Genomic DNA, 41,906 nt, shown 5'->3' with positions numbered 1-41,906 from the left:
AACGACAGGGTCACTGAGATAATCAGGGGTATCCAGGAAGGCAGGTACCCATTGAGCTTCGGCAACCTGGACCTCATAGAGGTGCGCCCCCTCAAGGAGATCGTGTGAGTTCTCGAGGGGATCGTGTGGGATGCGTGCGGCTCGCCATGCGCAGGGGTCTGAGCCGGTTTGACCTGTAAGGCTTCGATTTTATGGAGAGGACGGGAAATGGATAACCGTACTGATTGGAGAGAATTGAAGGAGAGTATGGTCTCGCTTCTCAATAACTCTCCCTATTACCGACATCTTGGGATGGAGGTCGTAGAGGTGGGCGAGGGCCTGGCAAGACTGCGTTTGAACATCAAAACAGAACACAAGAACCTTTACGGCATCCTGCACGGTGGGGTTCTGGCCTCGCTTCTCGATTCCACCTGCTCGATTGCCGTAGGCACGCTCCTTTCCCCCGGAGAAGCGGCGGTCACCCTCGACCAGAGGATAAATTTCGTCTCCAACGTGAGGGAGGGGGTTGTTTACACGGAGGGAAAGGCCCTGCACAAGGGGCGCTATACGGGGGTCGGCTACGGGGAAGTGAGGGATGAGGAGGGGAATCTGGTGGCCGCCGGGATGACCACCGTCTTCGTGATACGCAGTGGCGAAACGCAGGTGAGGAATTCCAGGGATCCCATCGATGAACGCCTCAAGAGGAAAGAATAGTTTCAGCGATAAAGTAGTGGTAGTAACCGGGGCGGGCAGCGGCATCGGGAAGGCCATCGCCAAGGCCTTCGCCTCCCGGAGGGCCGACCTGGCCCTGGCGGACGTCGATCCAGACGCCCTGGAGAGGGTGCGGGAGGAACTCAGGGCTTACGGAGTCCGGGTGTTCGCCCAGGTAGTGGACGTCTCGGTCGCTCCACAGGTGGAACACTTCTGCGAGAACGTTTATCGGGAGTTCGGCAGGGTGGACGTCCTGTGCAACAACGCCGGGGTCTCGGTGGGCGGGCTCTTCGAGGACATCTCACTGGAGGATTGGGAGTGGATCCTGGGGGTGAACCTTCGGGGAGTGGTCAACGGTTGCCATTATTTTTATCCCCGCATGGTCGAGCAGGGCGCCGGTCATATCGTCAACATATCCTCAGGTCTCGCCCTGGCCCCGCTTCCCGGCTCCGTGCCCTATTGCACCACGAAGTACGGGATAGTGGGTTTCTCCGAGACCTTGAGGGCAGAAGCGGCGCGTCACAACATCGGGGTGACGGTGATATGCCCGGGATTCATTCTTACCAATATTTTCCGTTCATCCCGGCAGCGCACCTTCGTTCCCGGGGAAACCCATGAAGCGTCCGTAGTCCGGACCGAAAAACTGCTGGCCCGCCGGCGTTACGACGCGGAGAAAGTGGCGGAGAAAGTGGTGGAGGCGGTGGAGAAGAACCGCGGGGTGGTCCCACTCTGCTGGGAGGTACACCTTGGAGACGCCTTCCATCGTATAAGCCGCGGCCTTTACGGAAAAGCGCTCCTCTGTCTGGCCCGGGCTTGGTACGGCAGAGGCGGCATGAGTGGTGAGATGCGCGCACGCGACGACACATGTCCCGACCACTCTCGGCCGGTGGGCGAATGAGGAGATGCCGGAGGCTGCCGGAAGGAGGGGGCAAGAACGGCCAACGTGGCAGCGGGCATGCCCAAGGCCTTCCGGCAAGCCATACTGCGCATCGGGCGGAAAGGGGGCGCGACATATAGCGGTGTGCTGGGAGATTTCACGGTCTTCCCGTCTTGTTGAAGGGTTTGCGAACGCCTTGCCGGATCGGGAAAGGGGCATTCCTCGTGGATTCCCCCAGGCCGCAAGGCGGAGAGGCCTCCGGCCGAGCTTCTTTAGCTTCGCCCCTGCAAGGCAGAAGGACGTCCTCCTGTCGAGAGGTAAGGGAAGTCCACCGGGTTGCTCGGTCAGGAAATGTTCACCCGGACCGGACGCTCCACTCCCGCGAATGGCCCTTCGGGTTGAACCCCCCGTCAGGGGCTACGGAGTCGGTATCCTTTCCGATACGCTGCCGTCCCCGCAGACGGCCTCTGTTTTAAGTCTCCTGATAACGGGTATACACCATGAGATCGAGAGATTTGAGTAATCGTATTGACAGGAGGTGGGCCCGGAGATGGCGGGTATGGATGTGGAAGGAAGGGAGCTGCTCGCTCGAGCCCTGGGAAAAGCCGGATTGCGCTTCGCGGTGGGCAGAGAAGACGGTGTGCTCGGGAAGACACTCCGTCTCCTGCGGGAGCGGGAGGGGGTGAAGACCATCACCCCGCTGGGGGACATCGCCGGTGCCTTCATGGCCTACGGGAACACCTATTACCAGCATTACCCGGCGGCAGTGCTCTGCTCCACGCCTGCGGAGACGGTCAACGCCTTTACCGGCCTGGGCACGGCGTGGGCGGACAAGATACCCCTACTCATGGTGACGGTTCGTTCGTCCAGGCGTTTGGAGATGAGGCTGCCCGGCGGCACCCAGGGTGAGTCTTACTCCGCCTTCACCAAGTGGAGCAGCCGGGTGCTGGGCTGGGAAGACATACCGTTGGCCCTGGGTCAGGCTCTCCGCGAGGCCCTCAACGGCTGTCACGGTCCCGTGCATCTGGACATCGATGAAAGGGTCCTGCTGGAATCCAGGGACATGGCGGAGGGAGAACTGGAGGCCCTGGTGGAAAAGGGCTTGGGCCCTTTAGAGGTCAAGGCGGTGGAGGGAGACCCGGAGTTGGTGGAAAAAGGGCTGAAGCTCCTAATGGAGTCGGAGCGACCGCTGATCGTCTCCGGTGGAGGTGTCATACACGCCCAGGCCTGGGAGGAGATGGACCGGCTGGTGCGCATGCTGGGTGTACCCGCCACCACCACCGTGGCCGGCGAGGGAGGAGTCCTCGGCGACAACCCCTATTACATCGGAGGGCCGAGCTACGTGGGAGGCGAGGCCTTCCACCGGGCCATCAAGCGCGCGGATTGCGCGCTGGTGGTGGGCGCCGCCCTGGGCGGCCTGGAGGGGTTCGGGCAACCCCCCTTCTGGAACCCGGACATCCGCTTCGTCCAGGTGGACGTTGACCCGGTGAACATGTGTTTGAACATCCCGGTGGAGGTATCCATCCTGGGAGACGCCCGGGCGGTCCTCAACCAGATGATCCGCTTGGTGGAGGAGGGAGCGGTCAAGCCCAATCCTTCCCATACCGGCTGGCTCGATCACCTCCAGGAGGTGAGGCGGAGATGGCGTGCCCGAATAGAAGGAGAGGCCCATGGGAACTGGCCGCTCATCCACCAGGGGTTCCTGGCCAGGACCATAAGGGAGACCGTTCCGCCGGGCACCTTTCTGGTCATCGACGGGGGCAACACCACCCTGTGGGCAGGGATGTTCTGCATGGAGCACAAGCCCAAGAGCGCCCTCTTCCCAGCGGGGATGGGCACGCTGGGCTGCGGGATCCCCGTGGCCATGGGGATAAGGGCCGCCGATCCCTTAAGGCCTCTGGCGGTCATCCAGGGTGACGGGTCCTTCCTCTACAACGTGCAGGAGCTGGAAAACGCCCGACGCCTGGGGATGGATTTCCTGGTGGTGATCTTCAACGACGGGTGCTGGAACATGATCAAGGGCGCCCAGGACCTCTTCTTCGGGAGCCGCCGTGTGGGATCCATCCTGGGGGATATCGATTATGCCGCCGTAGCCCGCGGCCTGGGCTGTTACGGGAGGAGGGTCTCCCGCGCCTCGGATATCGCCCCTGCGCTGCGTGAGGCCATGCAGGCAGGGGGGCCGGCGGTGGTAGACGTTCTCGTGGACCCGGACTGCTTCCCGGAGACCCTGGCCAGCTTCGCGCTGGGCGAGTTCGAGGGCGTGCGCGTCAATCCCCTACGGGCCTTGGGCATTCCCAAGATGAAGATAGACTGGCGCCTGGTGAACCGGGCCAAGTACGCGGTGAACATAATGTTCGACCGGGACTTGAGGTAGGGGGTGAGGATGGTGTACCTGCTCAACGGCGGAGACCTGGTGGCACGCACCCTGGCCCAGGAAGGTGTGGAGCACTTCATAGGCATCGTGGGCGGCCAGGTGCTTCCGCTCTTCGACGCCGTGGGCCGCTATCCGGGCCTCCGGCTGGTGGTGCCTCGCAACGAGGCCGCAGGGGCCATGATGGCCGACGGATATGCCCGGGCCTCGGGGCGGCCCGCGGTGATAATCTCCACGGTAGGGGCGGGGATCATCTACTCCGCGGCGGGGACGGCGGGCGCCTGGGCGGACCATGTCCCGATATTCTCCATATCCCCTCAGGTGCAGACCTGGAAGATGTACCCGGCGCAGGAATCCCTGCAGGGTTGTTACCAGGCGGAGATGATGGCCGGTGTAACGCGATGGCATTGCATCGCCTACAGCTGGAAGCGCATACCGCGGCTGGTGCAGCGGGCCCTGCGGGAGGCCATGTCCGGGGAGAAGGGGCCCGTGCACATGGACGTCCCCGTGGACGTTTTCTATGAGACGCATCTGCTCACGGAACGGAAGCTGCGCCGACTCATTCCGCCCCCCGGTAGGAGCCGTTTCGAGGGGCGTTTCTATCCTGCCTCGGAAGATCTGCGCGAAGCGGCGGCCATTATGGAAACTTCTTTAAAGCCACTTCTGGTGGCCGGCATGGGGGTGCTCAGAGAGTCGGCATGGGAGGCGGTCTCCGCGCTGGCGGAAAGACTCGCCCTTCCGGTGGCCGTCACCCCGGCGGCCCTGTCCGCCGTCATAGGGGACGATCCCTCCTTCGCCGGGATACTCGGCCACCCGGCGCTTCCGGGCCTTGAGGAGGTGGTCGGTCAGGCGGACACGGTGGTCTTTCTGGGGGCCACCGTGTCCGAACAGGAGGCGGTGCTGGAGGCGGCCGACCTCTCGCGGGCAAAGGTCATCCAGACCTCACCCCAGCCCGAGCTCCTGGGGGCTTTGGGGAAGTGCGACGCGGCCATGGCCGGGGACGTGGCCTCCATTGCCCGGTGCCTCGTCGATGCGGCGAGGGATGTCCCCGGGGAGAGGAGGATGTGGAGGGAGAAGGCCCGTGAGGCTTATCTGCGCGACGTGCAGGCCCTGAAGGAGGAAGCCGTAGGCAACTCTCCCGGGCGGGCGATCTCCTCTCTGGGAGAGGACCTGGGGCCCGGGGACTATTTGGTGCTGGACGGCAAGGATGCCGGTTACTGGGGTACGCTCCTCTGCCCGGCGAGGAGCGCCGCCACCCGGATCAGGTCCTGGGGGCTGAGGGGCGCGGGTTACGGGCTTCCCATGGCCCTGGGGGTTAAGCTGGCCCGGCCACGGGACAGGGTTGTGGCCCTCTGCGACACGGAGGCCCTGATGCATCACATTCAAGAGCTGGATACCGCCAGGCGGGAGGATATACGGGTGGTGGTATGCGTGGTCGGCGAGAGGTACCGGTGGAGGGAGGTGGCGGAGGGCTTCGGACTGCACGGGGAGGAGGCCTCTACCCCCGCCGAGTTGATGGTGGCCCTGGAGAGGGCGGAGAAGAGCGGGAGGGCGGCCGTGATCGACCTCACAGGTTTCGAGGCGGGCAGCCGTTGATCGTCTGAGTTTGGATTGAAAATAGCGGTTTGCGGTAGTTTGAACACGGTTATCGTGCCCGGTGGGCTGCGCGAGTCGGAATCGGCCCCTTGCTGTTCCTGTAGTGGCGGGAGGAACGGAAATGGGGTCACACATCCGCAGCATGCCACTCTCGCGGGCGATTCCGGGCCAACGAAGTGCGAGCCCGGAAACTTAGGAGCGAGGAGACTCGGGGTTGCCGGAAGATGAATAAGGCGCCCCGCCGGAATGCCGCATGCGAAGCGCCCTTGGCTTGTTAACTTCAGGCGATCAGTCCCAGACGTACTTTTCCTTTTCTTCCTCTTCCTCCTCCTGGGCGGCCTTTTCGGCTCCTATCGCCTCCTCCGCTTCCGGCCGCGTTTCATCGGAGATGGTTATCGGCTCCTCGACTTCTTCCCCGGCGAGGACCTCCGACGCCGCGGCGGAAGGGGCCTCCTCAGAAGGGGCTTCTTTTGACGCGGGGATTTCCGCCCTGCGGGTATATTCCTCGTACTCGTTGATGAGTGACCTGCTCTTTTCCAGGAGCTCTTTCATGCGCGGAATCTGCTCGATTATCTGCTCCCGTATGGAGTTTATGGAGGAGAGTATGCGCTCTCTCTCCTTCTCCATCTCCTCAAGGATCCTCCCGCTCCTCTCCTGTGCCTTTTTGATGATGGCGGCCGCCTGATTGCGCGCTTCCTGAAGGATGTTGCCCGCGCTCTTCTGGGCATTGGTGAGAGCGGTCTGCAAGGTCTTCTGCATCTCGTCGAACTGCGCCACCTTCTGGCGCATAGCAGCCACTATCTCTTCCAGTTCCTGGTTACGGCCCGTAAGCCTCTCCAGCTCCTCGGCCACGGCGTCGAGGAAGGAATCCACCTCTTCCTTGTCGTAGCCCCCGGTGGTGACCACGGTGAATTCCTTAAGGTGGATGTCCATGGGGCTGATCGCCATCACCATCTCCTCCTTTGATGATCCGTACCCTCTCAGTGGAGACCTCACGCCTTAGAAATTAAGTATAAGGTCTCCGCCTCCCTTTTACCACTTCCCCGAGAGGAAAGCGCCGGTAAATCACGGCGGCCCAACGAACTAGCCCATATATTTATAAAACCGGCGAGCCCTTTCCTGCAACACCGCCTCTCGCCCTTTTCGCATCTAAGGGGTTGAACGCAGCCACGTCCAGTAATAGATTTTATTCTGTATGTTGTTTATTTACCATAGAGTTGACATAATAACTTTGGGGTGGATTGGGATAGTACACGGGTCCGAGCACCTGGCAAGAATCCTGGTCCCGTAAGAGGTTCTCCGTGTCCATTTCGGAAAAGGCGAAGGGGAGATCTGAGTTGGGAATCTTCAAGCCGTCCAAAGGGAAGCTCATCAAACCCAACATCGAGAAGCTGGAGGCCAAGCGTGACGTCTCCGGCCTGATACAGGCGCTGCGGCACGACGACGTGAACATCCGCATCAACGCCGCCCTGGCTCTGGGTAAGCTCAAGAGGGCGCGGGCGGTGGCCCCTCTTATAGAGGCCCTGCGCGACGCCGACGAGGACGTGCGCTGGGCGGCAGCCTGGGCCCTGGGGGAGATAGGGAAGCCTGCGGCCCGGCCCCTCATTCAGGCTTTGCGCGAGGAGGACGGCGACGTGAGGTGGAAGGCCGCCTGGGCTTTGGAAAAGATTGGCAAGGCAGTGGTGGACTCGCTCATCGAGGCCATGCGCACCGAGAGCGGCGAGGCCAAGGCCAAGGTGGCCCTGGTGCTGGGTTCCATCGGCGACGTGAGGGCTGTCCGTCCGCTGGTCAAGGCCCTGAAGGACGAGGACGACAACGTGCGCTGGGCGGCCGCCTGGGCCCTGGAGAAACTGGGCCCGACGGCGGTGAAGTATCTCATCAACAACCTCACCGTGGAGGACGCCGAGACCCGCAGGGAATCGGCCATAGCCCTGGGGGTCATCCGTGACGAGTCGGCCATCGACCCGCTCATCTCAGCCATGCGGGACGAGGACAGGGAAGTCCGAAGGGAGGCTGCGGCGGCTCTCGTCTCCCTGAACAACCGCAAGGCCATTTCGGGGCTGGAGTCTTATCTGAGCAGCGGCGACGAGGAACTCCGGCGCCTGGCGGCGGCGGTCCTAGCCAAGCTCGGCTGGCAGCCCAAGCGGGAGGAAGATCGTGTTTATCTTCTCCTCGTGAGTCGCAACTGGGAAAAGTTGGCAGAGATCGAAGCGGAGTCATTCCCTCACCTCCTGCGCGCCCTAAAGAAGGAGGGATGGGAGACCCGCAGCAGAGTGGCCGCCTTGGTCCGGGAGAACTCCTCCAGGTTATTGCCTCCCCTCCTGGAAGCTCTGGATGAAGAGGACGAAGAGCTGCGGCGCGAGGCGGCACTGCTCTTGAAGGAGATGGGCGATGCCGAGACACTGGACGCCCTACTTCAGGCCATGCGCAACCGCGACTGGTTCGTGCGTCGCAGCGCCACCCTGGCCCTGGGGGAGGTAGGCGACCCCCGTTCCCTGGACGCCTTGATGAAAGCCCTGAAGGACGAGGACGAGGACGTGCGCCGCGCCGCCGCTTGGGCCCTGGGGAAGATGGGAGATCTGGCCACGGAGCCGCTCATGGACCTCCTTCTGCGGGGCGACGTCGAGGAGCGCCGTGGTGCGGCCTGGGCCCTGGGGGCCATAAGGAACCCTCGGGCGGCGGAAACCCTGGTCGGTGCCCTGAAGGACGAGGACGAGGACGTGCGCCGTGGTGCGGCCTGGGCCCTGGGAGAACTCGGCGAGCAGGCGCTGCCTTCCCTGGACAGGGCGTTGGAGGTTGAGGAAGTGGCCGAGATGGCCCGCGAGATAATCTCCCGCATCCAGTCCGGGGAGGCGCGGGAGGCGGAAGTAGAGGAATTGGAGGCGGTTCCCGCGGCGGAAGAGGAGGCATTCCTGAGCCCGCTAGAGCTGGAGGAGATGAGCCTGGAATCAGCCGCCCCGGTGCTTGGGGAGCCACTGGTCGAGGAGACGGCGGACCACATGGTTTCGGAAGTGCTGGAGAAGATGGGCTGGAAACCGGGCGAAGAGGAGGAAAAGGCGGATTACTTCATCGCCAGGCGCCAATGGGATAAGGTCACGGAGATGGGTGAGCTGGCGGTGAACTCGCTGATCAACGCCCTGGCGGACGAGGATGAAGAGGTGCGGGCCAGAGCGGCCTGGGCCCTGGGAGTGATCGGAAGCCCTCGTGCCGTTGATGCCCTGGTGACTGCGCTGGAGGATCCGGTCAGGGACGTCAGGGTGAAGGCGGCGGGGTCACTCAAGAAGATCGGCGCCTCCTGCACCGATGCCCTAATCAAGGCCCTGCAGGAGGGAGGTGACGAGCTGCGCAAGGAAGCGGCCAGGGTTCTCGGGGAGATAAAGGACCTTAGGTGCATACCTTGCCTTATCAAGGCCCTTGGAGATCCCGAGGAAAAGGTGAGCGGGAGGGCGGCCAATGCCCTGGAGAAGATAGGGGAGCCCGCCTTGGAGGCCCTGCAGGCGGCTCTGTCGTCCGACGACCCCAAGACCCGGGCCCTGGCAGCCTCCGTGCTGACCAAGATGGGGCTGAAACCCTCCGAGCTGGTGGGAGCGGAGGAAGCCCCGGCGGAGGAGAGGCTGGCGGGCGCCAGGGCGAGGGAGTTGATCTTGGAGGGCAAATGGGAGGAAGTGGCCACCCTGGGAGAAAACGCCGTGGACGCCCTCCTGGAAGCCCTCGAGGACCCGAATGCCGAGGTACGCCGCGGCGCCGCCTGGGCCCTGGGGGTCATCAGGAATCCCCGCGTCGTCGATTCCCTCATCTCTCATCTCCGGGACGAGGACGAGTCCGTGCGCAGCGGCGCCGCCTGGGCCCTGGGGGTCATAGGCGATCCCCGCAGCGTCTCCGCGCTGATCGATTCCCTGCTTGACGGCAGCGCGGAGGTCCGGCGCAAGGCCGCCTGGGCTCTGGGAGAGATAGGGGAGCCGGAAGCGATCGATGCCCTGGTCCGGTCACTCGAGGACGAGGACCTGGACGTGCGGCGGGTCTCCTTCCTGGTACTGGAAAAATTAGGCTGGAAGCCCACAGAGGAAGAAGAGGTGCGGCGGCTCATAGCCGAACGGGAGTGGGACCGTCTAGCCGGAATGGGGGACGTGGCCGTGGAGTCCCTCATCGAGGCCCTGTCCGTCGGAGACGGAGAAACGCGCATGAAAGCCGCTTGGGCGCTGGGGGAGATAGGGGATCGTAGGGCTCTCGAGCCTCTTGCCGCGGCTCTCGGGGACACGGAGGCGCGGGTACGGGAGAAAGCGGCCCTAGCACTTGGGAAGATCGGTGAGGCGGAGGCCGTGGAGGCGCTCCTGGGTCATCTGGACGACCCCGACGAGGCGGTGAGGGAGGCCGTTTCCCGGTCCCTGCAGGAGCTGGGATGGAGGCCGGAGGAGGCGGTGGCCGCCGTGGCCGAGGAGGCCGTTTCTGCGGCTGAGGAAGCGGCTGCCGTGTACGAGATGGAAGAGGTCGCCGTAACCGCGGAAGAGGTGGAGGCCCTGGCCGCGCCATCGGTGGGCGAGGAGGCGGTTTCAAGCGAGGAAGAGGTTCCGGAGGCCATTCCGGCGGAAGCTGTTCCGGCGGAAGCGCCGGAGGCGGAGGTCGGGGTACCGGTCGGGGGGCCCGTGGCCGCTGCCGCTCCGGGGGTAGAGGCGGAGTGGGAAGTCGAGGTGTCCAAGCCCGCGGCGGAAGGCCTTGTCGAGGAGGCCCCCGTTATGGCGGCGGAAAAGGAGTACGTGCCGGCGGCCGGTAGGGGCGCGTCCATTGCCGAGGCCCTTATCGCCCAGCGTCGCTGGAAGGAGCTGCTCGAGCTGGGCGAGGAGGCGGTGCTCCCTCTGGTGGAGGTCCTGAGGAGCGGGGAGAGGAGCGATCGCCGGAAGGCGGCTTTTATCCTCAAGGAGATCGGGTTGCCGGCGGTGCCTTCGCTGCGCAACCTGCTTCACGACCGGAGGGAGGAAGTGCGCGCTGAAGCCCGCGAAATACTGGCCGATTTGGGCTGGAAGTCGGGGGACGAGGAGGAACTCGCCCAGAGCCTCATCCGGGACGGCAGGTGGGAAGAGGTCGCCCGTCTGGGAAAGCCGGCCGTGCTACCTTTGGCGCGAGCCCTTCGCGACACGCAGGCGGAGAAGAGACGAATGGCGGTCTCAGTCCTGGGCACCTTGGCGGATGCCGCCGCTTTTGAGCCACTGGTATCCGCACTGCGCGATTCGGACGGGGAGGTGAGGAGCAGGGCCGCCTGGGCGCTGGGCAAGATGGGGGATGCCAAAGCCAGCCAGTATCTGGTGCAAACTCTTTCCGATGAGGACGCCGACGTGCGCGCCAAGTCGGCGGCATCCCTCGAGCGCTTGGGCTGGTCACCTGGCAACGACCGCGAGAGAGCCCTCTATTTCATGGCCACCAGGCAGTGGAACAAGTTGGCCGAGGTGGCGCGGGCGGCAGAGGAGGTGCTGCGGGAAAGGCTGGAAGACAGGGATGCAGAGGTCAGAGAGATGTCCCGCATCATACTCCAGGATGTAGAGGGTTCCAAGGAGCTGGAGGAGCTTCTGCGGGGTCTGGAGTGAGCCAGGCCAGCGCCGGGGGGTGCCGTCCTTGGAAGTGAGAGAGGCCATCCTTGGCAGGAGAAGCATACGAAGGTTCCTGGACCGGCCTCTCCGGGAGGAGGACACGCTGGCCCTGCTTGAGGCGGGCAGGTGGGCTCCCTCCGGACTCAACAACCAGCCCTGGAGGGTGATACTCGTCGAGGACCGCTCCAAGGCCGCGGAGATTGCCGAATGCACGCGCTATTCCTCCATCGTCGAGAAAGCGCCTCTGCTCATCGCCGTTTTTCTTGACCACTCCTCATCCTATGACCGGGACAAGGACGTCATGTCCGTGGGTGCCTTTATCCAGAACATCCTTCTGGCGGCGCACGACAGGGGATTGGGCGCCGTATGGCTGGGCGAGATCCTGCGCGAGAAAGACAGGGTCAGGGAATTGCTGGAGGCGCCTCCAGAGTTCGAGCTCATGGCCGTGGTAGCCGTCGGACATCCGGCCGAGGAACCTGCCCGTGGGGAACGCAAAGCTCTCGATGACCTCATATATAGACGTTACTGACCATCCGGAAGCTGCCCCGTTTGCTCCAGGAACGGATTGACGAGAGCCCCCGCTCACTTTTCGCCTTTTTGCTCCGAAAAGGGTCTCCCTGCGAGCCGAGGCCACGGTGAAACTCGGGGTAGATAGGCGTAACGGGGACTCGTAAGCCGGCTCCCGTTTTAGGAAAGCCTGAGAGGGGCGCGTAATAATGCCTCTCCTTGCCCGGGGAAGATTGAGAATCATCCTCTGAGGGCCGATGCGCAGGGCCATCTCCTGCTTGTTAAACGAGGGGGATGCCGCCTGGCCTGGAAGGGTGGCGGGCAGGGATGTACGGGAGGCCCATTCCCGAGCCGGCGATACGTTCCCCGGCCCTTGAAGCACAAACTCGGAGCATTGGGCCCGCCGCGTGGGGTATAATCGAGAAGGGCGACCTCCTGGAACGCTCGGACAATCGGGTATTTCCGAAGGACGGACACTTTCACTGCTTGAGGTTGAAGGAGTTGCGAGGGGGATTTGACCTAAAGGGAAGAGGAACCCATGGCTTCCGCCTGACCATAGGGTTTGAATCATGTCGCGATCCACTACCACCCTCGCCTGAAGCGCACAGGAAAGACTCCAACCCGCAGGGCGTGAGGACATCGGCCAGTGAGGGCGGCGAAAGCCATCCACGTTTCCCGCCTCGATAGGCCGGACAGTCCAAGGGGAAGACAGGGGAAGGACTGAAAGTTCGGAGGTTAAATATTTATAGATAGAGAAAAGGTTGTCGTACGCTCGGTTGCTCTCGGTCGCGGACGACAACCCTTTGGCGGTGGCGGTTGAGCGGTTCGTGCGGAAAGGCGGGTCTTCGATGGAGCTCAAGGACGCGGTGGATTTCTACCGTGAGGTGCTGAGGAGGTATTCCGAGGGCTTTTCCCTGGAGGAGGTCCTGGGAAGCGTTGTGGATGCGGTGGGCGGCGAGAGGGCCATCCTCTTCTCTAGACGCCCCTCTTCGTCGCTTCTCGAGCCCAGGCTTACGTGGAACCTGGTACAGAGGGAGCGGGAAGCGTTGCGCGGAAGGTTCCTTCCGGTGGAATGGATATCCCGCCAGCCTGCGCGCCGCTTCCTGGCCATGGACAGCAGGGCCCTCTCGGAGTTAGGCCTGGACGAGCTGGTCCGGGGGGGCGAGGAGAGGCTCATCGTCTTCCCCATCCGCAGCCATGCCTATCTGCGAGCCGCTCTGGTGGTCAGCGTGCCGCGGGAGAGGGCCCTTCCCGACCCCCAGTCCTTCCAAGCGGCGGCGATAAGCGTGGTCCTGGAGAAGCTGGTGGAGATGTTCTCCGCCGAGGAGAGGATGGAGGAGGTAAGGGAAAGGGTAGGCGAACCGGAGGTCGAGCTGGGCATCCTCTCCGACTACCTCATCGCCAGGGCGGACGTGGTGCAGGCCGCTTCTTTGAGCCTGGACCTGCTGATCAAGATGCTCAACATGGAGGGAGGGACCATACACCGCGTGCGCTATTCGGGCGGTGAAAGGTCGACGATCCTGGTGGCCTCCCGCGGATGGGGTGGGATGCCGGATATCATCGAGCAGCTCTTCGAGGACGGGCTTCTGGATTATCTGCAGGAGATGCGCAGCTCCGTGGAGGGGGAATTCAGCCTGGATGCCGGGCGCATCAGCGAGGCGTTTCCTGCGGTCAAGCCCTATTTCCACGCCAACCAGGTGAAATCTTTTCTCCTCACCCCGGTCTTCCTCGACGAACACCTGGTCGGACTCCTCACCCTTTTCGGCCGAACCTACACGGCCATGGGCCAGCAGGACATGGACCTTTTGGCCCGGGTGACGCATCGCTTGGGAGACCTTTTCGCCGGGGAGGAGATGGGACCGGCACGCGCTCGCCCCTCGGGTGGAGCCGGGGTGTATTCCCTAGCCGAGGATTTCGCCCGCCTGGCGCGCCAGTCTCCGGAGGCCAGGGATTTCGTCTCTTCCTGCCTCCGCCTCATATCTTTGGAAATATCTTCCAGAATGTCCTTTGCCTATATGGGAAGGGACGAGGACGGCAAGAGGGATTTTCTGTGGTTCTCGGATTCCGTTTACGGAGGGGAGAAACTCTTCCGCACCACGCCGGGGTTGGAGCGCACCGCCGCAAGCCTCCGCCGCATGGCGGTGGTCAGGCCCGACAACCCGGCGATGCGGGAGATGCCCGCCGCGGAGCAAGCCATGGGGGAGGGTCTGACGCTCCTACTGGTGCCCGCGAGGCACGAGGGACGTTTCTTGCTCGGAGGGTTCTACCTGGGAAGCGATGCCCGCCTCACCAAGGCGGAGATCGACGCCCTCCCGGCCCTGCTGCACATGGCCCTCGGCTTGTCCGAGAGCGTGGAGGAGAGGGCTCTCGCCGCGGGTTACCGGAGGGCCCTGGAGAGGCTGGCGGAACTGGAAGGCGAGCTGTCGGTCTGCGAGGACCTGGAGACAGCGCTGCGCGTTCTGGCCCGGGGATCGAGGGAACTGCTCGAATGCGACCGCGCCCTGGTCGTGGTCATGGACAGGGAAACCGGCACTTTCAGAGGGATACTGGAAACCGGAAACGGGATGGAGGAAGCCGACGTCACGCTCCTGGCAAGAAGGGAACTCGTGGAGGCCCTGGAAAAGGGGTATCTGGTCCAGTCGGCCGGCGGGGAAACGGATGGGCTGGCGGCGGATTTCACGCGGCTGGCCATACCTCTGTCCGGAAGGAGGGGGGTGCTCGGAGCCCTGTTTCTGGAGCGCTTCCCGGGGGCACGGGATTTCATGGAATACCAGAAACGGCTGGCATACTTCCTGGCCGGCCAGGCGGCCACGGTTATGGAGGCCTTCCGGGAGAGGGAGCGCGGAGAGGGGATGGCCGCTCAATCCCGGGCTCTCCTGGACATCGTGCGGCGCCTGGCCGTTTCCACCACGGTGGAGGAGGCATGCGCGGCTTTTTATCAGGAGCTGGAGGAGCGAATGGGGGTGGACCTCGCCGTCTTCTCCTTCCAGGGAAAGACGGGGGTCAGGAAGATGGGCTGGTGTAAAGAAGGAGCGCTGGATGGCGAGTTCCTGGACGAGGTCGCCGATGGCGAAGGTTGGATCTCCCTGAACCTTTACCGGACGGGCCGCCTAGCCCGCGGGAACCTCAACGCCTTCTTCCAGGAACCGGGGGAGGACCTCCTGGCCAGAAGGGGGATAAGGTCGTACCTGGCCTTCTCCCTCGCCGGCGAGGGCTTCAAGGGCTTCCTGCTGGTAGGAAGCGAGAGGAGCGGAGCATTCGGGGAAAAGGAGGCGAGCCTCATCGAGGACGCCGCCAGGATCCTGGGAGAGGCTCTCTCCACCCCGCTGCGCACGGAAGGCCTGCAGTCCAGGGTACGGCTCCTCGAGGACATGTGCCGCCGCCAGGAAGAGAAGCTGAGGACCAAGACCGACCTCATCAACCTGGCCTCTCATGAGATAAGGCATCCGCTGACCCTCATCATGGGCTTTTCCGAGGTGCTGCGCGATTACCGGGACAGGCTGGACGCGGCGGAAAGCCGGGAGATAATCGAGAAACTGGGCAAAGCGGCTGACCGTCTGCGGCGCAGCGTGGTCAACATGATGGAGATCTCCCGGTTGGAATCGGGCAAGTTGCATGTGGACCTGGAGGAGGTGAACGTCGGACAGCTGCTCGAGGAACTGGCGGAGGAGCTGCGGGCTCGCAATTCGGTCCACATGCTGGAGCTGGACGTCGCGGAAGAAGCACGCTTGCTCCTGGCTGACCGCGACAAACTGGAGATCGTACTCTTCAACCTCATGGAGAACGCGGTTAAATATTCGCCACCCGGAACGCGTGTGGAGGTCTTCGCCAGGAAGGAAGGCGGGGAAGCCCTGCTCGGGGTCAGAGACCAGGGCCCGGGGATCAGCGAGGAGAGTCTGAACCTCATCTTCGAACCCTTCCGCAAGGGAGAGGGCCAGGAATGGGGAGCCATGAAAGGGATGGGGCTTGGCCTGTACATCGTCAGCCGGCTCGTGGAGGCCCTGGGAGGGAGAATCGAGGTCCACAGCGGGCACGGCAGGGGCTCCACCTTCATCGTCAGGATACCTCAACCCGAGGAAGGCATCTCCGGAACCGGCTATTCCGCGAACGCCCTTCGGGCTTGAGCAGGGGGCGGATACTCTTGAAAGGAACTCGTCCCGACAGGTGGGGCGTATTTACGGGAGCCTGAACCGGGCGGAGTTTGCTGCGCGGCCGGAGTGGTGAGGGGGCAGGACCGGCCGGGCGCAGCGGGGGAGGCCGTATTGAGAATCGCCTATACCAGCGACCTGCACGTGGACATCTCCCAGCGCAACTGGGAATTGGTCCCTTACCTGGCGGAAGTGCTGAAGATGGTGGACCCGGACGTCTTCGTCCTCGCCGGAGACGTGAGTCCGGAGATCGGTGACCTCGAATATGCCCTGGACTGCTTTTCCGGCCTGCGAGGACTTAAGCTTTTCGTGCCCGGAAATCAGGACATCTGGGTCCTCTCTGAGGAGATGCAGGGGCTAGGCCACGATTCATACGAGAAGTACTACTTCTACCTTCCCGAGGCCTGTCGCCGGAACGACTTCGTACCCCTCTGGATGGAGCCCGTGGTGTGCAGGGGTGTTGGTTTTGCGGGAAGCATAGGCTGGTACGATTCTCCCCTCGGCGCGGGGGATGCGGGCATGGCCTTCCCCCGCGAACATCATTACCTGCTGGACAGTGTGTGGAACGACAACCGCTGGGCCTGCTGGGCGGACATAGCGACACTTACCCAGGCCGGGGGTGGCCCGGCGAAGAGGGCCGATGCGGAGGTAGCCAGGGAGTTCAACCTCCGGCTGGATCAGGATGTTGAGGCCCTTAGCCGAGACTCGTCGGTAAGGGAGATAGTGGTGGTCACTCACTACCCTCCTTTCGTGGAGCTTTCCGTGGAGGGGATACCCTTCACGGGGTCCCGTGAGACGGGGGGTATCCTCTCCTCCCACCCCAAAGTGACCATATCCATATCCGGGCACATCCACGACCGCAGGGACATCCTGGTGGGAAACGTCAGGGCGGTGCGCTGCCCCGTGGGTTATTTGGGGGGCGACAGGCAGAAGTACCAAGATCTGGTAAAAAATTGCCTGGAGGTCATCCACACCCTCGAGGAGGAGGACTTCCTCGGCCGCGGTCTTACCTGAGACGCGGGTCCAGCCGCCCTCGCTCAATCGTAACGGATGGCTTTCCCGTAGAGAGCGCGCAGCTCTCCCTTGACCACCTTCATGGCCGCGTTACGCGGTAGGGCATCCATGAACTCCACGTATTTGGGTTTCTTGTACCCCGCCAGGTGCTGCGCGCACCACTCCACGACCTCCTCCTTGGTCAGGGTTTCCCCCGGTTTGGGGACCACCACGGCCATGACCGCCTCTCCCCACACCCGGTCATATACCCCGATAACCGCCGCCTCGAGGATCTTGGGGTGCCTGTAGAGAACGTCCTCGATCTCCGCGGGGTATATGTTCTCCCCTCCGGAGATGATCACGTCCTTTTTACGGTCCACCACGTAGACGAAGCCCTCTTCGTCCATACGCACCATGTCCCCGGAATGGAACCAGCCTCCTCGCAAGGCTTCGGCTGTGGCCTCCGGATCACGGTAGTACTCCTTCATGACCGTGGGACCACGGTAGACGATCTCCCCCACCTCCCCGACGGGGACGTCACGGTCCTCGTCGTCCACCACGCGTATCTCCACGTTGATGACCGCCTGGCCCACGGACGCGGGATGGCTCTCCGCCTGGGAGGGCTTGAGGATGGTGGTAACCGGGCTCATCTCCGTCTGACCGAAGGCGTCGAAGAGGTGGACGTTGGGGAAGGCCAGGTTCAACTGCCTGCGGGTCTCCGTGGGCAAGATGGCCGCTCCGGAGATGAGGACGCGCAGGCTGGAGGTGTCGTAGGCCTTGACGTCCACGGAGTTGAGGACGAAGGTGGACATCACCGGGGGCATGAAGGTCACGGTGACCGCCTCCTCCTCTATCTGCCGCATGAGTTTGTCGGGCTCGAAGAAACGGAGGATGAGCAGGGTTCCGCTCACGTAAAGGGTGACCAGGGCCAGGGCCAGGGCCGCCTCATGGAATAGGGGGGCCACGAACTGCACCCTTTCATGATCCAGCCAGGGAAGTTCCTTGGAGAGCTCGAAGAGGCAGTTGATGACGTTCATGAGCTGGTTCTTGTGGGTGAGAACCGCCCCCTTGGGCTTTCCGGTGGTGCCGGAGGTGTACATGATGAAGGCCGGGTCGTCGTCCTCTACGGCCACTGCAGGGTAGGCTTCGCTGCCCTCCTCCAGAAGCTCGTCGTAGGACTTGGCGAAAGACGGCACGTTGTCCCCCACGCAGAAATAGTCGAGTTGCGGCGCGGCGGCGCGTATCTCCTCCACCACGGGGATGAACTCCTCCCCGAAGAGGAGAGCCCGCGATTCGCTGTTCTCCAGCTGATAGAGTATCTCACCGGCCTTGAGGCGGAAGTTGAGGGGTACGCTAACCCCTCCCATCTTGGCCATGCCTACATAGCTCTCCAACAACTGGTTGCAGTTGAAGAGGAGCTGGGCGAGCTTGTCGCCCTTGCCGTAACCGCGGCCGATGAGGGCGTTGGCCAGGCGGTTGGTGCGGGAGTCGAACTCCCGGTAGGTGTAGCGGCGGCCCTCGAAGACCACGGCCTCCCTGCCGGGCATCTTGGACGCGTTGCGGGAGACCATCTCCCCGATGGTCAGCTGCCGCATGTTGCTCAGCCTGATCTCCTCAAGTTCCATCTCTAACCCCCTCCAGGTCTCCCCGGGGCCCCCTCCCTGCTCGGGTTCCCGGTACGTCTCTCCCTTTCCTTAACCTTTACAACACACGGGAAAGGCAAGATATGCCCTCGCCACATCCGGTTCTCAGCGCGTCCTTCGCGTTCATCCGATGCTCTGAGCGTTGATCGAGGCGGGCTTTAGGCGGTGCGAGCCATGCCCGATGAGGTGGTGGCGGCGGTCAAGGCCAATTCCACAAGGAATGAAGACACGGTGCCCTCCCTTCAGGAATAGAGTCTCCCTGACCGAGGAGAACCTTAATTTGCCGACATCGCCTTCTCAAAGGGCTTTTTGCATCAGTCCGCCGGTGTCCTGTGCTCTCTCAGGACCGGTGTCGCCGCAAAGCTTCCCATTTTTCCTCAAGCCCCGGAGGAAGGAATGGTGCATATGAAGCGCAGGGGCTGTTCTCCCGTGTTCCTGAACTGGTGCAGCTCGTCTCCGGGGACGAAGACGGCGGTGCCCGGCCTCAACGCTGCCGCTCCGCCCTCGCCGATCACCTCACCCTCCCCCGAAAGGACGTAGACTTCGTGTTCCCAGGGATGGCGGTGGAGTGGAGAATGACCCCCGGGAGCGACCTCGAAGATGCGCATATAATAATTCGTTGCCCCGTCATCTCGGGATATCAGCCAGCGGACGGTTACTCCCTTGGTCTCCCCGCCCGGGTCTTCCGCCGGCACCTCGGTATAGTGAACCACTTTCATGAGGCCATTATACAGGATCTCCCTTCGGCTTCCCGCGACTCTCCGGGACGGGCACGCATGACGAGGCTCCCCACGGCAATGAGTAGGGCCGAGGCGGGGAATAGATAGAATCCCGCCATCGGCTTTACGGTGAAGGTCACGTTCTGCCTCACCGTCTCCTCAATCCACCCAGCCACGGCTCCCAGGTAAGGTATACCCCGCAGGAGATCCAGCAGGCGCTTGTAAAAACCCAAAGTTTCGTAAGCCTCGGTGGTGATGCCCACCAGATAGGCTATGAACACCAGCATAAGGAGGACAGAAGTCAGTAGGGCTGCGAGCCATCCCTTGGACTTCCAGGCTACACAGGCGATCCCGGCGATGGAGAGGATCACGGCAATCACCGCGAGGGAGGCGTTGTCCGTTAGCCTGCCGGTGACGGAGCCGAGATCCACTTCGCCGAGGAAAGGTATTTTCTTCCACCTGGCCTGGGCTCTGGACCAGGGAGCCAATAACGCGGAGACCATGCATAAAAGGCAGCCCAGGACCACCATTGCTCCTCCAACATGCGCCCTGGAAACTGAAATCAGCCGGTTGCTTCTGCCCTTTTCCACTTCAAGTCCCCTTGCGTGAATACCACTTGCTCATTTCATGCGCATGATTTTTTTTGGAAAGATTTTACCACTTACGCCGCTGGACCTGGGCAAGTGTATCCGCTTTCCTGGGTGACCCGTAGCTCGATGACGGCGAAAAACCGGTTTGTTCGGAAAGCGGGGGCGTCAATCCCTTGCGCCATTTCGGGTAAAAGGGCTGGGAAAAAGCGAAATTCCACCAGATGTCCGATGCCGGGTCGACGAACGTGCAATCAAAGGCCACCTGACGGAGGTTTATTTATCTGGTGAGACGCGCATTGCAGCAGTTCACCGGATGGTCCTGAGTGGGTAGGCGGAGCGAAAAGAATCCCAAACCAGGGGAGGTCAACAGTTGATAAGACGGGGTGTGAATAACTTGCCGGCAGGGTATATGATCGAAAACACGGGTCGTTACTGCCCTCTGTGCGGAAAGCTATCCACCCCGGGGAGCATACTCTGTTCCCGCTGCAGCCCAAGGGGCTTGCGTCTCGACAATCGCTCCAACCGAAAAGTGAGGAAAAAGCCCTTTCTTCCGCCAGGGCTTCGATCTCCGTGACGCCCCGCTTGGGTCCTCGCGAATCGGCCCACGACACCGTTGAGAGGCGCACGGGTCGCAGAAATAGCCTCAAGATGGTCCTTAAGTTATCATTTTCTACAAAGTCCTTGACGGGAGGAATACTCTCGGCCGACGGCGCTGAAGAAAGTCCGGAAGGGTTATGAATTTTCCGGAAAGACATAAGAGTGGAGGGGGGACATGAACCTCTTCGACCTCGTCCTGAGCCGAGGCCGGCGCATGGTCGCCCTGCAGGGGGGAGCCGTCGCTGCCCGGCTGGCGGGGTTCTCCGTCGGCGATGCTGCTCGAGAGGCGGAGATCCAGGCGCAGGCGCTGCGCTCTTTCAAACAGCGGTTCCGGCCGGATGTGGTCTTTTCCCTTCTTGATCTGACCGTGGAGGCCGAGGCATTGGGGCTGGAAGTCGATTTTCACCCCGAACGGCCGCCGAGCCTCCCCAGACAAGACCTCCCCAGACTGAAGCGTTTCCTAGAGCTGGAATCCCCGGATCCGGAGTGCGCGGGTAGGATGCCCGTCTTCCTCAAGGTGTTGGAGGAGCTTGCGATCGAGGATGACGTCCTCTGGGGGGCCTTCGCCACCGGTCCCCTTTCCCTCCTCGACCGGCTGGCCGGGGAGGAGGGTTGGGCCTCCCAGATAGAAACCGAGGCGGATCTGGTGGAGGCTCTGAGTTTCGCCACCGCGGTGGTCGGTTCCTATGCCGCCGCCCTGGGTTCGCGGGCCGACCTGGTGATGGTGGTCGACCCGGCCGCAGGCAGGCTTCCGGAACGCACCTTCGCTCGGCACTACAGGCCATATCTCAAGGCTCTCTTCGGCATTGTGAGATCGGCGGGGGCGGCTTGCTTTTACCATGTCTGCGGCGACGTCAGCCGGCTGTTGGAGGACATGGGCTTCATCGGTATGGAGGGTATTCTGCTGGATCCGGAAACGGCGACCGCAAGTGCGGCGGAGGTGTTGCCTCGGAGTGTGCTGATCATGGGAAACCTGGACGGTGAGCGCACCGTGAGGGGAGGGAGCGAGGAGGAAGTGCGCTGGGAAACGCGCCGGATATTGCGTTCCATGCGGCGCTACCCCAATTTCATCCTCTCCACGGGATGCCTTCTCCCGGCGGACGCGCCGCCGGAGAACATCGAGGTGCTGGTGGAGGAAACTCGGAACTGGAAACCTCTGGAAGGTTTCTGAGGACATGGGCGGTCGAAGCGGGAAAGCGTTTAATCCACATCCGCGGTGGAATGGTGGCCTCGACAATCCCGGGCACCACCTCGCATCCGCAGGACCTCACCGCATAAAAAGAAGGAGGACCGCAGGTTTGGTAGCCGTCCTCTGTTTGGCCATCCTATTCTTCGGTGAGCCGCAGACCGTGAGAGCCTTGGAGTCTCAAACTCTTCCCATCCTTCTCGTGAACGGGGCCATCTATCCGCGGTTTTTCGACCCCCACGGGCTCCCGCCCGCCTTCAGGGTCGACCCTCCAGGGGGCGGAAAGGAGGCCCTTTTCCTGCTACAGTTCGCGGGCCAGGTGAGGGAGGACTGGCTGGAGGAGATGAAAGGGCGCGGAGCGAAGCCGAGGGGTTACCTGGCCTACAATTCCGTGCTCGCGGCTATGGATGCCGGGACCTACTCAAAAATCAAGGGGTTGAGCTTCGTCTTCTGGTCCGGCCTTTACCAGCCTTATTACAAGATCTCGCCGGCGCTTCAGTTGCGGTTGGTGCAGGGAGGGGAGGTAACGGCGCTGGCGCAGGTCTACGACGCGAACCTGTTGGGGCAGGTCATGGAATCCCTTCAGGCAATGCCTGTGGAGGTCCTCGCCTGGGGCGGGGACTCCTGGTGCGGGATCGTCGTCCTACGTCTTCCCGTGGAGGAGTTGAGGGAAATCGCGGCCATGCCGGAGGTGGAATGGCTGGACCTCGCCGGAGCCGGTACCCTTCCCTCCACGTGGATATCCGGGAGGGGCGGGATGGACGCGTCGGAGAGTGTGAGGACGGCGCGCGCTAGCGGTTCCTCGGCCACTAAGCCAAGCGGAAATCCGGAGAGCGTGGCCGTCTCGGACACCGGTAAGGAGCCGCCTTCCGGGGGGGTCATGCCCGAATGGTTTACCAAGAGGCTGACGGGTCCGATCAACCTGAGCGGCGCCGGTGACGCGGTTTTTTCGGATCACGCCACGGCGACGACGATGGTCCTCTTGGCGGGGGATACGCTCGATGAGCGGCAACCCATGTTCAGGCCCCTCAGGGCTATCCTCTATCTCACCGGGTACGGCATGGGAATCCCTCAATTCCCGGTGTCCATGTTCTCGCTTCTGGAGGACGCCTATTCCCGTGGGGCCAGGGTCTTCCTCAGCGGGAGCGTACCTGAGGGTAGGGAATCTTTGACCAGATACGGAACGTATTCCTCGCAGAGGGATGCCTTCGCCTGGAGCCGTCAGGACATGCTCCTCGTGGAGCCGGCGGGGAACGAGGGAACGGACCAGGACGGAGACGGCCGCGTGGATACGGGGAGCATACTGGGTGGGAGCTGCGCGAAGAACGTCATAAGCGTCGGGGGGTGCGAGAGCGCGGGTGACGCTTCCACGGGGGAAAGCAGCGGCATGGCGGCCTTCAGCTCCCGCGGGCCCACCGACGACGGGAGGATAAAACCGGACCTGGTGGAACCGGCCACCGGGATTCCCTTGATTTCCGCGGGAGGTGAGGGCGGGTCCTCGGCTCCGGTGCGCTGGAGAGGAGGGGCGTACGTGAGGGCCTTCGGGACCAGCCTTGCCGCCGCACTCCTGGCCGGTGACGCCGCTCTCCTGAGAGCTGCCGTCCGTTCCCGCACAGGAAACGAGCCCTCGGCGGCACTTGTTAAAGCCATCCTAATCAACATGGCCCAGGACTTGTACCCGGGGCAGTACGGTGAGGAGAACCCGGAGGTGCCGCGCGCTCCCAACCCCATCGAGGGGTGGGGAAGACCGGACGGATCATGGACGGGGGAGAGTCTCTCTTGGCTTAAGCTGGTGGACGATATGAGAGGATTGCGGATGGGGGACACGCGGATATACCGGGTGGATGTGCAATCCATGAGCGAGTTGAGGGTCACTTTGGCCTGGACGGATTATCCCTCTCTCCCCCAGAGCCGCATGCGCCTGGTCAACGACCTCGATCTTCGGGTCATCGGTCCGGGTGGAGAGTCCTATTATCCGAACGGAAGGCACTCCAGGGATCCGCTGAACAACACGGAGCGCGTGGTCATCGAGGTGAACGGAAGGCCCGGAAAATACACGGTGGAAGTGAAGGCCTGGAACGTACCCATGGCACCGCAACCCTATGCTCTCATAATCCAGGGAAGGTGATGGAAAGGCCTCGTGCCTTGACCGGGAGCGGCCTCCGCAAGGGCACCTCTTGCGCCGGGATTCCGGGTTTTCCGCGGTGGGGGAGCGGAAACCGCGGAGATACAGAGAGCGGTTTCTTGGGAAGAAGGACCTCGCACACCGGGCAGGGAGAACGTGCGGGGATTTCACTAACTGGCATTGACAGGCATCGTCAAGAGGATGGCGGTGATACCTCGGGCCGCCCGTTTGAAGGTGGCCAACCTGAGGTCAGGGGGTAGAGGAAGCGGGAATCCACACCGAGAGGAAGGGGGATAAAGGTGAGCGGGGACGAGGTGTATCGTAAGTTGTGGGATTTTCTCGATCGTATGCCTCTCGGCTTCCCCTCCACCTCCAGCGGGGTGGAGCTCCGTATCCTGAAGAGGCTTTTCAGCGAGGAAGAAGCGGAGATGGCGGTGCACCTCTCCCCGCTGCCCGAGGATGCCGAGACCATAGCCGGAAGATGCGGGATGGACGTGGCCTATGTGTCGGGAAAGCTGGAGGACATGTCCAGAAAAGGGCTAGTCTTTCGAACCCGCAGGGGAGGACGCACCCTCTACAACACGGCTCCCTTCATGATCGGGCTCTACGAGTATTCAGTGGAGAAGATGGACGAGGAGCTGGCATCCCTTTACCGGGAATATTACGAGGCCGCCTATATGATGGAAATGGCTGCCAGCGGCATCCCCGGGTTCAAGGTCCTTCCCATCGGGGAGCGCGTCCAGGCCCCTCTTACCGCCTTTCCTTACCTGGACCTGGTGGAGGAGGTGAAAAGGGCGCGTGTCATCTCGGTGGCCGATTGCATCTGCCGCAAGGAGGCCGCCATGACGGGGGAGGCTTGCGGTTACCCGAGGGAGACCTGTCTGAGCTTCGGCGCCGCGGCAGAGTATTACATCGAGAACGGGATAGGGCGAGAGATCGACGCCGAGGAAGCGTTGAGGATCTTGCGCCAGGCGGACGAGGCGGGCCTCATCCATGCCGGGGTGAACACCAAGCACCTCTCCAACATCTGCAACTGCTGCCCCTGCTGCTGCGCCTCGATGAAGGGGATCACCAAGAGGGGTATGGATAAGCGGTATTTCCTCAACGCTTTATTCGAGGCGGTGGTTGACGCGGAGGAATGTACCGCCTGCGGGGTCTGCGTGGGGCGCTGTCCGGTGGGGGCGGTGCGGGTGGAGGAGGAGGCGGCGGTGGTGGACCGAGAGAGGTGCCTGGGGTGCGGCCTGTGCGCCGGGACCTGTCCCGCGGAGGCCATCTCCGTCGTCCTCCGGGAGGACCGTGAGGAACCCTTCGAGCGCGTGGTGGACATGGGCCTGGCCATCCTGGAAAGGAAGGGCGTGGAGCGTGGAGGCGGTCTCGGCAAACCGAGTTGAGAGAGCGTCGTTAGGTTGCCGGGACCGGCGCGTGGGTTACGAGACCTTTTCGACTACCTCGGAGAGCTCATGGCCGGGTTGTCTCTCTGCCCCTCAAACGCCGGCTGTCCCTATGTGACAGGCTTTTTACCTTCCTTTGTCCTTGCGGCTTCGCGGAGAACCACCCGACGGATCGTTGGATTTGGGGCTACGACGGTACCTGCGCCGTATCCTCGTCATTCCATTGGGGAAGAGCGAGGGTTGGTGCTGGATTCGGAGAGGGGGGCGGAAAAACGCCGTAACCTGTGGAGAGTCCGATGACCATATTGCCGGGCGCGGGGTTTCATAGCGAAAATACGGGAGCGGGCGAGATCCCGTCACTTCCTCATCGCGCACGGTGAGCCATGTGGTCGCGGAGGGCGAGGGGAAGCGGCGGCATTTTGACGCCTATACAACGGACTTACGGGCTGAGGAGCGTGCCCGCCGCCGTCAGGGATTCCACTGCCGGACTCGGGGTGTGCGCTGTTCGCATCGGATAGGGACGTACGAACGCGGGAACCTCATCGCCCTTCAAACAGTGGTGCGCCCGGAAGGACTCGAACCTTCAACCTTGGGATTAAGAGTCCCCTGCTCTGCCAAATTGAGCTACGGGCGCACGGGATATATTATGGGTTTCGCCAGGGCAAAACGCAAGCCGTTCATGCCCTTTGAATGGAGCGTCAGGAGATTGCCCCTTTGTTCTTCTGTTTGCTTGTTTTGCCGGGATGACGGGCGCCATGTAAAAAGCCTTCAAACCCGAAAGCGAAAACCGAAAAGACACGGTACCGTCTACGGTCTAACGGAGCTTTTTTAGCCAGGCCGTTGATCCTTCGGAGAAGGCAAGGCGGTTGGAAAATCGACCTCTTTAAACACTGCCATCATCCCGTGACAAGTATTTCGCGCACATGACGTGGGCCGCTCGAATCCTCAGGTCGGAAAAGATTCGCCGCCCCTTGCGGGGCGGCTTTAGGTGAGCGATGCTTCCGTCGACTTCGGCGTGGTGCGAACGTTTCTACTTCTTGCCCGATACCGCCTTCTTCAGGGCCGCACCGGGCTTGAAGGACACCACCTTGGTGGCCTTGATCTTGATGGGCTCCCCCGTCCTCGGGTTGACCCCCTTGCGCGCCGCGCGCTTCTTCACCTCCCAGGTGCCGAAGCCCACCAGGGTGACCTTCTCACCCTTCTTCAGCGCGCCGGTGACGATGTCGATGGTGCTGTCCACTGCAGCGGCGGCGTCCTTTTTGCTCATCTTGGTGCTTTTGGCCACTGCGTCGATCAGTTCTGCCTTGTTCATGGTTCACCTCCTTTTCCGTTTATTTTCAATAGAATAATTCGCTTTCATAATCTTTTTTCCTTTATTTATCCAAAATAAACCCGAAAAAAGGCCCATTTTCGGGATTATATTTGGAAAATGGCCGAAAACACGAAAAAACCGTCGGAAAGTGACGTTGGAAGCGGGGCGGGAACAAGGGGAAAGGATCCGTCTGTGGTACGCGTAACCCGAGGCAGAGAGGATGCTGCATGCGACAGGGATGTTGTAGGCCCTCTGCGCGGCCTCGTCCCTTATTCCCTCACCTATTTCGGATGACTGGGCGTGATGCGTGGCATGCGTGGCGCCAGCACGGAAGGCCCTCAATCCTGGGCGGCTTCGCCTATGGCCTGGAGAGCATCCTCGATGGCCTTGATGACCCGCTCCCTCCCTTCCCTCTCCCGGGCGCTTATCAGGGGCTCGACGGCTTTCCTGCTCCCGATTCTGCCCAGGGCCCGTGCCGCTTCCAGCACGTCGGTCTCGATGTCGCTCTCCAGGAGGGGAAGCAGATAATCGATGGCCCTCAAGCAGTGCATCTCCCCCAGGACACGGGCTGCCACCGCCCTTACCCCTGCGGACTGGTCGGCGAGCATCTCGCTTATGGGGACCCACAGGGTCGGTTCGCCCATGTTGGAGAGGGATTCCACGGCTCGCAGCCTCACGATGCTGGCCGTATCCCCCAGTGCCTCGACGAGGAAGGGGATGGCGCGCCGGTCTCCAAGCTTGCCCAGCGCCCGGACCGAGCTGTAACGGAGGGAGAGGTTGTGGCTGCGGGTGACCCTGCAGAGCACCGGGACCACCTGGACGTCGCCGATCTCCGCCAGGGCATCCACGATGAACTGCCCCACGCCTGAGGTCTCCTTTTCCAGGCGATCCAGGAGGTGGCGCACGGCGCGGCGGTCCCCGATCAGGCCCAGGGCCCTCGCCGCTCCCTTGCGGACATCGGGGTTCTCGTGGGTCAGGGCCTCTATGAGGACGGGCAGTGCGTTCTGCCCCTGGGAAGCCAACAGGTCGGAAGCCGTCATGCGCATATAGGGCTGGGGATGACCCATGGCCTCGACCAGGGAGCGAAGGTCTCCCCTGGCTGCCAGTTTCTGTAAATCCTCCCTGCCTTTCATGATGAACTCATTTTATCATTTCCTACTGTCCCATACCCAGCCTTACGGCCAGCGGGACGGGAAGCCCCGCGGCCAGGACCTTTTTCTGGGTGCTCCTGTAGTCGTATTCGAGAAAACGGAATTCCACCCACATCTCATCGAGGTCCATGAGGGCCATGGTGGCCACGGGTATCCCACCGCGGTACTGGCCGCAGCTCCCCACGTTTAAGATGTAGTGTGACCCGGGAAGGAGGCTCTCCCGATTGCCGGGCCGGATGCCGAGCTCCCTGACCTTGCGGCGTTCCGGATCGAAGGAATAAGCCGCGCATACGTGGGTGTGTCCTATGAAGCAGAGCAGGTTTGCCGGTGGAGGGTAGTCGGAGAGCAGCGACTTGAAGGCATAGCCGGCCTCGAAGGGATCGAATATGTACTCGTCGGGATCCGAGGGGGAGCCGTGAAAGAGGTAGAAACAGTCGTTCACCCGGAGGACATCGGGCAAGGAAACGAGCCAGCGGCGGTGTTCCTCAGGGAGGGCTTCGGCGGTGAAGTGAAGGGCCGCCATGGCCAGCGGGTTCATGTTGGGAAAGTTTCCCGCCTCAAGGTCCACCAGGCCGCGTTCGTGGTTGCCACGGATGCAGCGCACACCTTTTTCCCGCACCAGCTCCGTGCATTCTACGGGATTCGCGTTGTAGCCGATTATATCTCCGCAACACAACAACCTGTCGGCCCCGCAGCGTTCCGCTTCCCTCAGGACCGCTTCGAGCCCTTCCAGATTGGAGTGGATGTCCGAGAATATGGCGTATCTCAAAGGCGCCCCCTCCGTCTCGCCCCTATTATATCCGCGCGACGCGGCGCCTCTCATGAAGGGCGCACAGCGGAGCGAAGCTCAGGGCGCCTTCGCGCCCGGGGGACCTGATTTTATTACAGCCGCGAAGAGACGTCGAACCCCGGTTATGTGGACGCTCGATATCCGTCGGTTTATGATTTAGGCGAGGAAAGGAGGGCAGGATGAAGAGAATTTACCTGCTTGTTGCCGTCTGCCTGTTGGCCACCGCCGCGTGGGGCTGCGGAAAGGGAAGTTCCGCGGAGTCGCGTAAGGCCGACCTGGAAACCGAGGTGCTGCCCCTCCTGGATGATTCCATCCGGGCCATGTCCGAACTGAGGGGCTATCGCATGAAGGGGTCCATGGAGATGAGCGCGGGAAGCGGAGATGCGTCAGGTTCGGGGACCCTGCGTATGGAGATACGGTCCGAGGTCGAGAACACTGATGGACGGGCCAACCAGTATATCCACATGGAAATGGGGGGCCTAGCCACCGAGGCCTATATCTACGGGGATTACTTTTACCAGGAGGTCCCGGGGCAAGGATGGACGAAGAGCAGCCTCGCCCAGTACCAGGTCCAGAATTTGAGCACCGGGGTGATTAGCGAGGAACAGATGCGGCTCATAGCGGAGACGGTGGAGGAGGCCATCGTCCGGGATAAGGGCGAGGACGGGAAGGAGATGGTGCTGCTCCTGGGCAAGGAATTTCTTCTCCGATCCCTGGAACGTTTCCGGGAGGAAGCGGGAGAAGCGGCCAAAGGCCAGATGGAGCAGTGGATGTCGGCCATGGAGGAGGCCGCCGAGGGCTTCAGCGCCACCCTGCGCCTGTTGGTGGGGAAGGGGGACCACCTCATAAGGGAGATGGAGATGACCATCGAGATGAAGGACGTACCCCAGCTGGGCACCTACAGGAGTACCATGCACATGGAGGCGTATGATTACGATGCCCAGATCCACATCGAGCTCCCCCCGGAGGCGGAGAAGGCAGCCCTCTCGGGGGCGGGGTCGGAACGGTAAGGCTGCAGCGCCATCCCGATCCCTTGCCGGGATTTTTCATGAGCGGCGGCCTATACGACGCAGCAGGTCTCAGGAGCGCCGTAGGAGAGGGCGTTAGGCGGTCCTTGCGACCGCCAAATGCGCCCGTTAGGTTTTATCCCTCGCGTTATGAGGATGGAGGTGGAGCTTGGCCGTCGAAGGGTTACCGTACGAGGCGACCATGAGGCAAAGCGGCCTGGGGAGGCGATCATAGCAGGGAGGCTCAAGATGTCCGATTACGTAGAAGGTAAGACGCGCTGGTGGGGATGGGGAGACCTGGATCAGAGGTTCGACGTTGAGAACCGGGAGAACATCATGCCCTTCCTCCGGGAAAACCTCGGTATGCCGCTGGATACCGAGCGTTTCACCGACCCCAATCTGGAAGAGGTGGGACTCCCGGAACCCCGACTGAGCGGGAAGACCCTTGAGGAGCTTCGGGAGATATGCGGCCCGGAGAACGTATCCACCGGGAAGTTCCAGCGTGTGAGCCATTCCATGGGCAAGAGCTACCGCGACCTCCTGCGCTATCGGCAGAGGCTCATCCGCCGTCCCGTGGATGTTGTGGTCTGGCCGCGCGAGGAAGTGGAGGTCGTGGAGATACTCCGGCTTGCGGAGAGAGAGAACCTGGCTGTCATCCCCTTCGGGGGCGGCTCCAGCGTGACCGGAGGGGTCGAGCCTATGGGGGAGAAGGAGGGCTACATAAGCCTGGATATGGCGCGCATGAACCGCGTGCTGCGTGTGGATGCCACCTCCCATACGGCGCTCATCCAGGCGGGAGCCCTGGGCCCGGAGATCGAGGAGCAGCTGAACGCACACGGATTCACCTTGGGGCATTTTCCGGAGAGTTTTGACCATTCCTCACTGGGCGGCTGGCTGGCCACCCGGGCTTCGGGGCGCCAGTCCACGGGTTATGGTGATATCGAGGACATGGTGCTGGCGCTGCGCATGGTCACCCCGCGCGGGGTGGTGGACACGCGGCGGGTACCTTCCAGCGCCGCCGGCCCCTCCATACTCCAGTTGTGCGTGGGCTCCGAAGGATATATGGGGGTCATCACCGAGGCCCTGATGAGGATAAGGCCCCTGCCCGAGGTCCTGGACTACCGGGGGCTCATCTTCCGCAATTTCGCCGCCGGGGTATCCGCCATAAGGGAGATGATGCAACAGGGGCTTGTTCCCACCTGCGTGCGGCTCTCCGACCGCACGGAGACCGCCCTGGCTCAGGCCTTTCGCAGCACCAAAGGTCCCCATTGGAAGAGGAAGGCGGAGGACGCGGCCCTGAGGTTCCTGGCACGCCGCGGATATTCCTTCGACGACGGGGCATTCATGGTCCTCGGGCTGGAGGGAAGCGCCGACGAGGTGGATTACCTGAGGCCCCTCATCCTCCGCATCTGCCGTCAGCTGGGAGGGTTCCACCTGGGAACAGGACCGGGGAGGCAGTGGTACCGGAGCCGGCACGAGACGGCCTATTTCCGGGAGCAGCTCATCAACTGGGGGGTGATGGTGGACACCCTGGAGACCGCCACCACCTGGGACAATCTCCTGCACCTCTACGGGGAGGTGCGCAGCGCCATCCGTTCCGCCCTCTCCGAGTGGGGGGACAAGAACCTGGTGGCCTGCCACGTCTCCCACGCCTACCGCGAAGGGGCCTCGCTCTACTACACCTTCTTCGCCCCCATGGCCGCTGAGGGCAGGGAGGAGGAGCAGTGGGAGAAGGTGAAACGCGCCGCCTCGGAGGCAATCATGGAGCACGGCGGGACCATCAGCCACCACCACGGCGTCGGCTACGAACACGCGCCCTGGATGAACCGCGAAGTGGGAGAGGTTTCCATCCGTGCCCTGCAGGCGGTCAAGATGGCCGTGGACCCTGCCGATATAATGAACCCGGGAAAGCTTCTGCCGCGTGGTTGAGATGGAAGAGACGCCGATCTTCGTGTACGGGACGCTCAAGCCGGGCGAGAAGATGTTCCGCCATATAAGCCACACCGTGAGGGACGCCATACCCGCTTGCGTGCCCGGACGCCTCTACGAGACGCCCTTCGGCTATCCCCTCCTGGTGAGGTCGGGAGGTGAGGACGAGATCATGATAAACGGGGTGCTCCTGGTCCCCCTCGAGGGGTGCTACGAGGAGATGGTGCGCATCATAGACGTCATCGAGGGGGAGGCCGGTTTCGAGAAGGGGGAGATGGAGGTCGTTCTCGGAGACGGGCACCGGGTGGAGGCCATCGTCTATTACTACCGTGAGGCGCCGCCGTACGCCCAGCCTTATTACGGGAACGACTGGCCGGCGACGGTATGAGGCCTAAGGCGGGCCGGCTGCCGGCATTTCCGTTGCCAGGCGAAGGAATGGCGATATCCTGCGCCGTCGGCCTTTGAGGCGCTCAAAGGATGCCCCGCGACAAGCCGCAGTCGGCCGCATAAAGGCCAGTCTTAAGCGATTTGAGTATAACTTCCGGCCCGGGCTTTCATCCCTTCTTGCCGCTTCCTGCCGGACGGTATGCTCAGCTGGATACCCGGAGAGGGAGAGTGAGGGACAAGGACAGACCGGCCTTTTGAGAGTAGTCCAGGCGGAGACTCCCGCCCAGCTCCTCCGCCAGCCTGGAGGCCAGCCTGTATTCCATGGCCAGTGTGGGGAGTTCGCCCTCGGTGAGGTGTGGAGGCCAGACATTGATCGCGCCGAGGGTTTCCCCGTTGGGGGTCGGATGTGGACACCTTACGCTAAGGACGAGGCTCTCTCCTCTAATGGAACACCAGGCGGAGACCATGTCCCGCTCCCGGCAGCAGCGCATGGAGAGGTCCAAGAGGTTGTAGAGGAGGTCGAAAAGGCGGGAAGGGTCCGCCTGGATCGCCGGGATGTCCGTCAGGAGGCGGACGTTGAGCGTGGTGCCACGGGGCGAGTATATGTCCTCAACCAGGGCGGCCGCTTCTTTCAAGGTTTCCGAGGGATTCACCGGGGTGGTTTCCATGTAGCCGGGTTCGTGAGCCAGGTCGAGGATCCGTGACAGGTCGTTTATCATCCCCTCCAGACGGGTCGCGGAAACCCGGATATAATTAAGGAAATCACGCTTCTGCTGCTCGTCCAGTTTCTCCCAGTACTGGTTGAGGGTAAGCGAATAACCCACCAGAGAGGTGAGGGGGTGCTTTATCTCCCGGGCGGCGATCCCGGCCATGCGGCGTGAGTCCTCCGCCCTGCGCAGTAGGAGGGAGAGGTTCTCCGCCATCTCCAGGTGGTCCTTTTCCCTTTCCAGGATCCTGTCCAACTCCGCACGCCGGTCCCTTTCCGAGCCCAGCAGCCATCCGGAAAGGAGACAGAGGGGCAAACTGAGGATGACGGTTATCACCGCCGCGGGGGATTCATGCAGCAGGTGGGACGGCCCGCCGGAGGAGATGAGGTAGTGGAGCACGAAGAGGAGGGCCGTGTAGGCCATGGCGATCAAGAAACCCCAGATCGCGTAGCGATACCTGTAGGATGTTCTCATGCCCGCCCTTTCTCTCGCTGTTATTTTACCCTTATCGAGGCTCCCATCCCATCCTCTCCAGGTCGCTTGATGTGGTGACCTGGTGCGGTGAATACTTGTAGTGGTTCCGGCTGGACCATTCGTTCGGGTACCTCCTTGCTCCGCTTCTGTACCCAAAACAAGTACAGAGGGTGTCCACAGTGTTTCCGGACCTAAGCAATCCTCCAAGAGGGGGGTGTCGTACGGTGCTTGTCGATGCAGATGCTTGCAGCGGTTCAAACCGCACTATTCATTCAGTCCTCCTTGCCCTCTTTCCTTGGACAAGGGACAAACGCAGGAGTTACCCCGTTTTTCTGAACCCGGGCGCGTCCCCGCGGCGTTCCTCCCAGCCGGTGGGCTTTTGTTCGCTCACCAGGAGGGAAGGGTGGGAAGCGAGGGCGGGCGAACCTGGGTGTCCATGCCGATGAGGCGCCCGTCACGGAACAGCAGGACTGCTTTTTCGTAGACCACAATGGTGTTCTCGGGCAGCAGGCCGTCCCTGGCCTCGTGGGTGAAGATGGGCGGTCCCAGGAGTGCCGAGGCTTCCTCGGGTGTGAGGTGGAGGCTGAAGTCCTGGGGTTTGAGGGTGGTGGGCGGATATTCCGAGGACCTGTCCTCCACCGTCTCCTCCCCGAAGAGGCGGCCGTTGTCGAAATCCAGAGCCTTCCCCAGGGAGAAGTATGTCCACCGTTCCACCCGGACTTCCGTGACCGGATCTATGGAGATGAAGAAATGGTCCGGGTATCCGTACTCGGCGACCACCCGGCTCTGGTCGAGAGACAGCCCCTCAACAGCCGGCCTTTCATTGGGAGAAACGGTGCTCCCGACCGTGGCCTGCTTCTCGCCGCACCCTAGGATAGGAAGGGAGAAAGAGAGAAGTAACAGCAGCATCCAAAGGAGGAGTGGAGGAAAGCGACCGTGTGGAGAGCGTTTCCCCCTCGAAGCCGTATGGGATAAGAGATCTGTTCTCATAGAACGATTATATCCCTCGCCGGCCCGTTTCAAAGGTTACAGGCCGTGGTGCAGGACGAGAGTCCACTTCTCATAGATCGATCATGATGACATCCCTCGCCGGACCGCTATTAAGGGCCACACAGGTCATGGTGTATATAATGACCCTGGAAGAGGAGCGCGGTACGAGGGGCACAGTTGGGCATGTGGAGGGCTTCGGGGGAACGCCTACCGCACTGCCGTGGGGAATAGCCCATATGTGGGGACCGGGTTGACGGTGGGGAGATTTACGGGTCGCGCTCGAGGAAAGGATTGAGGGGCGGGGCTGGCGCGCCGCGGGCCGTGGTGGAGGTCCATACACGATAGGGCAACTCGGGGGTTGCCTTGACTCGGCGGGAGGAATTTTACGTTCCAAGGGGGTCATATGGGAAGGATCGAGAGATTCCTGTGCGTGTCCTTGTTCCTGGCCGCGTTATTAACAGTTTCTTCCTGCGGTGGTCCCGAGGCCTCCGCTTACGGGGTCGTTGACCTCAAGAACTCGCCTGTACTGCCGGAAAGACTTGCCGTCTATATCCCTGTGCCGGTGACGGCAAGGCCTCAGGTGGCCTCCTATACCCTCCCTGTGGACCTTTCCCGGGTAGCCGGCTTGGACAGGAGGTCGCTCCCCCCTGAGGTCCTCTCCGGCTTGGCCGAGAACGGCTTCGCCGTCAAGGAAGGCGGGAGGTACGAGTATATGTTCCAGCTGTACCGCGAAAAGCCGGGTTGCCCGTTCGTCACCGTGGATGCCGTCTGCCAGGCCTTCCTGGGGATGTGTGCGGGTGTAAGGATGGAGCTGGAAAGAGGAGAGCTGCGCCGGGAGATGGAGGCCCTGGTCTCCTCGTTCGTGGAGGCGGCGAAAGGCATCTACGGCCGGGCCCGGGGTCCGGTGCGCGAAGCGGCGAGAACCGTACTGGGTTTTGCGGGAGTGGCGGCCGGACTGCTGGGCTTGGAGGCCGGACTGCCTCCTGAGGTCGCTTCCGCGGTGGAGGAGGAGCTGGCGCTCGTGGAAGGGGCTTCCGAGAGCCGCGCATCTCCGGTCCTGGGGCTGCGGGAGGATTACCGCGTGTTCCAACCCCACGGTTATTACCGGAGAGAGCCCGAACTGGCGGAGTTCTACCGCGCCGTGACCTGGCTGGGAAGGTGGGTAGTGTTCCCGGCGGGCATGGATGGCTGGGGGTCGCCGGCGGACAGGCGGGAGGCGGCGAGGAGGACCGCCGTCCTGGTGGGCGCATTGCATATGGGTACGGCGGAGGAAGAGCCCTCTCTTCTCTTGTGGGACCATCTCTACCAGGTGACCCGTTTCCTTTCCTGCAGTACCGTGGGCTTGGACGTCGCCGCGGTGAGCCGCGCCATGGAGGAGGTCCTGGGGGAGAGGTTTCCCCTTTCCCGCCTGGAGGACGACACGCTACTGGAGCGTCTGGCGGAAACGCTGGAGCGGGATGCAGAAAAGGGCGGGGGCTTGGAAAGGGGTCCATGGGACGCCGCGGGTCCCGGCTTCCGTCTCCTGGAGACGTTCACCGAGCCCGGCGCCGCGGTCTTCGGTGAGCTGGCGCCCGGGGACGTTCCCGGCAGGGAGAAGCCGCGCGGCCTCGACCTTCCCGCCTCCCTCGGTTCCGATCGAGCTCTGCAGTTGCTGAGCGATTTCTACGGGGAGGCGGGCTTGCCTGGTTACAGGGAAAAGGTCCGGGAACTGCACAGCCGGAGCTCGTCCATCGAGCCTGCCCGGGCCCGGGCCAATCTGGTCTGGAGCGTGCTCAGGAACTGCCTCTCCCTGCTGAGGCCGCCGGGCGAGGGGTACCCGGCTTTCATGCGCAGCGACTCCTGGAGGGATCGCGATCTTTACCTGTTCCTGGCCTCCTGGGTGGACGGCGTCTCCCGGGACCGGGAGTGGAAGGAGGTCGTAGGCGGCTTGGCCTCCGATGGAGGCACCGGTGCGGGCGGCGGAAACGCGCCTGGCAAAGGCTACGTGGAGCCGCGGCCCGAGGTCTATGCCCTTCTGGCCGCGGATGCCGACATGCTGCGGCGTGGGCTCAAGGAACGCGGGTTGTTGAGCGAGGATTCGGCCAGGAAGCTGGATTCCTTTTACCGGCTGGCGATGGGGCTTAAATCCATGGCCGAAAAGGAACTCACCAACCAGCCATTAAGCGCCGAGGAATACAGTGCCCTCGAGGACTTCGGCGATTCGCTCCTCGAGCTCCTTGCCGTACCCGCTGGGGAGGGCGGCGGGTATATCGTGCCCGACTCCTCCGCCATCGTTGAGGTCTACCGGGACGAGGAGGAGGGGACGGCGCTCCGGCTTGCGGTGGGCAGGCCAACCATATATTACGTTATCGCTCCCGTGGAGGGGAGGCCCACCCTAACCGTGGGAGCCGGCTATTCCTTTTATGAATTGTGGGGGGCAGGGGAAGCCGTGCCCACTCCGGATGAATGGCGCCTTACGGTAGGATCGGGGCAGGTCCCGGAGGCCTCGGCGTGGACGCACTCCTTTTTAAGATGAGGCCGGAACCGCGGGAATGTTCGGGATCTCGTCCGGCTAGGGGTGGAGGTCTCCATATATGGTTGACTAAGGGCGAACGATCGCCACTCTCCCTTCCCTCGCGCCCCCACCCCGGTTGGTGAACCGCATATTCCGGTAAACAAGAAGGGCCCCGCAGGCGGGGCCCTTCTTCTCCCCCGTTCTACCGGCTTACTGGAACTGGTACTGGAGAAGCCCTATCCACCAGAGGCCGTAGTAGAGGGTGGCCCAGATGGACTCCTTCATGCTCAGCATGCCGAAGTCGTTGTTCACGTAGTACTTGCCAGCCTGGACGTTGATGGTGTGGTGACCCTTCTCACAACCCCAGGGCGGGATGGTCAGGAGTTTGTAATAGGGATAGACCTGCTTCCACCCGCTCTTCTCCGCGACCCATACCTTGTAGGTCCCCGCTTTGAGGCCGCGGAACTGGTAATAGCCGCGGGCGTCGGTCTTAGTGGAGGCGACCTTACGTCCGTAGCGGTCGGTGAGGACTATGGTCCAGCCGGATTGGACGGGCTCATGCCACTCGCGGACCTGGTCGGCATTGGCGTCGTACCACACTATCCCGGAGATGGTGCCGGTGGTGGAACTGATCTGGAAGGCGCGCAGGGCGGCGTCCTCGCCCAGCTCGAAGAACCAGCGGTAATAGAGGTTGGTGATATTGAGGTCGACTATCCTCTCCGTGCCGTTCAGGGGGTTGAAGGTGTTGTCGGTGACCAGTTGCAGCTTGTAGCGGGTCACCGCCCTCCAGTCGGTCATCACCGGGAGCCCGCTCCATCCTGCCCAACCGTGCTCCAGGGTCCAGAAGAACCCCCCGTAACCCGTCTTCTTGCTGCCGTAGAGCTGCCAGTTGCCGCTCTCGTCCAGCTTGTACAGGTTGACGGTTATCCCGTCCACGCCCTCCATCTTGGGCTCGGACACGTTGGGGAGCACGAGGTCGTCCCACACGGCGACCTCGATCTTCCCGATGTTCTCCACGGGCACGGCGCTCACGTTCTGGATCTCGAAAGCCGGTTGCTCAGCCTGTCCGGGGTCGCCCATCTGGAAATACCATCTGTTATAGGAGTTCCAGTAGTGAAGTTCTATTACCCGCTCCGAGCCGTTGAGGGGGACGTAGGAGGGATCGGGTACCAGGGCCAGTTTGTACCGGGTTATCGCGAAAATATCGTATGGCTTAACGACGGGTAGGTTCTCGAAGGTCACCAGTCCTCCCAGGATTGTCTCCCCGGTGACCTTGCTCTGGCCGGGTGCGGTTACCAGGGGTTCCCCGTACTTTTCCCATAGTATATTGCCCGAGGCATCCGTGCCGCTCTCCTTGTAAAGCTGGACCTTGATCCCGTTGATACCCTCTTCCTTGGCCTCGCTCTTGTCCGGGATGAGGCCGTCGTACCAGACGATGGCCTCGATGATCCCGATCTTTTCCGTGCTCGTGGCGGTAGAGGTCGTGGTGTCCGCGGCCACCATGATGGAGCCCAGCATGGTGCAGGCGGCTACCAGGGAGACGAGCAAGAGGGAAATCGTGCATCTCGCGCCCTTCAACATCATCCGCAACCTCCTCCTATACTACCAGGGCCGGTAACTCCCTCGACGCTGACCGGCCGCAGGCAGGACCTCAAGGGTGCGCAAGAAGTGACGGATAATGCGGATTTTCATGGGGAGTGAGCGCCAAATATCCGTGCCGAGTGAGTTTCGGTTATTAAGTCGGACCCCTTCGCTCCCCTTCTTCGCCCGCTTGAAGTCCGCCCGGTTTGCCTCCTCCTTTTGTCGGCCTTTCGCCCTATATCTAACCAGCAGGAATTCCGCCCGCCGGATTGATTCCCTTTTCTCACCGCCGCCTTAAACGAACAAACGCCACTTTCGATGTTTAAGATACCATGAGGTAACCATACAGTCAATAGCGTCGAGTCCGCACGTGATTGCCGGCACCGGCCATATGTTCGAACCGGCCCTCGGTGAGGGAAGGAAGGCGGCCCTCGGTGCAGGAAGGTGCAGGCCTGGATGGAGTCGTGCGCGGGAACAGTCATTCGCGGGTAGTTTTGGGGTATGGTGAGCGACGTAAGCTTGTGAGGTCAATGAAAGCCCGCTTCTTACGGAGATTACAAACGGCCCGCCTTTGACCCCGCGGAAGACGGAGGAGGCCTTGCCGTTCACGCCACCTACTTCCCGGTTATATGAGGTCGAAAAGCCTGCGCCGTGGGCTGGGCGCAGCGAAAGAAAACGCAGTGGGGAAACGAACTCCCCGGGTTTCAATTCCGGCTCGCGGAACTATAATATTAACAATCGCTGAACACTTTGGGCTGCACGAACCCACGGGTATGCGGAACTCTTGAGGGGGCAGTCGGCAGGGTGAGGATAGGCGTATTGAGAATCGCGATTTGCGCTACGGGGCGATCGTTCGTGTCATCCCCGGGTCCTTGTCCGGGACCGCGAGGACGGGAGATTCGGGTTCAAGACCCCGCCGCCAGGTAAAGCTGGGGGCGGTGTAGGCAGGGAGGTGAGCCATGCTGCTGTTCGAGCCGCTGGAGAGGTGGGCAGAGGAGAGGCCGGACCGGGAGGCCATCGTCTATGGAGACCGGCGCATAACCTACGCCGAGTACGACCGCGAGGTGGACAAGGTGGCCAAGGGCCTCCTCAAGCTGGGCGTGAAAAGAGGGGACAGGGTGGGGCTTTATATCCCCAACCATCCGGAGTTCATCTTCGGTTACCTGGCCTGCGCCAAGGTGGGGGCAGCCGCGGTACCCGTATCCTGGCGCTTCGCACCCGACGAGGTGAGGTACATCCTCGGGCATTCCGATTCCCGCGTGGTGATCATGGAGACGGGCTTCATGGACTCGGACTTCATCGCCAAGCTCAACGCCGTGCGCGACCGGCTCCCGGAGCTCCGCCATGTGGTGGTCATAGGGAGCGGAGAGGAAGTGGCCCGGGTCCCGGGGGCCATATCCTATGCCGATTTCCTCGTTGAGGGGCCCGAGTTGGGCGAGGAGCTGGCGGCCCGCAAGGCGGAGGTGGAGGAGGAGGATGTGGTCCTCCAGCTATTCACCTCGGGTACCACGGGCACGCCCAAGGCTCCCATGCTCACCCACCGCAACCTGATCGAGTACGTCAGGGGGCAGGTGGACGCCTCGGACATCACGGACGACGAGCGCCTGCTCATGGACATCCCCAACAACCACGTGGGCGGTGCGGTGATGGCCATCGTCAGCATGCTCTACAACGGCACCACCCTGGTGATGCTGGACACCTTCATCCCCCAGCAGGTCCTGCAGACCATTGAGAAGGAGAGGATAACCATAGTCGGGCAGGTCCCCGCCCAGTACATACTCCTTTTCATGCAGCCGGACTTCGACTCCTACGACCTGTCCAGCGTGAAAACGGCGGTGATTTCCGGGGCGCCGGTCCCGCCGGAGCTGGTGGAGCAGATAAGGGAGAAGATGGGCGTCATCCCCTACATCGGGTACGGCCTCACTGAGGTCAGCGGAGCCGTCACCTTCACCCGCCAGGACTTCCCCCTGGAAAAGATTGCCACGACGATCGGGATACCCAATCCCGGCATCGAGATACGCATCATGGATTCCGAGCGCAAGGAGGTGCCGCGCGGGGAGAGCGGGGAGATCGCCATCCGTGGCGCCGCGGTGATGAAGGGCTATTACAAGCAGCCGGAGGCCACCGCCGCGGTGTTCGACGAGGAGGGGTTCTTCTACACCGGGGACATGGGATTCATCGACGAGGACGGTCACCTTCACATCCTGGGCAGGAAGAAGGAGATGTACATCCGCGGCGGGGAGAACGTCTATCCCCCCGAGGTTGAGGACGTCCTCATGAAGCACCCCAAAGTGCTCTTCGCCGCCGTTTTGGGTTACCCCGATCCCGTGCTCGGGGAGAAGGGGAGGGCCTACGTGGTGCCCCAGCCGGGGGTGGAGGTGACCGAGGAGGAGCTGCGGGAGTTCTGCAAGCAGCACCTGGCGGAGTTCAAGGTGCCCGACCAGGTGGTCTTCAGGGATTCGCTTCCCCTCACTCCCCTGGGCAAGGTGCACAAGCACGCCCTCTACGAGGAGCTCAAGGAGGAGTTCGGCGCCTAGGCCCTGCGACCCGAGCCCGGCTCTCTAGGGGAGAGCTGTTGGCGGCGGCCTGGCCCGGGAAACCCGCGGAGGACCGTGATGGGGATCCGTGCCCGATGCGGTCGGTACATGGTTTGGGTACCGGCCCCGGATCCGGTCAGGGCGGCTTCGCGGCGTTTCGTTGCCCCTCAGCCGAATTCGGGTCCATAAGGGGATGAGGTTGGGATTGTCGTGACCTCGAAGGGGGTAAGGTAGAAGGGTCCGTTTCCTACCGTGGGGCAGCTCCCGCAACGCGCCCCACCTTCTTCGCGGGGCCTCTTCGGGAAAAAGCCGTGTTGCGGATGAACAAATGACGACCTTCCCGGCCATACCCCGTGGCGGGGATACGGCCACTCAGTCCTCGTCGCGGAGTTTCTTCTCCAGGAAGCCCGGTTTGCGCGGCCGCATGGTGTAGGGTTCCAGGACGAAGGGGATGATCAGGACCACGGCCACGGCCACGGCGAGGAGGATCCAGTCGGAAAGTGAAGCCGGCTTGGATGGCGGCCCCTCCGGCGCTGGAGCGGGCTCGACGGGTGCCACCTTGAGGGAGGAGAAGAGCGAGGGGGGTATCTCCAGGCGGCCCTGGACGTGGTCGGCGAAGAAAGCGGACCAGGAAACCCCGCTCTTCATCTCCAGAAGCCGCCTGAGGGTTTCGTTGTCGAGCGACCTTCCTTCCTCGCAGAGGCTTTCCGAATCGCGGAGAAAGGCCACCAGGTCCCCGGCGAGATTCCCCCGGGCCCGTAGCCCGGCGTCCACGGCCGCGCAGGCGGCGGCTCCTCCGCAGGCCAGCAGGCCGGCGGCCTCCCCGGCCCTGACCTCCGGCCCTCCCGCTTCGGAGATGGAGAGGGCGAAGGCTTCCCTGGCCCGTCGGTAGCCCTCGTACCTGATGCTGAAGCGGTCCCAGAAGAGTGAGCCGCCCCATATGCCCGCTTCGTAGGGAAGCAGGTCCTGGAGATACCAGGCCGCTCCCTCCAGGAGCCAGAGGGATTCGGGCTCCACTCGCAGGTAACGGGATAGATACAAGGCCGTCACACTCCGGGTGACCGCCTCCAGGCAGGCCTCGGAGAGCAGGTTCACGTTCTCGGGCGCGCTGACCACCACCGTGTCGGCGTAGCTTTCCAGGGGGTAGTAGGCGTCCTCCAGCCTGTCCCCTTCACCCTGCAGGAGGAGGAAGACGTTCAGTGGTCTCGCCCCCGCCCCCCCTCCGCTGCCGCCGAGGTCCGAGGCCCGGGTGAGCACCGCGTCCAGGCGAGAGGAGAACTCCTCCCTGGTTCCCTGTGGGGGCGAAGAGGATTCCGGGAGGGCCATGACGAAGGACCCTCTTTCCTCGACCACCAGCCTTCCGGCCAGCAGGGGGTTTTGGAGCATGGCCTCCAGGCTCCCCCGGCCGTTGTCTCCGGGAAGCACCGCCCGCCACCCCTCCGGGAGCTCCACCAGCAGGCTCGCCTCGTCTCCGGCTATGGGCTCCGGGCGCAGGAAGACGGCATATCCGGGAAGATAGGCCAGGTCCTCGC

27 protein-coding genes and 1 tRNA gene are annotated in these 41,906 nt (G+C 62.6%); 16 read left to right on the top strand and 12 right to left on the bottom strand.

Going from position 1 to position 41,906, the window contains the following annotated elements; translation table 11 throughout:
- Positions 1-246 precede the first annotated feature (246 nt).
- From H7007_RS00790 to H7007_RS00775, 4 genes are all read left to right on the top strand, one after another.
- Positions 247-693, top strand: a complete 447-nt coding sequence (locus tag H7007_RS00790) for a PaaI family thioesterase (RefSeq protein ID WP_287152579.1) — start codon at positions 247-249, stop codon at positions 691-693.
- On the top strand, positions 668-1,588 hold the full coding sequence (locus H7007_RS00785) for an SDR family NAD(P)-dependent oxidoreductase (RefSeq protein ID WP_287152578.1): 921 nt from the start codon (positions 668-670) through the stop codon (positions 1,586-1,588). Before H7007_RS00790 ends, H7007_RS00785 begins: the two co-directional genes overlap by 26 nt.
- A gap of 529 nt (positions 1,589-2,117) precedes the next feature.
- A complete protein-coding gene (locus tag H7007_RS00780) occupies positions 2,118-3,941 on the top strand; it encodes a thiamine pyrophosphate-binding protein (protein WP_287152577.1) in 1,824 nt (607 codons plus the stop codon).
- A 9-nt stretch (positions 3,942-3,950) separates the two neighbouring features.
- Positions 3,951-5,534 carry a thiamine pyrophosphate-binding protein gene (locus H7007_RS00775; RefSeq protein WP_287152581.1) on the top strand — a complete coding sequence of 528 codons (1,584 nt, stop codon included), beginning with the start codon at positions 3,951-3,953 and terminating at the stop codon, positions 5,532-5,534.
- A gap of 288 nt (positions 5,535-5,822) precedes the next feature.
- Here H7007_RS00775 and H7007_RS00770 read toward each other — a convergent pair whose 3' ends face one another.
- A complete protein-coding gene (locus H7007_RS00770; RefSeq protein ID WP_287152576.1) occupies positions 5,823-6,488 on the bottom strand; it encodes a DivIVA domain-containing protein in 666 nt (221 codons plus the stop codon).
- Positions 6,489-6,871: 383 nt separating this feature from the next.
- Between H7007_RS00770 and H7007_RS00765 the strand changes: the two genes are divergently transcribed.
- The 4 genes from H7007_RS00765 to H7007_RS00750 all read left to right on the top strand — a co-directional run bounded on the left by H7007_RS00765 (position 6,872) and on the right by H7007_RS00750 (position 16,785).
- Positions 6,872-11,113, top strand: a complete 4,242-nt coding sequence (locus H7007_RS00765; protein ID WP_287152575.1) for a HEAT repeat domain-containing protein — start codon at positions 6,872-6,874, stop codon at positions 11,111-11,113.
- Between the two features lie 34 nt (positions 11,114-11,147).
- Positions 11,148-11,645: a nitroreductase family protein gene (locus H7007_RS00760; protein WP_287152580.1), complete on the top strand. Its 498-nt coding sequence runs from the start codon at positions 11,148-11,150 to the stop codon at positions 11,643-11,645.
- A gap of 826 nt (positions 11,646-12,471) precedes the next feature.
- Positions 12,472-15,747 carry a sensor histidine kinase gene (locus H7007_RS00755; protein WP_287152574.1) on the top strand — a complete coding sequence of 1,092 codons (3,276 nt, stop codon included), beginning with the start codon at positions 12,472-12,474 and terminating at the stop codon, positions 15,745-15,747.
- A 138-nt stretch (positions 15,748-15,885) separates the two neighbouring features.
- Positions 15,886-16,785, top strand: a complete 900-nt coding sequence (locus H7007_RS00750) for a metallophosphoesterase (RefSeq protein WP_287152573.1) — start codon at positions 15,886-15,888, stop codon at positions 16,783-16,785.
- 23 nt (positions 16,786-16,808) lie between these two features.
- Here the strand turns inward: H7007_RS00750 and H7007_RS00745 are convergent, their stop codons facing one another.
- From H7007_RS00745 to H7007_RS00735, 3 genes are all read right to left on the bottom strand, one after another.
- Positions 16,809-18,389: an acyl-CoA synthetase gene (locus H7007_RS00745; RefSeq protein ID WP_287152572.1), complete on the bottom strand. Its 1,581-nt coding sequence runs from the start codon at positions 18,387-18,389 to the stop codon at positions 16,809-16,811.
- Positions 18,390-18,784: 395 nt separating this feature from the next.
- A complete protein-coding gene (locus H7007_RS00740; protein WP_287152571.1) occupies positions 18,785-19,126 on the bottom strand; it encodes a cupin domain-containing protein in 342 nt (113 codons plus the stop codon).
- A complete protein-coding gene (locus tag H7007_RS00735) occupies positions 19,123-19,716 on the bottom strand; it encodes a hypothetical protein (RefSeq protein WP_287152570.1) in 594 nt (197 codons plus the stop codon). Before H7007_RS00735 ends, H7007_RS00740 begins: the two co-directional genes overlap by 4 nt.
- 772 nt (positions 19,717-20,488) lie before the next feature.
- Between H7007_RS00735 and H7007_RS00730 the strand changes: the two genes are divergently transcribed.
- From H7007_RS00730 to H7007_RS13630, 3 genes are all read left to right on the top strand, one after another.
- The gene (locus H7007_RS00730) at positions 20,489-21,484 is read left to right on the top strand and encodes a uroporphyrinogen decarboxylase family protein (protein ID WP_287152569.1); all 996 of its coding nucleotides are present in this window, start codon (positions 20,489-20,491) and stop codon (positions 21,482-21,484) included.
- Between the two features lie 127 nt (positions 21,485-21,611).
- Positions 21,612-23,627, top strand: a complete 2,016-nt coding sequence (locus H7007_RS00725; protein WP_287152568.1) for a S8 family serine peptidase — start codon at positions 21,612-21,614, stop codon at positions 23,625-23,627.
- Between the two features lie 296 nt (positions 23,628-23,923).
- Positions 23,924-25,015 (top strand): 4Fe-4S binding protein, encoded by a 1,092-nt coding sequence (locus H7007_RS13630; protein ID WP_287152567.1) that lies wholly within the window; start codon positions 23,924-23,926, stop codon positions 25,013-25,015.
- Positions 25,016-25,572: 557 nt separating this feature from the next.
- On the opposite strand, the gene H7007_RS00715 is transcribed toward H7007_RS13630, so the two are convergent.
- The 4 genes from H7007_RS00715 to H7007_RS00700 form a co-directional block, all read right to left on the bottom strand.
- A tRNA-Lys gene (locus tag H7007_RS00715) sits at positions 25,573-25,649 on the bottom strand.
- 396 nt (positions 25,650-26,045) lie between these two features.
- Entirely contained in the window at positions 26,046-26,327 is a 282-nt protein-coding gene (locus tag H7007_RS00710; protein ID WP_287152566.1) for an HU family DNA-binding protein, read from the bottom strand.
- Positions 26,328-26,665: 338 nt separating this feature from the next.
- Positions 26,666-27,460: a HEAT repeat domain-containing protein gene (locus tag H7007_RS00705; protein ID WP_287152565.1), complete on the bottom strand. Its 795-nt coding sequence runs from the start codon at positions 27,458-27,460 to the stop codon at positions 26,666-26,668.
- Positions 27,461-27,482: 22 nt separating this feature from the next.
- Positions 27,483-28,247, bottom strand: coding sequence for a metallophosphoesterase family protein (locus H7007_RS00700; RefSeq protein ID WP_287152564.1), 765 nt, complete (start codon positions 28,245-28,247; stop codon positions 27,483-27,485).
- Positions 28,248-28,447: 200 nt separating this feature from the next.
- On the opposite strand from H7007_RS00700, the gene H7007_RS00695 reads away from it, so the two are divergent.
- The 3 genes from H7007_RS00695 to H7007_RS00685 all read left to right on the top strand — a co-directional run bounded on the left by H7007_RS00695 (position 28,448) and on the right by H7007_RS00685 (position 31,592).
- Positions 28,448-29,278 (top strand): DUF6612 family protein, encoded by an 831-nt coding sequence (locus tag H7007_RS00695; RefSeq protein WP_287152563.1) that lies wholly within the window; start codon positions 28,448-28,450, stop codon positions 29,276-29,278.
- 246 nt (positions 29,279-29,524) lie between these two features.
- The gene (locus H7007_RS00690; protein WP_287152562.1) at positions 29,525-31,204 is read left to right on the top strand and encodes an FAD-binding oxidoreductase; all 1,680 of its coding nucleotides are present in this window, start codon (positions 29,525-29,527) and stop codon (positions 31,202-31,204) included.
- A gap of 1 nt (position 31,205) precedes the next feature.
- Positions 31,206-31,592, top strand: coding sequence for a gamma-glutamylcyclotransferase family protein (locus H7007_RS00685; protein WP_287152561.1), 387 nt, complete (start codon positions 31,206-31,208; stop codon positions 31,590-31,592).
- 202 nt (positions 31,593-31,794) lie between these two features.
- On the opposite strand, the gene H7007_RS00680 is transcribed toward H7007_RS00685, so the two are convergent.
- Together H7007_RS00680 and H7007_RS00675 are read right to left on the bottom strand one after the other, a co-directional pair.
- Positions 31,795-32,772: a sensor histidine kinase gene (locus tag H7007_RS00680; RefSeq protein ID WP_287152560.1), complete on the bottom strand. Its 978-nt coding sequence runs from the start codon at positions 32,770-32,772 to the stop codon at positions 31,795-31,797.
- 387 nt (positions 32,773-33,159) lie between these two features.
- Positions 33,160-33,486, bottom strand: coding sequence for a hypothetical protein (locus H7007_RS00675; RefSeq protein ID WP_287152559.1), 327 nt, complete (start codon positions 33,484-33,486; stop codon positions 33,160-33,162).
- A gap of 679 nt (positions 33,487-34,165) precedes the next feature.
- Between H7007_RS00675 and H7007_RS00670 the strand changes: the two genes are divergently transcribed.
- Entirely contained in the window at positions 34,166-36,277 is a 2,112-nt protein-coding gene (locus H7007_RS00670; RefSeq protein ID WP_287152558.1) for a DUF3160 domain-containing protein, read from the top strand.
- Between the two features lie 189 nt (positions 36,278-36,466).
- Here the strand turns inward: H7007_RS00670 and H7007_RS00665 are convergent, their stop codons facing one another.
- Positions 36,467-37,840 carry an SdrD B-like domain-containing protein gene (locus H7007_RS00665; RefSeq protein WP_287152557.1) on the bottom strand — a complete coding sequence of 458 codons (1,374 nt, stop codon included), beginning with the start codon at positions 37,838-37,840 and terminating at the stop codon, positions 36,467-36,469.
- Between the two features lie 956 nt (positions 37,841-38,796).
- Between H7007_RS00665 and H7007_RS00660 the strand changes: the two genes are divergently transcribed.
- On the top strand, positions 38,797-40,374 hold the full coding sequence (locus H7007_RS00660) for a class I adenylate-forming enzyme family protein (RefSeq protein ID WP_287152556.1): 1,578 nt from the start codon (positions 38,797-38,799) through the stop codon (positions 40,372-40,374).
- A 372-nt stretch (positions 40,375-40,746) separates the two neighbouring features.
- Here H7007_RS00660 and H7007_RS00655 read toward each other — a convergent pair.
- The coding region (locus H7007_RS00655) for a hypothetical protein (RefSeq protein WP_287152555.1) at positions 40,747-41,906 on the bottom strand (1,160 nt) is incomplete at its 5' end.

Origin of the sequence: Candidatus Solincola tengchongensis, assembly GCF_015711935.1 — a bacterium.
Classification (GTDB): domain Bacteria; phylum Actinomycetota; class Geothermincolia; order Geothermincolales; family RBG-13-55-18; genus Solincola_A; species Solincola_A tengchongensis.
Note: the sequence above shows the minus strand (reverse complement) of the source record. Positions and strands in the feature narration are given on the sequence as shown.

Coding starts and splice junctions, on each gene's coding strand:
- H7007_RS00730 (WP_287152569.1), top strand. CDS start 20,489: ATGAACCTCTTCGACCTCGTCCTGAGCCGAGGCCGGCGCATGGTCGCC.
- H7007_RS00740 (WP_287152571.1), bottom strand. CDS start 19,126: ATGAAAGTGGTTCACTATACCGAGGTGCCGGCGGAAGACCCGGGCGGG.
- H7007_RS00680 (WP_287152560.1), bottom strand. CDS start 32,772: ATGAGAACATCCTACAGGTATCGCTACGCGATCTGGGGTTTCTTGATC.
- H7007_RS00790 (WP_287152579.1), top strand. CDS start 247: ATGGTCTCGCTTCTCAATAACTCTCCCTATTACCGACATCTTGGGATG.
- H7007_RS00705 (WP_287152565.1), bottom strand. CDS start 27,460: ATGAAAGGCAGGGAGGATTTACAGAAACTGGCAGCCAGGGGAGACCTT.
- H7007_RS00770 (WP_287152576.1), bottom strand. CDS start 6,488: ATGGTGATGGCGATCAGCCCCATGGACATCCACCTTAAGGAATTCACC.
- H7007_RS00745 (WP_287152572.1), bottom strand. CDS start 18,389: ATGGAACTTGAGGAGATCAGGCTGAGCAACATGCGGCAGCTGACCATC.
- H7007_RS00755 (WP_287152574.1), top strand. CDS start 12,472: ATGGAGCTCAAGGACGCGGTGGATTTCTACCGTGAGGTGCTGAGGAGG.
- H7007_RS00665 (WP_287152557.1), bottom strand. CDS start 37,840: ATGATGTTGAAGGGCGCGAGATGCACGATTTCCCTCTTGCTCGTCTCC.
- H7007_RS00710 (WP_287152566.1), bottom strand. CDS start 26,327: ATGAACAAGGCAGAACTGATCGACGCAGTGGCCAAAAGCACCAAGATG.
- H7007_RS00695 (WP_287152563.1), top strand. CDS start 28,448: ATGAAGAGAATTTACCTGCTTGTTGCCGTCTGCCTGTTGGCCACCGCC.
- H7007_RS00685 (WP_287152561.1), top strand. CDS start 31,206: ATGGAAGAGACGCCGATCTTCGTGTACGGGACGCTCAAGCCGGGCGAG.
- H7007_RS00660 (WP_287152556.1), top strand. CDS start 38,797: ATGCTGCTGTTCGAGCCGCTGGAGAGGTGGGCAGAGGAGAGGCCGGAC.
- H7007_RS00670 (WP_287152558.1), top strand. CDS start 34,166: ATGGGAAGGATCGAGAGATTCCTGTGCGTGTCCTTGTTCCTGGCCGCG.
- H7007_RS00785 (WP_287152578.1), top strand. CDS start 668: ATGAACGCCTCAAGAGGAAAGAATAGTTTCAGCGATAAAGTAGTGGTA.
- H7007_RS00775 (WP_287152581.1), top strand. CDS start 3,951: ATGGTGTACCTGCTCAACGGCGGAGACCTGGTGGCACGCACCCTGGCC.
- H7007_RS00780 (WP_287152577.1), top strand. CDS start 2,118: ATGGCGGGTATGGATGTGGAAGGAAGGGAGCTGCTCGCTCGAGCCCTG.
- H7007_RS00690 (WP_287152562.1), top strand. CDS start 29,525: ATGTCCGATTACGTAGAAGGTAAGACGCGCTGGTGGGGATGGGGAGAC.